Annotated in this window: 43 protein-coding genes, 1 tRNA gene and 2 pseudogenes (1 of these 46 only partly in view); 33 read left to right on the top strand and 13 right to left on the bottom strand. The window is 39.8% G+C overall.

Annotated elements, in window-relative coordinates; all coding sequences use genetic code 11:
- Positions 1-198 precede the first annotated feature (198 nt).
- The 3 genes and pseudogenes from QZR76_RS05715 to QZR76_RS05705 all read right to left on the bottom strand — a co-directional run bounded on the left by QZR76_RS05715 (position 199) and on the right by QZR76_RS05705 (position 1,686).
- Complete coding sequence (locus QZR76_RS05715; RefSeq protein WP_294141207.1) at positions 199-918, bottom strand: helix-turn-helix domain-containing protein; 720 nt, start codon at positions 916-918, stop codon at positions 199-201.
- A gap of 152 nt (positions 919-1,070) precedes the next feature.
- A pseudogene (locus tag QZR76_RS05710) lies at positions 1,071-1,280 on the bottom strand (tyrosine-type recombinase/integrase); the annotation flags it as partial.
- A gap of 97 nt (positions 1,281-1,377) precedes the next feature.
- The gene (locus QZR76_RS05705) at positions 1,378-1,686 is read right to left on the bottom strand and encodes a ParA family protein (RefSeq protein WP_294141205.1); all 309 of its coding nucleotides are present in this window, start codon (positions 1,684-1,686) and stop codon (positions 1,378-1,380) included.
- 597 nt (positions 1,687-2,283) lie between these two features.
- Between QZR76_RS05705 and QZR76_RS05700 the strand changes: the two genes are divergently transcribed.
- On the top strand, positions 2,284-2,544 hold the full coding sequence (locus QZR76_RS05700) for a hypothetical protein (protein ID WP_294141203.1): 261 nt from the start codon (positions 2,284-2,286) through the stop codon (positions 2,542-2,544).
- A 51-nt stretch (positions 2,545-2,595) separates the two neighbouring features.
- On the opposite strand, the gene QZR76_RS05695 is transcribed toward QZR76_RS05700, so the two are convergent.
- Positions 2,596-3,435 carry an AraC family transcriptional regulator gene (locus QZR76_RS05695; RefSeq protein WP_294141201.1) on the bottom strand — a complete coding sequence of 280 codons (840 nt, stop codon included), beginning with the start codon at positions 3,433-3,435 and terminating at the stop codon, positions 2,596-2,598.
- 95 nt (positions 3,436-3,530) lie between these two features.
- Between QZR76_RS05695 and QZR76_RS05690 the strand changes: the two genes are divergently transcribed.
- The 8 genes from QZR76_RS05690 (at position 3,531) to QZR76_RS05655 (ending at position 9,788) form a co-directional block, all read left to right on the top strand.
- Positions 3,531-4,184: a flavin reductase gene (locus tag QZR76_RS05690; protein WP_294141199.1), complete on the top strand. Its 654-nt coding sequence runs from the start codon at positions 3,531-3,533 to the stop codon at positions 4,182-4,184.
- Positions 4,169-4,756, top strand: coding sequence for a PepSY-associated TM helix domain-containing protein (locus tag QZR76_RS05685; protein WP_294141197.1), 588 nt, complete (start codon positions 4,169-4,171; stop codon positions 4,754-4,756). Before QZR76_RS05690 ends, QZR76_RS05685 begins: the two co-directional genes overlap by 16 nt.
- Positions 4,757-4,773: 17 nt before the next feature.
- A complete protein-coding gene (locus tag QZR76_RS05680; RefSeq protein WP_294141195.1) occupies positions 4,774-5,718 on the top strand; it encodes a DMT family transporter in 945 nt (314 codons plus the stop codon).
- Positions 5,719-5,821: 103 nt separating this feature from the next.
- A complete protein-coding gene (locus tag QZR76_RS05675) occupies positions 5,822-6,106 on the top strand; it encodes a hypothetical protein (RefSeq protein WP_294141194.1) in 285 nt (94 codons plus the stop codon).
- A 99-nt stretch (positions 6,107-6,205) separates the two neighbouring features.
- Complete coding sequence (locus tag QZR76_RS05670) at positions 6,206-6,589, top strand: hypothetical protein (protein WP_294141192.1); 384 nt, start codon at positions 6,206-6,208, stop codon at positions 6,587-6,589.
- A 189-nt stretch (positions 6,590-6,778) separates the two neighbouring features.
- Entirely contained in the window at positions 6,779-7,666 is an 888-nt protein-coding gene (locus tag QZR76_RS05665) for an RteC domain-containing protein (protein WP_294141190.1), read from the top strand.
- Positions 7,667-8,126: 460 nt separating this feature from the next.
- Positions 8,127-8,915, top strand: coding sequence for a hypothetical protein (locus tag QZR76_RS05660; RefSeq protein WP_294141188.1), 789 nt, complete (start codon positions 8,127-8,129; stop codon positions 8,913-8,915).
- A 57-nt stretch (positions 8,916-8,972) separates the two neighbouring features.
- Positions 8,973-9,788: a hypothetical protein gene (locus QZR76_RS05655; protein ID WP_294141186.1), complete on the top strand. Its 816-nt coding sequence runs from the start codon at positions 8,973-8,975 to the stop codon at positions 9,786-9,788.
- Positions 9,789-9,905: 117 nt separating this feature from the next.
- On the opposite strand, the pseudogene QZR76_RS05650 reads toward QZR76_RS05655, so the two are convergent.
- Both QZR76_RS05650 and QZR76_RS05645 read right to left on the bottom strand, forming a co-directional pair.
- Positions 9,906-10,912: pseudogene (locus QZR76_RS05650) on the bottom strand (site-specific integrase); the annotation flags it as partial.
- A 406-nt stretch (positions 10,913-11,318) separates the two neighbouring features.
- Positions 11,319-11,403, bottom strand: a tRNA-Ser gene (locus tag QZR76_RS05645).
- 162 nt (positions 11,404-11,565) lie between these two features.
- Here QZR76_RS05645 and QZR76_RS05640 point away from each other — a divergent pair.
- The 9 genes from QZR76_RS05640 to QZR76_RS05605 all read left to right on the top strand — a co-directional run bounded on the left by QZR76_RS05640 (position 11,566) and on the right by QZR76_RS05605 (position 23,498).
- Positions 11,566-12,918, top strand: a complete 1,353-nt coding sequence (locus tag QZR76_RS05640; RefSeq protein WP_294141184.1) for a radical SAM protein — start codon at positions 11,566-11,568, stop codon at positions 12,916-12,918.
- 158 nt (positions 12,919-13,076) lie between these two features.
- On the top strand, positions 13,077-14,429 hold the full coding sequence (locus tag QZR76_RS05635) for a sigma-54 dependent transcriptional regulator (protein ID WP_294141183.1): 1,353 nt from the start codon (positions 13,077-13,079) through the stop codon (positions 14,427-14,429).
- 398 nt (positions 14,430-14,827) lie between these two features.
- Positions 14,828-14,908, top strand: a complete 81-nt coding sequence (locus tag QZR76_RS14070; protein WP_363664635.1) for a potassium-transporting ATPase subunit F — start codon at positions 14,828-14,830, stop codon at positions 14,906-14,908.
- Between the two features lie 72 nt (positions 14,909-14,980).
- On the top strand, positions 14,981-16,678 hold the full coding sequence (gene kdpA / locus QZR76_RS05630; protein ID WP_294141181.1) for a potassium-transporting ATPase subunit KdpA: 1,698 nt from the start codon (positions 14,981-14,983) through the stop codon (positions 16,676-16,678).
- A gap of 84 nt (positions 16,679-16,762) precedes the next feature.
- Positions 16,763-18,802, top strand: coding sequence for a potassium-transporting ATPase subunit KdpB (gene kdpB, locus QZR76_RS05625; protein ID WP_294141179.1), 2,040 nt, complete (start codon positions 16,763-16,765; stop codon positions 18,800-18,802).
- 81 nt (positions 18,803-18,883) lie between these two features.
- Positions 18,884-19,453 carry a K(+)-transporting ATPase subunit C gene (locus tag QZR76_RS05620; protein ID WP_294141177.1) on the top strand — a complete coding sequence of 190 codons (570 nt, stop codon included), beginning with the start codon at positions 18,884-18,886 and terminating at the stop codon, positions 19,451-19,453.
- Between the two features lie 243 nt (positions 19,454-19,696).
- Complete coding sequence (locus QZR76_RS05615) at positions 19,697-20,434, top strand: hypothetical protein (protein WP_294141176.1); 738 nt, start codon at positions 19,697-19,699, stop codon at positions 20,432-20,434.
- 214 nt (positions 20,435-20,648) lie between these two features.
- Positions 20,649-21,770, top strand: a complete 1,122-nt coding sequence (locus QZR76_RS05610; protein WP_294141175.1) for a sensor protein KdpD — start codon at positions 20,649-20,651, stop codon at positions 21,768-21,770.
- A 12-nt stretch (positions 21,771-21,782) separates the two neighbouring features.
- Positions 21,783-23,498, top strand: a complete 1,716-nt coding sequence (locus tag QZR76_RS05605; protein WP_294141174.1) for an ATP-binding protein — start codon at positions 21,783-21,785, stop codon at positions 23,496-23,498.
- A gap of 46 nt (positions 23,499-23,544) precedes the next feature.
- Here QZR76_RS05605 and QZR76_RS05600 read toward each other — a convergent pair whose 3' ends face one another.
- Both QZR76_RS05600 and QZR76_RS05595 read right to left on the bottom strand, forming a co-directional pair.
- The gene (locus tag QZR76_RS05600) at positions 23,545-25,845 is read right to left on the bottom strand and encodes a TonB-dependent receptor (protein WP_294141172.1); all 2,301 of its coding nucleotides are present in this window, start codon (positions 25,843-25,845) and stop codon (positions 23,545-23,547) included.
- A 625-nt stretch (positions 25,846-26,470) separates the two neighbouring features.
- Positions 26,471-31,918: an MG2 domain-containing protein gene (locus tag QZR76_RS05595; RefSeq protein ID WP_294141170.1), complete on the bottom strand. Its 5,448-nt coding sequence runs from the start codon at positions 31,916-31,918 to the stop codon at positions 26,471-26,473.
- 309 nt (positions 31,919-32,227) lie between these two features.
- Between QZR76_RS05595 and QZR76_RS05590 the strand changes: the two genes are divergently transcribed.
- Both QZR76_RS05590 and QZR76_RS05585 read left to right on the top strand, forming a co-directional pair.
- Positions 32,228-33,547 (top strand): UDP-glucose/GDP-mannose dehydrogenase family protein, encoded by a 1,320-nt coding sequence (locus QZR76_RS05590; protein ID WP_294141167.1) that lies wholly within the window; start codon positions 32,228-32,230, stop codon positions 33,545-33,547.
- 66 nt (positions 33,548-33,613) lie between these two features.
- Positions 33,614-34,525 (top strand): diacylglycerol kinase family protein, encoded by a 912-nt coding sequence (locus QZR76_RS05585; RefSeq protein WP_294141165.1) that lies wholly within the window; start codon positions 33,614-33,616, stop codon positions 34,523-34,525.
- A 45-nt stretch (positions 34,526-34,570) separates the two neighbouring features.
- Here the strand turns inward: QZR76_RS05585 and QZR76_RS05580 are convergent, their stop codons facing one another.
- Together QZR76_RS05580 and QZR76_RS05575 are read right to left on the bottom strand one after the other, a co-directional pair.
- On the bottom strand, positions 34,571-35,056 hold the full coding sequence (locus tag QZR76_RS05580) for an Lrp/AsnC ligand binding domain-containing protein (protein WP_294141164.1): 486 nt from the start codon (positions 35,054-35,056) through the stop codon (positions 34,571-34,573).
- A gap of 11 nt (positions 35,057-35,067) precedes the next feature.
- Positions 35,068-35,691: a hypothetical protein gene (locus tag QZR76_RS05575; RefSeq protein WP_294141163.1), complete on the bottom strand. Its 624-nt coding sequence runs from the start codon at positions 35,689-35,691 to the stop codon at positions 35,068-35,070.
- A gap of 129 nt (positions 35,692-35,820) precedes the next feature.
- Here QZR76_RS05575 and QZR76_RS05570 point away from each other — a divergent pair, with 129 nt between their 5' ends.
- A complete protein-coding gene (locus QZR76_RS05570; protein ID WP_294141161.1) occupies positions 35,821-37,401 on the top strand; it encodes an alkaline phosphatase family protein in 1,581 nt (526 codons plus the stop codon).
- Between the two features lie 47 nt (positions 37,402-37,448).
- Here QZR76_RS05570 and gldE read toward each other — a convergent pair whose 3' ends face one another.
- Positions 37,449-38,765, bottom strand: coding sequence for a gliding motility-associated protein GldE (gene gldE / locus QZR76_RS05565; RefSeq protein WP_294141159.1), 1,317 nt, complete (start codon positions 38,763-38,765; stop codon positions 37,449-37,451).
- A 129-nt stretch (positions 38,766-38,894) separates the two neighbouring features.
- A complete protein-coding gene (locus tag QZR76_RS05560; RefSeq protein WP_294141215.1) occupies positions 38,895-39,314 on the bottom strand; it encodes a single-stranded DNA-binding protein in 420 nt (139 codons plus the stop codon).
- Between the two features lie 270 nt (positions 39,315-39,584).
- Here QZR76_RS05560 and QZR76_RS05555 point away from each other — a divergent pair, with 270 nt between their 5' ends.
- The 4 genes from QZR76_RS05555 to QZR76_RS05540 all read left to right on the top strand — a co-directional run bounded on the left by QZR76_RS05555 (position 39,585) and on the right by QZR76_RS05540 (position 46,069).
- A complete protein-coding gene (locus QZR76_RS05555) occupies positions 39,585-39,899 on the top strand; it encodes an HU family DNA-binding protein (protein ID WP_363664632.1) in 315 nt (104 codons plus the stop codon).
- A gap of 187 nt (positions 39,900-40,086) precedes the next feature.
- The gene (locus tag QZR76_RS05550; RefSeq protein WP_294141155.1) at positions 40,087-41,634 is read left to right on the top strand and encodes an Rne/Rng family ribonuclease; all 1,548 of its coding nucleotides are present in this window, start codon (positions 40,087-40,089) and stop codon (positions 41,632-41,634) included.
- A 161-nt stretch (positions 41,635-41,795) separates the two neighbouring features.
- Positions 41,796-43,802, top strand: a complete 2,007-nt coding sequence (locus QZR76_RS05545) for a cytochrome c biogenesis protein CcdA (protein WP_294141153.1) — start codon at positions 41,796-41,798, stop codon at positions 43,800-43,802.
- 137 nt (positions 43,803-43,939) lie between these two features.
- Positions 43,940-46,069 (top strand): HRDC domain-containing protein, encoded by a 2,130-nt coding sequence (locus tag QZR76_RS05540; RefSeq protein ID WP_294141151.1) that lies wholly within the window; start codon positions 43,940-43,942, stop codon positions 46,067-46,069.
- Between the two features lie 45 nt (positions 46,070-46,114).
- Here QZR76_RS05540 and QZR76_RS05535 read toward each other — a convergent pair whose 3' ends face one another.
- Entirely contained in the window at positions 46,115-48,931 is a 2,817-nt protein-coding gene (locus QZR76_RS05535; RefSeq protein ID WP_294141149.1) for a M16 family metallopeptidase, read from the bottom strand.
- 259 nt (positions 48,932-49,190) lie between these two features.
- Between QZR76_RS05535 and QZR76_RS05530 the strand changes: the two genes are divergently transcribed.
- The 8 genes from QZR76_RS05530 to QZR76_RS05495 form a co-directional block, all read left to right on the top strand.
- Positions 49,191-50,447, top strand: a complete 1,257-nt coding sequence (locus tag QZR76_RS05530; RefSeq protein ID WP_294141147.1) for a mechanosensitive ion channel domain-containing protein — start codon at positions 49,191-49,193, stop codon at positions 50,445-50,447.
- A gap of 59 nt (positions 50,448-50,506) precedes the next feature.
- The gene (locus QZR76_RS05525; RefSeq protein ID WP_294141145.1) at positions 50,507-51,367 is read left to right on the top strand and encodes a M23 family metallopeptidase; all 861 of its coding nucleotides are present in this window, start codon (positions 50,507-50,509) and stop codon (positions 51,365-51,367) included.
- 54 nt (positions 51,368-51,421) lie between these two features.
- On the top strand, positions 51,422-52,573 hold the full coding sequence (locus QZR76_RS05520; RefSeq protein WP_294141142.1) for a 1-deoxy-D-xylulose-5-phosphate reductoisomerase: 1,152 nt from the start codon (positions 51,422-51,424) through the stop codon (positions 52,571-52,573).
- 79 nt (positions 52,574-52,652) lie between these two features.
- Positions 52,653-53,987 carry an RIP metalloprotease RseP gene (gene rseP / locus QZR76_RS05515; protein WP_294141140.1) on the top strand — a complete coding sequence of 445 codons (1,335 nt, stop codon included), beginning with the start codon at positions 52,653-52,655 and terminating at the stop codon, positions 53,985-53,987.
- Between the two features lie 10 nt (positions 53,988-53,997).
- Positions 53,998-54,366 carry a carboxymuconolactone decarboxylase family protein gene (locus tag QZR76_RS05510; protein ID WP_294141138.1) on the top strand — a complete coding sequence of 123 codons (369 nt, stop codon included), beginning with the start codon at positions 53,998-54,000 and terminating at the stop codon, positions 54,364-54,366.
- Between the two features lie 41 nt (positions 54,367-54,407).
- Positions 54,408-55,424, top strand: a complete 1,017-nt coding sequence (locus tag QZR76_RS05505; RefSeq protein ID WP_294141136.1) for an endonuclease — start codon at positions 54,408-54,410, stop codon at positions 55,422-55,424.
- Positions 55,425-55,560: 136 nt separating this feature from the next.
- The gene (locus tag QZR76_RS05500) at positions 55,561-56,484 is read left to right on the top strand and encodes a magnesium transporter CorA family protein (protein ID WP_294141134.1); all 924 of its coding nucleotides are present in this window, start codon (positions 55,561-55,563) and stop codon (positions 56,482-56,484) included.
- A gap of 183 nt (positions 56,485-56,667) precedes the next feature.
- Positions 56,668-57,671, top strand: partial view of an efflux RND transporter periplasmic adaptor subunit gene (locus QZR76_RS05495; protein ID WP_294141133.1) — the 5' portion only. Its footprint extends 85 nt past the window's final position; 1,004 of the gene's 1,089 nt are visible here — the first part of the coding sequence; it begins with the start codon at positions 56,668-56,670; the stop codon falls past the right edge of the window.

Here is a 57,671-nt window from a genome sequence, read left to right as displayed (position 1 = left end):
TAGGCAAGTGTATTGCCAGCTTGTCTTGTGATACTCTTGTATGGGGTTTTTGGAGGTTCTTTTGCGAAAATCCATAACGTGAATAAACGAACGTGCGGTAGTGTTTGGAGTTTTGAAAATGTACCGGAGTAATGGATATAAAAATAGCGGGACGATGCCCGCTATTTTCAACTTGTCGCAATTTATTACTAGTTCAATTTACAAGGCTATAATCGTACTATGTTGATTTTCTATTGTATTTTGTAACTCCGGATTAAATGACGCTGAAAAATACTTCTGGTATGATTTGCAAGGGAAAGAAGCATATAGATTAATCGGAATCTCATATCTATAATATACTGCTGCTGGGTTTCGTTTTATCATTTCAGGTGTAACGAAAGGCAGTAATGTTATCTTTCCCTCTTCAGCAGGAGGATCCATTAATACATTGACCGTATCTCTGTCAGCATTAAATATTACAAGTTTATTTTGAAGTCTTGATAAGGGATATTTTTCTTGAACTGCCCTGAATATTAAAATGTCAATTTCATCATGAGGGTAATCTTTTTGTCTTGGGTACTCTTCAAACAGATTAACCGGCTCTGCATTGTCCTTTATTTTGTATCCAACATCAAATGGGCGCTTATACATAAAATAAGCAACATCTTGTGCCCCATATTGAGTTGGAATATTCAAAATTATCATTTTCAGAATACACCACTCTTTTTCATCAATGGGACGAATTACATTGTCATTCACTTCGCCATATAATTCAGGCACAGTCACACCAAGCACTTCTGCCATCTTCTTTAAAGTAGTCGGTCTTGTGTTTCCCGAGGATATAATACGACTTAGTGATTGAGGGTGAATTTGCATTTTATCAGCTAAGTCTGCAATTGTCATCCCTTTTGAAGTACATATTTCTTTTACTCTTTTCATTTTCTAATACGCTTTCCCTATACAGCATTAGGTTTTTAACTCATGGTGCAAATATACATATTGTCTTCATAAAACAAACAATTAAAACATTTATTTTGTTTATAATAACACTTTAGTATCACATTGATAACATTTTCATAAAACAAAGGAAGTTATAGACTGACTTCTTTGTATATCTTCTCAATACCTGCAAACTTCTCAGAAAGCCCCTCCATATCGTTACCAATCTTGCTATTGGTGATGCGGGCGTAGATTTGGGTTGTTTCGATATTGGTATGCCTCAGCGTCTTGCTAACTGTCTCAATGGGAACGCCTTTAGCTAGCGTGACGGTGGTCGAAAATGTATGCCGGGTAAGGTGGAAAATCAGCAGCAAAGCAGGCATAGGAATAATGAAGTCTGACAACAGGTAACTTGTTTGAAATGAATTGATTTACTCTGATTTGCTAAAAAGCGAAAGTTCAGAATACAGTGGAATCAGGCAGCTTTTCAGTTACCAAACCGTTAGCGCAGACAATCGGGTAGGTCTGCTTGTCGATGGCTTCCAGTAGGGCTACCGCCTTTGCCTGATAATAGAGGTTATTCTCCAACTGGCGGATTTTACGTTTGCGCATTTCGTAAATGCTGCATTGCGGATAGTCGCAGTCGATAACGGCGACATTATACCCATGCGCATAATGCAGGAGACTTAACGCAAGGGCGGTAAAAGTACTTTTGCCCGCTCCTCCCTTTTGGGTGGAGAAAGCGATGAACAACGATTTCTGTTTCATAAATCTAACTTTTTAAAAGGATACATACTGTTAATTTTCAATTTTCCCGGTTTTATTTTTAATTGGAGATTTTGCAAAAAGCCATTCATTCAAGATTGGCAATTTGCCTTTTTGCGAATCGGATTGTTTGCTTGTTTTCATGTTTATAAACTTTCAAACCATCAAATACTCAATTTTACAAATTACCATTTCTTCGATTCTCCAAATTTCCAAACAGCTGGCAAATATAAATCACGAATATGTACCGTTTCAAATATCAGGCGTTTATGTGGTATTGTGCCACATTCTGCACATGGATTACAAGGAGTTGTCTGTTTCCATGTTTGCAAATTACCAAGTTGTCAAACTTGAAAACTATAAAACTTGCAGTATGAAAGGATGGGGAGATAATCAAGACTGGCTTCAATCCGTCATAAAGACGGATTTTTGAGTTCATTGGAACTCGGCAAGGTGTCTTTTGAGTTACTTAAAAGCTTGTGGGTTACTCCCACAGCAAGGTGTGTATCGAGTTACCCGATACCTTTTGAGCTACTCTCAAAAGCCTTGCCCTGCGGGAGTAATCACCCTCCGAAGTCGGGTGATTGGGGTATTAAAATCATGTCTGACCACAAGGTGGCGGCTATCAATTTACTCAATGTGTTGATACGCATCCCCAAGCTTATAGAGCAGTGCAAGACACTGAACGATACTTTTAAGAAAGATTTGCCCACGCTTCGAGAGCTTGTGGGCGGTATATGGAAAAAAGAGGATGAATTGAAGCAACTTAAATCCGAGGTGGCGATATTGGAGAGAAAAATACAACTAACATTGACACCATCTGAACAGCTGGAGTATTCAGAAAATGTACGGGTCGAATAGATAAAGTTCAACAACATGAAATATCATTATATTTATATAGAATACAATCTCCTATTTTCCTACGTTTTTATAGGCAGAAGGATTAATACCTTCATGCCTTTTAAAGAATTTGGATAAATGGCTTACATCTGTAAAACCAAATTCATCCGCAATTTCTTTCAACTTGATTTCTCCGGTTTCTAATCTGCGCTTGATGAGTTGTAATTGCATCTTTTCGATATATTCTTTATAACTTATCTCGAAATTCCGCTTGAAATAAGTACTGAAATAAGATGGCGAAATATTAAAATTATTAGCAATCATATTGATGGAAATACAGTCACGGTTAGATATATTCTCTTGAATGTATGCTGCTATATGAGCGTTAGTTGGAGTTTTCTTTTTTAATTCAATATTTCGGTTCTCAATATATTCTTTTATCATTCCGAAAATGGAAAGAATATGATAATACACAATAGACGAACGAAGTACGTTAATCGTTGAATTATATAGGATAATATTCTCAAAAATATTCTTCAATATAGTCTGGCAAGGTTCACTCACCGTTATCTTGTCTTCTTTCAGCCATTGAATTTCCATGATGGAAGTTGGAGTTATTTCTCGTGAAAAGGACTTATGGGAGCGGTCATAAGTCTCAAAATAGCTTGAAGTAAATTTAATATAGGTAAAGTGCGTTACAGTTTTTACTGTGAAATAATGGCGGTCACCGGGTGCAAGCAGAAATAAATCCCCTTTTTCATATGGAATTGTAACTTCATTAAAAAAATGGTCCCCACACCCATAATGAATATAGATGATTTCAAAATGGTCTTGGGCATGTAATTCGCAAGAATATTCTTCCTCAATTACATCTATAATCTTTAATGATTCAAACTGGCTGCACTTTCTCATGGCGCAAATATACAAAATAATGTAATGCAAATACAAGTATTTCAATCCTATTTCTGCCTACCTTTGCAAAATAATCATTAACTAAATAACAGAAAATGAAAAAGATAACATTATTTTCAATGATTTTAGGTATATTTTTAATTACTTCATGTATGGAAAACAGTAAAAGATCAGACAAAGTAGTCTTCACACAGAATGAAGATAGCACGAGTACCACAGGTTGGCAATCTCATTATGACCGGATGGAGGCAACCGACCTTCCTGATAACGTAATAGATTTAATAGGTAAGCAATGGATGCTGGTGACAGCAGGGAATAAAAGCTCTTATAACACAATGACAGCAGCGTGGGGAGCGGTTGGCTATATGTGGAGCAGACCATCTACTTTTATTGTAGTTCGTGATTCAAGGCATACTTATCAATTTTTGCAACGAGAAGAAAGTTTTACACTAAGCTTTTTTACAGAAGAATATCGGGGAGCACTTAGAATTTGTGGAACAAAATCGGGACGAGATACTGATAAAGTGTCAGAAGCAGGGTTGACCCCATTGGAAACCCCTTCCGGACTAATGAGTTTTGAAGAGGCTCGAATGATTATAGAATGTAAGAAAATGTTCGTTCAAGAGATGGACTATGCAAATTTGACTCAACCTTATAAAGAGAAAATTATGGAAGAATCTTATAACAACGAGCCTTCTAAACACCAACTCTTTATTTCAGAAATAACCAATATATGGATAAAGAAATAACAAGCAGATTACGGATAGGGAATTTGTTCCGACGGTATTGCAGGACGGTTCATTTTCATCTATCCTTTTTCTTTATGGGAGTGATTCTTATTTATGCAGTATCGGGCATAACGATGAATCATTTAAAGGGTTTTAATCCGAAATACTATATAACTGTAAACAATTATACGGTGAAGGGGACATTCCCTACCTCCCATAAATTTAATAAAAATGAAATAATACAGTTGTTAAAAGAGGTAGGCGAGCAGGATAATTATATCAAACATTTTTATCCGAATAGCTCAACGGTGAAAGTTTTCTTGAAAAGTGGTTCATCCTATATTCTTAATACTCAAACAGGAAATGTTGCTTATGAAGGAATAAAGAAAAGACCAGTTTTTTATCAACTCTCATTTCTCCATTATAACCCGGGAACATGGTGGACATATTTCTCAGACCTATTTGCGGTATGTCTTATATTGATATGTATAAGCGGTATTCTAATGAATAAAGGTAAACGAGGTTTGTTCGGAATAGGGGGAATTGAATTATTGGCAGGTATATTAATCCCTGTGCTGGCTTTAATTTTATAGATAAATTACATAATAAAATGGATGCAAAATTCAAAGGTTCAATTTATGGGATTATTGCAGCAATCAGCTATGGGACAAATCCACTTGGGGCATTATCTCTTTATGAAGCTGGAATAAACACTAACTCTGTATTATTTTACCGCTTCTTACTTGCAACTTTTTTTCTCGGTGGGTTAATGTTTATACAAAATAAATCGTTCAGGGTTACACGAAAAGAATTAGGAATTTTGGCAGGGTTAGGGATTTTGTTTGCGGCATCTTCGCTGACCCTGTTTCTAAGTTTCCATTACATGGATGCAGGAATAGCGTCTACAATTCTGTTCGTATATCCTGTTATTGTAACTGTCATCATGGCTATTTTCTTTAAAGAAAAAACATCTTTAATTACGGTTTTATCTATTCTTTTGGCTATTGGGGGCATAGGACTGTTATACAAAGGGAATAATGGTAGCGTGTTAAATGCAACGGGAGTATCGCTTGTTATGCTATCCTCCCTTTCTTATGCACTTTATATTGTTGCTGTAAATAAATCCTCTTTAAGAATGTCATCTATAAAGTTAACGTTTTATGTTCTGCTATTTTGTACATTAACTATCATGGTTCAATCATTTTTTGACAGCAACAACCATTTACAGTTATTTACAACCTTTTCTATGTGGATGTTTGCTATAATGCTTGCATTGGTTCCTACTGTTATATCCTTAGTATTTATGGTAATTGCAGTACGCCAAATAGGTTCAACACCTACTGCTATCATGGGCGCATTGGAACCACTCACTGCGGTGGTTATCGGTATTACTATATTCAATGAAATATTCACTCTACGGTTGGCTGTTGGCATTATGATGATACTAATAGCTGTAATTCTGATAATAATTGGTAAATCAACTCAAATCAGGACATTAACGGTTGCTATTATTTATATAGGACAAATACTTCATAAACCTTGGCAACCGAAATGAAATTATCTAAATCATAAATTAGCTAACCCCAAAAGAAAGTTTGTATTTTCTATATTAATGCAGGTATAGTAGTACTCTATCACAACTTAACAAAATACTAGGTATGAGACATAAATATAAATCACCGTTTTGTGATGAAAGTCCGGTTGATTGCCTTTTTGAAGTGAAGAACTATCAGATAGAAGAAACGGTTCGTAATGATGACCAGAATATCAACTATCTGATATTCTGTCATAAGGGACACGCCCGGATTACCAGCACCCTCTTCCACGACGAAATTCTGTGTACGGGGGATGTGATGTTCGTTCCCCGTGGGAGTGAATGCAGCGGTATCGCCCTGAGAGATGTAACCTTGCTGGTGCATAAGTTCAACAACACGGTCTGCTAACACGAAAAGTGCATTCTTGCCTATCTCTACTCGCACCGGCACATCCAATCTAAAATATATTGCTGTAAATTGACCATACCGAAGTCCTTGCAAATCCTTATGACGGGAATTGCTACCTATCTCATGGACGAAACGCACGACACTGACCTCTGGAAGTTGAAGCACAAAGAACTGATTTGGGTATTCACACGCTATTTTGAAGTAGAAGAGTTGCAATCATTCTTCCATCCGATGACTGACGAACAAGTGCCATTCCGAAACCTTGTAATGACTCATTATCGCAAAGCAAACAATACGAATGAACTTGCCGACCTCTGCGGCTATGGTATTTATACTTTTCGCCGTCTGTTCAAAAAAGAGTTCGCAACTTCCGTGCATCAATGGCTGATACGCAAGCGGGCGGAAAACGTGAAGTACCGTCTTTCACAAATTTATATTCCCTTCACCGATACTATAGAAGAATTCAATTTTTCATTGCTGTAACAGTTTAACCGTTTTTGCAAACTCAACCTCGGTGACGCCCCAAGTAATATACGGCAACACCATATTCAAGAAATTGAAAATAAGGAATAACAGTTTGCCCATTTATGATAACAGAATGGTTTCTTTTGGGTAAATAGCTATTGTGTTGATATTCGTATCTTTGCACCCGAATAATAAATGACAATTTAGATGCATATAAGGTATAAGGAAATGACACAGGAATTGGACAGACGGGTATCTACCATCGACTTGAACGGAAATCATATTATCAGGGAATGTAAGACAATGCTTATTTTCCTGAAAGAAAAGCTGACCGAAATGAAAATACTTGTCTTGTCCGAAGCTTTCGAGAGCGATGCCGAAGAAATCAACTTTTTCAAATATCATAAGCCGGGGATTCTGGGGCAGTTGATTTATTTCCACGAGATACTGCGTATCGAAAGCCAACGTCCCATCGGAGAAGAAGGATTAGATGCGTATTACGAGAAGTGGCAGGAAGAACAAAAACTGTTTTTTGACCGCCATGTAGCATTCTTCCAATATTACCGCAGTGGGGCAACTTACGTGGATAAGTACTATTTCCTGCGTGGAAAGCAGGAGAATATTGTTGACATAGATATATGCCATTGGGATGACGATTCAGAGTTTTCAACAGGATATGACCATCTTGTCGCCCGCATCATAGCCATGGAAATGTTGTACGCTCTCTTATCCGTGAAACGTACCAGATTGCGAAACGGAGCAGAAGAGATGCTCACTGTCAAAGGTTCCTACAAGTGGACTGGCAGTGCCATCGAATTGGTGGAAATAGTGTACGGACTCAGTGAAATGGGCAGTATCAACAATGGTGAAACCCCGATACATGAATTAGCCGCTTTTGTGGGTACTCTCCTGAATATCGACATCCATGATTGTCACAGTGCTTACACCGACATGAAGCGACGCAAGAACGACAGCCGTACGTACTTTTTAGACAAGATGCGGGAACGGATGAACAAACGGATGAACAGGGATGACGAGAAAGAGAAAATAGATGTTATTCCTATGGTTTTGTCACAAAAATATAACTTTGATTAAGTTTTAAAAAAACTTTATCCCTGAATATACTTTTTAATAAATGTATAACTGGCAGACCAATAGAAAAGAGGGGTTCTCTGCTTTAAAACTGGTTTTAGTTTGGTTATGAACGCCGGAACATATAGTCATCTTTAAAACAGTAGTCGGTCATGAACAGGTCACGCTACCTTGCCTAGTCAAAGTAGGTTTTCGCAAATTCAGGTAGTTTACAGATTGCTCAAAAAGTTCATAAGCATGCTTCTCGAAAGAACGGATCTGAGTTTATCCCGAGGTGGCTGGGGAAATACTACCTCCGAAGTATCTATTTTATAATCCTAAAAATGAATAATTAGATAGTAACTTGTGTACGACTGAAAAAGTTAGACTTCAATTAGTTGACTCTTTAATAGTTCAGCGAAATGTATTACCTTTGCAAAAAGGTAGCCATTATTAATAATCGTAAATTTGTAATTTTTAGAGCATGAGTAAGGAATGTTTTGTTATACAGCCAATTAGTGATGAAAAATTCACGAAAAGATATGATGATATATATAAGCCCGCAATAGAAACTGTTGGTCTTTCTGCATATCGAGTTGATTTAGATCCTGCGGTTAAAATCCCCATTGAAGATATTGAATCGAACATTAAAGACTCAATAATATGTTTTGCTGATATTTCTGTTGATAATCCTAATGTTTGGTACGAATTAGGATATGCTTTTGCTTTAGGAAAAGATGTTATCATGGTGTGTGACGAGAGTAGAAAAGATTTCCCTTTTGATGTTAGGCATAAAAATATTATTAGGTACAAAACAGAATCCCCCAGCGATTTTAATGAACTTAAAGAACGAATTATAGAGAAAATAAAGGCATATATTCATTCTCAAAAAACAACAAAAAAAATACTTGAAAATCCTATTAAGGAAACCGACGGTTTTCAACCATATGAATTATCTTTATTGGCTTTTATTATTGGGGAACAATATACAGACGAAGAAGTAGCAAATGTTTATGAACTTCGAAATAGGATGACTAAAGCAGGCTTTAATGATACGGCTTTTAGCATTGGAATGCGTCTATTAAAAGCAAAAGGATTTATTACAACAAAAATAAATAGCGATTATAACGGAAATGAATATCCTGTTTGTGCTTTGTCAGATGATGGGGTAAACTTTATTCTCAATAACACCTATTTGTTTGATTTACAACAACCTGCAATAAAAGACAAAGTCCCAACAATAGTGTCAAATTCAGATGATTTGCCTTTTTAATATATTCATTCACCCATACTTTTATTATGAGCTTTAATAAAAGTATAAAATTAGAATATGATTATAAAAGATTTTATCTCAACTATAAAAGATATATTTGAACTTAAAGAATCAGACAAGTCTGTATTTAACAATTTGTCAGAAGAGTTGATTCATGAACAATTGAAATATTTACGGAGTAATCTTGAGATTTCAGCTAAGAAGTGTGACATTTACTCATACATAACAAATCATTTAGGGGAAGAAATTACTAGTTTAACTCAAGAAAGCCACGCTGATTATATTACAGGAAAATGGTTATCAATCATTGATATACACAGAAGTATCTATGACATGCTTGGTTATCTAACACTATTTCAGATGGATGCAATGACCACATGTATTAGTTTGTTTGATGCGAAAACAGACACGGAAAGAATCATGCTTTGTAAACATGCTTACACCATCCTGTATGAAGCTTTAGAACATAATTTATTTAAAAGAGTATCTCGTGATATGCGGAAATATCCAAAAGAATTGATAACAAGTGACGAGTTAAATGAACTGTGGGGAAATGTAAAAATAAGCCTAAAGGATATTTCAGAAAAGGAAGAAGCTCAGCGTATTCGTAATAGCATTGATGCTCATAAGTCCAATTCATTTATGCAGCAGATTGATGTATATAAAACATGTAAATGGACGCAAAGCATAATTAATCTATATGTTTTGATACAAATAATTGATAATATTCAAAATTGCATGGAGGGTATTAATCAAAATATGAATAAGTTATTAGAAGCGTTTAAAATAGAGACGAAAGAATACATAAAGAAACTAGATTATATCCGGAAGTCTCTACAACAATCTGATGAAACTTTTCTCAGTTCAAAATAATATAGTATCTTTGCATACAGAATGAGCGTTCTTTTGATTAATGCAGAATTAGGCGATTTATAGAACTTCGCTCGTTTCTAAATCGTTACCTATCATAGAATAGACACTATCTAATCATCTGTGTTTCAATTAGAAAAGAGAGATCAAATGTCTTCTCGTGTGAAATGTCAAATTCTTTTTAATCCCGCACACATTGGCAATCTCTTTCAAGTATGCATTGAGCTTTTGATTGCTGATTACCGGGAGTATTTTACCGTTGGGTAATTTGCCCTCATACTTTTTGAGAATCATTTTGGGAATATCCAGCAACGGAACATTTACATTCGTATTGGTTTTCTTGCGTTTGGTGATAATCCACAGGTTGCCGTCAAAGGATGTACGGATGTTGTCTTGGGTCAGGGCAGCCATATCGCTGTACGCCAATCCACAGAAAGAGGAAAAGATAAATAAGTCCCGCACCTGCACCAACTGTTCGGATGCCAGTTTCTTTTTGGTAATGATTTTCAGCTCCTCTTCGGTCAAATACCCTCTATCTACACGCTCCAGCCGGATTTTGTAGTTGGCGAACGGGTCGCCGACAAGCATCCCGTTGTTGCGAGCAATCAGGATTATGCGTTTGAAAAACTGCATAAACTTGGCAGTCGTATTATAACCACATTTACAGGTAGTACGCAAATACAACTCGAAGTCGGTAATAAACATCGGAGTGATTTCATTGATGGCAATATCCGATATATTGTATTTGCTTTGGATAAACTCGGCAAGATGGCGGCGGGTCACTTTGTATTTGCGGTAGGTGGCAATCGTCTTAGATATGCCGACCAACTGCTTTACATCATCATTGTGCTTTTTGAAAAGGTCTAAAATGGTTTCGTGTTTTTCACTGTGTCCCAAAAATTCATTCTTCACCTTTTCGGCTGTCACATAGTTCTCACGTCGTTGCTGTTCGTGTAGATATCATTCAGGGATGCTTTTATATCCTCTAATAAGGCATTTATTTTGCCTGCATCCTTACCTTTGGTTTTACCCGCTGCTATATTCCAGTTTTCGGGCAGAATGCTTTGTTTCGTGCTGAACTGGAACAACTTACCGTCAATGGTAATTCTTGCCATAATCATAACCTCACATTTTTTAAGTTACAAGACTAATGATAATACTTTAAATGTGAGATATTTAGATGGTGGAAAAATTCAGACTTCCGGTGGTCATTTTCGGACAAATCGTTACCGTTTTTGTCCGGTAGGAAAAGGGTAACGATTTAGTAACGAAACTCTGTCTTTTCAAGTCCTTTTGCTGTCTTGAAAACAAGACTTATAGGCAATAAGAATATGTAAATAGCTGATTTATAGGTTTTTGTCCTCTTGTTGTCCTTGTTTGTCCAGTAGGTTCAGCGGAGAGGGAGGGATGACTCGGAACTTCGTTCCTCATGAACCCGTTACGAACCCTATCCGACGCTTCGTTCGAATCCCTGATGGGTATTTTATGCACAAAAAAAGAGTTAACTGTTTGGGGTTAACTCTTTATGTTTAGCGGAGAGGGAGGGATTCGAACCCCCGGTACCTCGCAGTACAACGGTTTTCAAGACCGCCGCAATCGACCACTCTGCCACCTCTCCAATGCGGGTGCAAAGATAAGGGAAAATCTCGAACGGCAAAAAAAGATTTTGCTTTTTTACAGAGAGTACGTTAAAAAGAGTCACGAAAGAAACCAATTTTCATTTTGTACGTTATAGAAAATTAAATTCTAAACTAACTTATATCTATAAAAGAAGAAGATAATGGGGACTTTTAAAAACAAAATGCAGGCATATGGGATTCGGCAGATATTGAATTATGTAGAGAGAGATCCGGAGGCTAATGCACCGAAAGCGTTGAAGTGGATAAAAAAAGTGGATGTAGACGGAACTTATGATTCCGCGTGGAGTAGCTTGGAAACTTGTTTATCGGATCCTAATAATAACTGGAACATTTTGATTAAGAAAGCCTATAATGAATGGGATCCTTTTGTAAGGAGGAAGTTATTTGAGTCGTTGATCTGTAATTCTGCTATTATCGGCAATAGTATGGTGAAGGTTACCGGAAGAAAGCACGGGGTAAACGTTCCGTGGACGATATTGATGGATCCGACTTCTGCTTGTAACCTGAAATGCAAGGGATGCTGGGCGGCAGAGTACGGTCACCAGATGTCGTTGGATTTTGATACCATGGACCGGATTATCAAAGAGGGAAAAGAGTTAGGTATATTTATGTATATTTATTCGGGAGGAGAACCTTTGGTGAGGAAAAAAGATATTATCCGTCTCTGTGAAAAGCACCCGGAATGTTATTTTTTAGCTTTCACGAACGGGACTTTGATTGACGAGGCTTTTGCGGATGAGATGCTCCGGGTTGGTAATTTTGCTCCAGCCATTAGTGTTGAAGGGTTTGAAAAAGAGACGGATATGCGTCGGGGAAAAGGGACTTATCAAGCGGTCATTAGAGCGATGGAACTCCTCAAGCGTAAACGATTGATCTTCGGATATTCTACTTGTTACCATAGCCAGAATGTGGATGTTGTCGGTTCGGACGAGTATGTTGATTTTATGATTGAAAAGGGTGCTGCTTTTGCCTGGTATTTTACCTATATGCCTGTTGGTGAAGATGCTATACCCGAATTGTTGGCTACACCCGAGCAACGGAAATACATGTATTATCAAGTTAGAAAGTTCCGGCGTACCAAACCGATCTTTGCCATGGATTTCTGGAATGACGGGGAGTATGTCGACGGATGTATAGCCGGGGGAAGGTATTATTTCCATATTAATGCCAACGGTGATGTTGAGCCTTGTGCGTTTATTCATTACTCGACGGCTAATATTAAGAATATGAGCTTGTTGGATGCATTGAGGACTCCGCTTTTCCAGGAATACCAGAAACGTCAACCTTTTAATAAAAATCATTTGCGGCCTTGTCCTTTATTAGATAATCCCGATCGATTGAAAGAGGTGGTAAATGCGGCACAGGCTCATTCTACCGATATGCTGAAGCCCGAAAGCGTAGAAGATCTGACCGGAAAATGTCAGGGATGTGCTCATAAATGGGCTGTCGTTGCGGATCAAATATGGACGGAACGGGGAAAAATGTTGAATTAAATTGTTCTGTATCAAATAGCCGATAACGGTCTCGGCAACTGTTGGAGGCATGAGAGAGGGTGACTTTCAAAAAGTTCACTCTCTTTTTATTTTCTCTTCCTTGAAGGATAAATTTTTTATTGTACTTTCGTTTATATTTTCTGTGTAAATATAATCTTATGAACAAAGTATTGATTATTGATGACGAAAATCAATTGAGGGGCTTATTGTCCCGTATTATCGGATTGGAGGGATATGAAGTTTTTCAGGCTGATAGTTGTACCGCCGGGTTGAAACAAGCCAAGCGATGTGTGCCGGATGTCATTTTATGTGACGTACGTTTACCGGACGGGAATGGGGTGGAGATCATTGAAAAATTAAAACAATCGTCTCCTCGTGCAGAAATAATTATGCTTACGGCGCACGGGAATATTCCGGATGGGGTACAGGCGATAAAAAACGGAGCTTTTGATTATATTACCAAAGGGGATGACAATAACCGGATTATACCGTTGATCAGTCGTGCTATGGAAAAAGTAGCTTGTGCGACATGTGAAAAAATAGAAAATAGTGGAGGTGAGAGGGGATATACTTTTGATACGATATTGGGCCGGTCGGATGTAATGCGGGAAGCTATTCGTTTGGCCCGGAAAGTGGCAGCCACGGATGTTCCGGTTTTACTAACAGGTGAAACGGGTACCGGAAAAGAGGTTTTTGCTCAGGCTATTCACCAGGGAAGCGATAGAAATAAGAACTCTTTTGTAGCCGTCAATTGTTCTGCTTTTAGTAAAGAGTTGCTGGAGAGTGAGATGTTCGGCCATAAGGCAGGTGCATTTACCGGAGCCTTAAAAGATAAGAAAGGGTTATTCGAAGAGGCACATCAGGGAACCATATTTCTGGACGAAATCGGAGAGATGGCATTCGATCTTCAGGCTAAGTTACTTCGGATTCTGGAATCCGGAGAGTTTATAAAGATCGGAGATACCAAACCGACGAAAGTGGATGTGAGGGTGATTGCCGCTACCAATCGGGATTTACCCAAGGAGATCGCTGCCGGACATTTTAGGGAAGATTTGTTTTATAGACTTTCGGTTTTTCAAATTCATTTGCCTCCGCTAAGGGAACGCGTACAAGACATCGAGGTATATGTTCAGGCTTTCGTGGAACAATTTTCGGCAAAAATGAAAAAGAAAATCACCTCTGTTCAATCTGACTATATGGATCGACTTAAGCGGCATGGTTGGAATGGAAATGTACGGGAGTTGAGAAATGTCGTGGAACGTAGTATCGTTATTGCCGACGGGGAACAACTTTCTGCGGGAGATTTGCCTATTGATTTGCAGCATGGAAATTTCGACTCCGGAGAAAATCAGCGTTTTTCAGAGTTCGAACTGGCCAGCATGGAAAAGAATCATATCCGGAAAGTGCTTCAATACACGAGGGGGAATAAGACCGAAGCTGCCCGTTTAATGCATATCGGTTTGACTACTTTATACCGTAAAATAGAGGAGTACGGGTTAGGCGAAAAGTAATATGAGGAATATTTTTTATGCGGTGATGTAATACCATTCTATTTGTTATAACTCCATTTTATTGGGGAGTTTGCTATAATTTTCTTCCGGAGAGGGGTATTCACTCTTTTTAAATTAGTATACTATTATGAAATGGTACCTTTTCATTTTGAAAAGGCTATGGGCGGATAGAATATTCCATTCTGTCCGTTATTTGTTTTATATACAGATATTTGTAAGTGGTGTCGGTTCGGGTGGCATAGCCTTGGCATAAGGGGAAGTAAAAATTAAAATTAAATTGTAAAGTCATGGAAGAAGTATTATCGTTTATTTTTTTATGTCTGGTGGGTATTGCCTGTTATTGGTTCTTTTTCAAGTGTATTTATTGGTTTGAAAAAATTTGAAAAGGAGGGGAAATTATGTTTACGGTATTGTTTATACTAAGTATGATGATGTTCGGGTATATGATGTACGTGTTGGTAAGGCCCGAAAAATTTTAGGATGAGTGTCGAGCGAATGCGGGAAGGAAATAAAAGTCCCGCTAACGGAAAACAATTGTAATGTTTTAAAAGATGAATACAGAAATATTAGGAAGTATTTTGCAGGTCTTAATGATGGTAGTATTAAGCTATCCATTAGGACGTTATATAGCAAAAGTATACAAGGGAGATAGAACTTGGTCTGATTTTATGGCTCCTGTTGAAAAATGGATGTATAGGTTGAGTGGTATTAATCCTATGGAGGAGATGAACTGGAAGAAATTTTTGGTCGCGTTGTTGACCATAAATATTTTCTGGTTCTTTTGGGGAATGGTTTTGTTGGTTTCCCAGGGGTATTTACCATTGAATCCTGACGGGAGCGCGGGACAAAGTCCGGACTTAGCTTTTAATACCTGTATCAGTTTTATGGTAAACTGTAATTTGCAACATTATAGCGGAGAGAGTGGATTGACTTATTTTACTCAACTTTTCGTGATCATGTTGTTTCAGTTTATTACGGCAGCAACCGGTATGGCGGCTTTGGCCGGAATATTTAAGGCGATGGCGGCTAAAACGACTCAAAATTTCGGTAATTTCTGGGTACTTTTAATAAAAAGCTGTACCCGTATTTTATTACCGTTGTCTTTGGTTGTCGGGTTTATTCTGATTATCGAGGGAACTCCTATGGGATTCGAAGGGAAAGAACAGATAACGACTTTAGAAGGGGTGGAACAAGCTATATCTCAGGGGCCCACGGCAGCTATTGTACCTATCAAACAATTGGGTACGAACGGGGGAGGTTATTTCGGTCCTAATTCTTCCCATCCGTTGGAAAATCCGACTTTTTTATCGAATATGTTGGAGTGTTGGTCTATTTTGATTATCCCTATGGCTATGGTCTTCGCCTTGGGATTCTATCTGAAACGTAAAAAATTAGCCTACACGATTTACGGTGTTATGTTATTTGCCTTTTTGGTCGGGGTGGTGGGGGCCCACTATTTCGAGTTGAAAGGAAGTCCGCAAATAGATGCCATGGGAATTGCTCAGGAACGGGGAAGTATGGAGGGAAAGGAGATCCGGTTAGGTGCTGCCGCCACGGCTTTATGGAGTCAGGTAACAACGGTAACGTCCAATGGTTCGGTCAATGGTATGCACGATAGTTTGACTCCGCTGACGGGTATGTTGTCTATGTTGAATATGCAGATAAATTGTTGGTTCGGAGGAGTGGGGGTCGGATTTATGAACTATTATGTATTTATTATCATTGCGGTATTCATTAGCGGGTTAATGGTCGGACGAACCCCCGAATTTTTAGGGAAAAAGATAGAGGCGAGAGAGATGAAGATTGCCGTTATCGTGGCTTTGGCTCACCCGTTTTTTATATTGGTATTTACCGCTATATCCAGCTTTTTGGCCGCTCATAATCCGGAACTGGCGGAGGCCTGGTTAAACAATCCTTCTTTTCATGGATTAAGTGAGATGTTGTACGAATATACCTCATCGTCGGCCAATAACGGTTCCGGCTTTGAAGGGTTGAGTGATAATACCTATTTCTGGAATTTTACTTGTGGAATTGTCCTGATTATGGGGCGTTACCTGCCGATAGTCGGTCAGGTTGCCATAGCCGGATTATTGGCAAATAAGAAATTTATTCCGGAGAGTGCCGGAACCTTGAAGACGGATACGGGAACTTTTGCAATAATGACTTTTACTGTAATTTTTATTATTGCAGCGTTGTCGTTCTTTCCGGTTTTAACGTTAGGGCCAATTGCGGAATATCTAAGTTTTTGATTGATGATTTCTGATTTACGATTAGAAAAAATTCAGGATGGTAAATTGTGGAATCGAGAATATGTAGGATAAAATAGTACTGAGATGAGAAATAATAAGTCTGCTTCTTTATTTCCAAAGGAGTTAGTTGTAGAAAGTTTAAAACAGTCGTTCGTGAAGTTGAATCCGCGTACGATGTTTCGGAACCCGATCATGTTTACGGTGGAGGTATGTACGGTCATGATGTTGCTTGTATCCGTATACATTGCTGCCACGGGGATGACGGGACAGGGTTCGTTCGGGTATAATATAACCGTATCTCTTATTTTGTTGATTACTTTATTGTTTGCCAATTTTGCGGAGGCCATAGCGGAAGCGAGAGGAAAGGCACAAGCCGACAGTCTGAGAAAGACACGTGAAGAGACTCCTGCCAAGGTGATCGTAAATGGAAAAATAGAGATAATAAGTAGTTCCAAATTAAGAAAAGGAGATTTGTTCGAATGTGAGGCCGGAGATATTATTCCTTCCGACGGGGATATTGTCGAGGGATTGGCCTCAATCGACGAGAGTGCCATTACCGGGGAGAGTGCCCCGGTTATCCGGGAGGCAGGGGGAGATAAAAGTTCTGTCACCGGCGGAACGAAAGTGCTTTCCGATCGTATCAGGGTGTTGGTAACCACTCAGCCGGGAGAAAGCTTTTTGGATAAGATGATTGCTCTTGTGGAGGGTGCGTCTCGCCAGAAAACGCCGAACGAGATTGCGTTGACCATTTTGTTGGCCGGTTTTACTTTGGTATTTGTTATCGTGTGTGCTACCTTAAAACCTTTTGGTGATTACGTGGGAACGAATATTACCGTGGCGGCCTTTATCTCATTGTTTGTATGTTTGATACCGACAACGATAGGAGGGTTATTGTCGGCCATCGGAATTGCAGGTATGGATCGGGCTTTACGGGCTAATGTCATTACAAAATCGGGAAAGGCTGTTGAAACGGCAGGTGATATCGATACCTTGCTTTTGGATAAAACCGGTACGATTACGATAGGGAATCGTAAGGCTACCCGATTTTATCCGGCTAACGGCGTGGATGAAAAACATTTTATTCGGGCTTGTCTGTTATCCTCCCTATCGGATGAGACCCCAGAAGGAAAGTCTATCGTCGAGTTAGGACGGGAGAGAGGTATTCGTATTCGAGATTTGAATACGGAAGGAGCTTCGATGATTCAATTTACGGCTGAGACCCGTTGTTCCGGGGTTAATTTGGGAAACGGAGTGAGGATACGGAAAGGGGCAACCGATGCGATTCGTCGTATGGCAGAGAAAGCGAATAATTCGATGCCCCGGGAGACGGAAGAGACCATACGCATTATTTCGGAAAACGGAGGGACTCCGCTGGTAGTTTCCGAGAATGAAAAGGTCATAGGGGTAATCGAGTTGCAGGATATTATTAAGCCGGGAATACAGGAGCGTTTCGAACGGTTACGTAAAATGGGGGTGAAGACAGTCATGGTAACGGGAGATAATCCCTTGACGGCAAAATATATTGCAGATAAGGCAGGTGTGGATGATTTTATTGCGGAAGCCAAGCCGGAAGATAAGATGGAGTATATCCGTAAGGAACAGCAAAACGGAAAATTGGTTGCGATGATGGGAGATGGAACTAATGATGCGCCTGCTCTGGCTCAGGCTGATGTCGGGGTAGCCATGAATAGCGGGACTCAGGCGGCAAAAGAAGCCGGGAATATGGTAGATTTGGACAATGATCCTACCAAATTAATCGAGATCGTGGAAATCGGCAAACAGTTACTGATGACACGGGGGACTTTGACGACTTTCAGTATAGCTAATGATGTTGCGAAATATTTTGCCATTGTACCGGCTTTGTTTATGTTGACGATTCCTTCCTTGGGGGCTTTGAACATCATGCATCTGCATAGTCCGGAAACAGCCATTCTTTCTGCTGTAATTTTTAACGCGATTATTATACCTATTCTGATCCCGCTGGCTCTGCGGGGAGTTAGTTATAAACCTATCGGAGCTTCAGCCCTGTTACGGCGTAACCTGTTGATATACGGCGTGGGAGGGATTATAGCACCCTTTGTCGGAATTAAATTAATAGATCTTTTAGTTGGGTTATTTTTCTGAGTCAGGATTAGGGCTCGTGAGGGCGACATCTGGCGGGTCCTCCTGACATTTTGATAACGTATGAATTAAAATATAAAGATAATGAAATCAAATTTGTTGAAATCCTTGAAGTTAACACTTGTTTTTGGTGTATTCTTTAGTGTATTTTATATTTCCATACTTTGGTTGTTTGCCTTGATTGCGGGACCTAACCATGGAAAAGTAGAGTTAGTTACTTTAAACGGTAAGGTGGTTGGTGCGGCTAATGTCGGTCAGGTTTTTACGGAGGATGTCTATTTTTGGGGTCGTCCTTCGGCTGTTGATTATGCCGGGGACGGAGCAGGAGGTAGTAATAAAGGTACGTCCAATCCGGAGTATTTGGAGGAAGTTGAGGCAAGAGTCGATACTTTCTTGGTAAAACATCCCTATCTGAAGCGTTCGGAGATACCTTCGGAAATGGTGACAGCCAGCGGTAGTGGCTTGGATCCGCATATTTCTCCGGAAGGAGCTTACGTGCAGGTAAAGCGGGTAGCCCAAGCCAGGGGTATCTCGGAAGAAAAAGTAAGAGAGATCGTGGATGAACAGATCGAAAAGCCTTTGTTGGGTCTATTCGGAACCTCCAGGGTCAATGTATTGAAACTCAATGTTGCATTGGAAAAAGGTGCAGATTAAGTTTATATTTAGTTGGGGTTATTTAGAGAAATGTATAAGTCTTCGAGTGACATTATTACATTTCGGGGAAGTTCGGAAAGTATAAGGAGTGTCGGGATAATTGATCCGTAACTTAAGAACTTCCCTTTTTATCAATTCTTATCGTCTTTCTATCGGTTCCTGTTTTATCGTATTGACGGGCCGGGAGGGTCGTGCTCGAAATTTTGATGGATGTTTGTTGTTTTATGTTAATTTTTTAATGAAATGAAATTTTTTGAAAAAACGATTTTAGTACTCCTGTTGATAGGAGCTGTCGTAGAGGTACAGGCGCAAAAAAGCGTAAAGAGTGTGGAATTTAAGGTAAGCGGAGATGTTGTGAGTTCTTATATCTGGCGTGGAGCTTATAATGCAGGGGCCAGTATTCAGCCTACCTTATCCATGAGTATAGGAACTTTTTCTTTCACGGCCTGGGGGTCAAAAGAGATAAGCGGTGCTCATAAAGAGATAGATTTGACAGCGGCTTACAGTTATAGAAAATTTAATTTGTTCGTGGCAGATTATTGGTGGGAAGGAGAGAAATCAGGAGATAAATCTTCCTGGAAAAATAACAAGTATTTTCATTTTGATAATCATAATACGGCTCATCATGTGGAGGTAGGTATCGGGTATTTTGTTTCGGAAAAATTTCCGTTGAGTATCTCTTGGAGCGCAATGGTTTGGGGGGCCGATAAAAAAGATAACGAAAAACAAAATTACTCCTCTTACGTGGAGATAAACTATCCTTTTTCAGTAAAAAGTGTGGATTTGAATTTTACGTTAGGCTTTTCTCCCTATGAGAGTAACCTGTATGGCGTTAATGGTTTTAGTGTAATGAACATTGGATTAGGTGCCTCGAAAGAGATACAAATCAGCAAGTTATTCTCCTTGCCTGTCTTTACGAAAATTATTTTCGATCCCGCTCATGAAGATGCACATTTTGTCTTGGGATTTACATTGAGATAATACAAGTGATTTATTTTATGCATTGGCCCGGAAAGATATTCTTTCCGGGTTTTGGGCAAGCTGGTGAGGTCGTATTTTTCATTTTGAAAAGAAATTTTCAAAATGAAAAAGCGGGATCAACGATTTTATATGCCTTGTAATATATAAATTAGTGGTAATGAGTATGTCTATCTGTTTCCTATATTTGTAGTATATTTTTTGCTGAAGAGAGAGTATGGATAAGGAACAAAGTGTACAGCATTTTTTGAATCTGATTCGGAAAAGCCGGAGAGGACATTTTAAGGTATACATCGGTATGATAGCGGGGGTAGGGAAGACTTACCGGATGTTGCAGGAGGCGCATGAGTTATTGCGAAACGGAATCGATGTGCAAATCGGTTATATCGAGACACACGAACGAGTGGATACAGAAGCTCTTTTAGAAGGATTACCTGTTATTCCCCGGCGGAAAATATATTATAAAGGAAAAGAAATTGAAGAGATGGACTTGCAGGCTATCCTGCAAATCCGTCCGGAGGTAGTTATTGTGGATGAATTGGCCCATACGAATGCGGAAGGGAGTGTGAACGAGAAAAGATGGCAGGATGTTTTTGACTTGTTGGATGCCGGAATAAATGTTATCAGCGCGATCAATATTCAACATATCGAGAGCTTGAATGAAGAGATTCAGGATATTGCCGGTATCGAGGTGAAGGAGAGAGTGCCTGATCGGGTATTTGAGGAGGCCGATGAAGTAGTAAACATCGATTTGACTGCAGAGGAGTTGGTTACCCGTTTGAAAGCCGGGAAAATTTATAAACCCGAAAAGATAGATATAGCCTTGAATCATTTTTTTAAAGCAGAGAATATCTTGCAACTACGGGAATTGGCATTAAAGGAGGTAGCTTTACGGGTGGAAAAAAAAGTAGAGAACGAGGTAGTGGAAAACGTGGGACTTCGGCACGAGCGTTTTATGGCTTGTATCAGTAGCCATGAGAAAACACCTCGAAAATTGATCCGCAAAGTGGCTCGATTGGCCACGAGGTACAATTCCAGGTTTTCTGTTTTGTACGTCCAAACGCATCGGGAAAGTCCTGATCGGATACCGTTGGCCAACCAGCGTTATTTGATCAATCATTTTAAGCTTGCTTCCGAATTGGGAGGAGAAGTGATTCAGGTACAGTCTAATGATATTATCGGGAGTATTATTCGGGTTTGCCGGGAACGCCAGATTAGTACCTTATGTGTGGGGAAACCGGATATCCGACTTTTTTCATTTATGAGAACCGCCTTACGATATAAGAAATTATTGAATAACTTAGGGGCATTGAATGTGGATTTGATCGTGTTATCATGAAAATGTAGAGTTATGAAGATAAAGACGAAACTGACATCTGGAATAGGGATTTTGTTTTTAATTATCGTTTTGATGGGGGTACTGTCAGTAGGTTATATTTATAAATTATCGACGGATACCCAGAATATTTTGGCAGATAATTATAATTCTTTGGATTATGCAAAGCGGATGTTGCATGCTGTTGAACAGATTGAGACGGATCAATCAGCTATTAAGGTTTTTATTGAAAATTTGGAAAGGCAGCAGAAGAACATAACGGAAATAGATGAATCGGAGGTTACGGAACGTTTGATCAGGCATTTTAAATTATTGCAGGAAGGACAGGATGAGGAACGTCTTCATCAGGTTCGGATGGATCTGATCCAGATTATGAACTTGAATATGGCTTCTATCCAGCGTAAAAGTGAAGTTGCCATGCGAACAGCTCACGAGGCGATGTTATGGCTTTCCATCATGGGAATGGGAAGTATCACCGTTGCCTTTTTGTTATTGCTTGTTTTCCCCGCCCAGATTACCCGTCCGATAAAAGAATTAACAAATGGTATTATAGAGATTGCCAAACGAAATTATGATCAGCGTCTTTATTTTCATAAAACAAAGGAGTTTGGGGATGTTGCGGCTTCATTCAACACGATGGCGGAAAAGTTAGCGGAATATCAACGGAGTTCTTTGGAAGATTTGTTATCCAGTAAGAAATATATAGAGGCGATCGTGAACAGTATTCGAGAGCCGATTATTGGCTTAAACGAGGAGAGAAAAATTATATTTGTTAATGATGATGCGCTATCTGTTTTGAACCTGAAAAGGGAAGAGGTTATTCGGCAGTCGGCGGCAGAGCTTTCTTTAAAAAATGATTTGTTACGTCGTCTTATTCGAGAATTAATACATCCGAATGAAAAGCATGAGCCATTGAAGATATATGCAGATGATAAGGAGAGTTTTTTTCAGGCTTATTACGTTCCGGTTCGCCTTACCAAAACGGGAGAGAATGAGCAAAAGTACGTGGGAGATTTGATTATCTTGAAAAATATTACTGAATTTAAGGAGTTGGATTCGGCTAAGACAACTTTTATCTCAACGATTTCTCATGAGCTGAAGACACCGATTGCCGCTATTATGATGAGTTTAAAATTGTTGGAAGACCAACGGGTCGGACAATTGAATGAGGAGCAGGTCTCTTTGGCAGAAAGTATTAAAGAGAATAGCGACCGTTTATTGAATATTACCGGAGAGCTATTGAAATTGACACAAGTTGAAACAGGGAAATTAACATTAAGTCCCAAGGTCACGAAGCCGATAGAATTGATTCATTATGCGGTTTCGGCAACCCGGGTTTTGGCAGAACGTTTCGGATGTAATATCGAGGTCGAATATCCTGAAAAGATCTCCAAGCTGTTCGTGGATAGTGAGAAGATCGCCTGGGTGATTACGAATTTGTTATCCAATGCCATCCATTATTCCAAAGAGAATTCAAGGATTATCGTGGGAGCTTATGAAAAGGATAAGCGGGTTGAAATTTTTGTACAGGATTTTGGGAAAGGTATAGATCCGCGTTACCACCAGAGTATTTTCGATCGTTATTTTAGAGTGCCCGGAACCAAAGTTCAGGGAAGCGGTTTAGGATTGGCTATTTCCAAGGATTTTGTAGAAGCTCATAATGGAAAAATTTGGGTAGACAGCAAAGTGGGTAAGGGCAGTCGGTTTACAATCTCCTTTCCGGTTCGATAATATAACTATCCCTCGAAAAAGATTTTCCGAGGGATAATTTGTTGATTTAGAATATACCGAATTTAATTCCGGCAAAATAAGTGCGAGGAAGTCCTGGTCCGTAAATATATTTGGAATCCCGATTGGCTCCCTTATCAAAATCGTTCTGGTAACTATCCAATAGGTTCTGTACTCCTCCGCTTATCTGTACCGTGTAGTTATTGAATTTAATATCGTAATTTAATTTAAGTGTGGCATCGAAAAAAGAGGATGTTTTTTTCAATACACTCTTTTCAATATATCCTTTTTCATGTCCTATGTACATCGGTCCGGTGTAAGTTCCCGAGAGAGAGAATGAGAAATTCTTGAAAGGGATAAAGCTGGTTGTAAGGTATCCGTATGTGTCGGGCGAACGTAGCAATTTACGTGTTTTCTCTACTTCGGGGTCATCCGTCCAGGCCTGCGGTTGATCGTATTTACTACTTTGAAATGTAGCCCCGAATTGAATTTGTGCTTTATAGTGGGGAACGATTTTTCCTTCCACGTTGATACCTTTTACGATCGCCTCGTTACCGTTTCTGCGTTCGTAGATGATGTTTCCGTCTTTATCCGGTCCGAGCGGTTCCAAGACGAAGATATTTCTTAAATTAGTATAAAATCCTTCGGCTAATAAATTCAGTTGCGTGCTTCCCCAGGTAGCGTAATAGTCGATAGAAGCGCTATAACTTCTGGAACGTTCCGTTTTCAGATCTTTGGCCACTTGAATGATAGCGACTTCGTTGTTGACGGCAGCTACATGCAAGTCTTCATCATAGGTCTGGGGAGCCCGAAAGCCTTCGGAATAGCTGGCTCGTAGGTTGATGGCATCGATCGGACTATACCGAAGATTCAATCTCGGACTGAATATGGGGTTATTTACGGCACTATTTTTATCCATGCGTCCTCCGATTAGAAAACTGAAATGTTCTGTTTTCCATTCATTCTGTAAATATAAACTGTAAACATATATCTCCTGGTTGAGGTTTCTGTTGTATCCCAACATGATATCGGTTAATTTGTCGTACGAATATTCGAAACCGGTAGTCAATTCCGAGGGGAGAAAGAGCAAATGATCGAAATTATATGAATATTGAGTACCTCCGACAAACGTGATGTCTGTTGTTTTTCCATAGGCATCAGGATCCTTATCTGCTCCGTAATATGATTTGCGTCCTATATTTTGTATGGAGGTATACACGTTCAAATGGTGTTTGTAGTCTTTGGAATTAAACGTATAATTTAAGCCTCCGCCATGTATGTCGTGTTCGGCTTGCTCCGTAATATCCGTTTCGTGAGGAGGCTTGTCGAGTAAGTTTCCTCCCCGGCGAAATTCTTTAATGTGGTGGTATTCCAAGGTGATTTTACTGTAATTGGTCGGTTTATAGTAGGTTCTGAACCCTAATGAAGTGTTATCCAGTTTACCCAATTCCGTGAATCCGTCTTTATCGTGATCGTAAGCCTGGCGGTCTCGTACCATACCGAAAAGGTATACTCCCGTTGTCTTTTGCTCATTTGTAATAGCTCCGTTAAAGCTGGTTACGTTATCGAAACTCTTACCGTCAATAGCTGATAAATTGTGGCTGACTTGGAAGAAATTATAGAGCGGTTCTCTGGTGATGATGTTGATTGTTCCCGCGATGGCATTGGAACCGAATAGGGCGGACCCTCCTCCTCTCATTATCTCGATTCGTTCGATCATATTGACGGGAATCTGTTCCAGTCCGTATACTCCCGAGAGAGAACTGAAAGAGGGGCGACTATCAATTAATATTTGGGTATAGGGACCGTCTAAACCGTTGATGCGAACCTGTTGAAACCCACAATTCTGGCAATTATTTTCAACTCGTAGTCCCGGTTGAAAATTTAATCCTTGTGCCAGACAAAACGAGTTGGTGTTTTCAAATATTTTAGGTGTTAATACGTTGATAACCACCGGAGCTTCTTTACGGCTGGTTTCGTTTCGGTTGGCGGTGACCACAGACCCTTCCAGCATGATGTTGTCTTCGCTGATCTCAAAATTAATTTCCAGGGTTTTTCCTTTTTCCAGAAATACCTCTTTTTCCACGCTTTTATAGCCGACTCCCTGTACGCGTAAAATATGTTTTCCTGCCGGTAAGTTTTTAAGGAAATAGTGTCCTGTTTCATCCGTGTAGGTGCCGAGATGGGTATCTTTAAGAAAAACGGATAAAAAAGGTATGTGTTCTTTTGTCTCTTTGTTGATTACATGTCCCATGATATTGGCATCGCTTTTGGGTTTATTGTTTTCTTCGTCTGCAAAACCGGATAAGACGAATGTCAAGAAGAGGATGAGTATATATGTGTGTTTCATATATTATTGTTAATTAGTAAGTTATGAATTTGTTAATATGATTATCTGTCCGAATAAGCTACTCTTCCTGTAAATGGTGTCATTGACAAGAAAAGACAGTTATCCCGGGCGATAATAATGATTTCGAATAGATTGATAAAAAGGATATCAGATACAGGCAGGGGGAGCCCTTAATTTTTTATGAAAGAAGAAACGGGAGACGGGTCCTTCTATTTCCCGTGTAATATATAAAACGAGTTTCCGTGTCAATGGAGCGGTGGACACAGAAGGTAATAGTAACAAAAGAGTGAAAAAATAGTTGAGGTGTGCGATTAATTTTATCTCGTTGCCGGAATGAGAATGCTGGGGCTGATGATTTGTTGTTGTTTTATGAAAATGTGAGTGAACGATCCTTATTCCGTCTACGATGTGGTAGTGGGGGAAAAAGGTGATATTTCCATAGTAACTCAGAAATAGAGTTAACAGGAATACCCGTAGGATTATATGTGTTCTCTTTTTTTGCATCCGCTTTTACACCGACACAAATGTAGAATGTTTCTAAATAAATATTTAATTTTTCTTCTTAAAATATTGTTAAAATGAAAGACGCTGTCCGTTCTAATGTTAGAATAGCGTCTTTCATTGTTTATTTTTCTCTTTCGATGGTGATTCGATTTCCGGCGAGAGTTGCTGTAATAGAATCGTCATACATGGCGGAGCAGGTAATTGCCGGCAACAGGTAAGTTCCGGGGTAAGAGGCATTGAAACGGAGGGTGAATTTTTTGGTTTCTCCTTGCTTCAATGAGAAGTATAGATAGATCCGGTCGTCCCGGATATCTACGTTTTCAGTTCCCTCGAAAGGATTTATCCCGGAGATCAGACGCTCATTGATAAATTCAAATCCGGACGGGAACATATAGGTTAAAGCCAGTTCATCGTATTGACCGATCTTGCCGGTATTCTGTATGGATATTTCTGCCGTTATATCTTCACCTTGCCGATATGTAGGTTGATCGATCCGTTCGTTATTGCGATAATAGGTAATTTGCATTTTTAATCCGGACATTTCATTTTGTGTTATAACTCCTAACGGGATGAAGCTATTGATGGTTCTGACGTGTAATGTTCCGTCGGTATTGTTTTTAACCGTCACGTTAGAACGTTGTTGCTTGACGGGAAGAGATTTGAGTATAATCGTTTTTTCGGTTTGTACTTTTTCTTTTCCGATCTCTACTTTTATACCGTTTCCTTCTTTGAAATACCGTTTGACGTATTGACTTGCGGCACATAGGCCGAAAGCGCTTTCCTGGGTACTCATCCAATCGTTAGAAGCAAAACGCAAAGCTATTTTTTGTAGTAGTGTGTAGGCTTCTTCTTGCATATTCATATCTACCATGCTTCGGAGAAGAATAGCATTATCGCGCAAGCCGGAACCGTAACATCTGCCTAATTGCCTGTAAGATTCTGCCTCTGTTGCCAGATTGCTAATCAATGACCGGGCGACTTTTTCGTATTTACCTAACGCGTAAGCTCCGGCCAGTTGCCAACGAGCGATGGGGTTTTTGTAGGTTATGTCTTTCATCCGGTTCATGGCTGCCAGGTTTGCCTTGTCGGCAGAGGCTAACACGTATAGACGGTAGGCCTGTTCCAGTTCCGCGTAATAATCGGAGGGTCTCCAGGTATTTGCCTGTTGGTTTAAGTAATTGATAGCATTGTTTTTCATGGAGGCCGGAACCTGATAACCTTGTTTCTCGGCTTGTATGAGGAAGTCGGTAATATAGCTGCTTACCCAGTCTGAAACAAATTCGTAGCCGGGCCAATAGCTGAAACCTCCGTTGTTTCGTTGGTAATTGCGTAACCGGGAGATGACCTCTTTCACGTTGAGTTCTGCGGTTACCCGTTGGGCTTCCGTGAGGTCCGTCAGGGTATTGAGCATGAGCTGGGGAAATGCTGCGGATGTAATTTGTTCTCCACATCCGTGCGGATAATGAATGAGGTCATTTAATCGTTTTTCTAAATTTAGAGGAGGGATTGAGGTTATCTCTAACGTAGAGGTCGGATTTATTCCCTCTATCGGATTGTCGAACGTTACTGTTTCTCCGGCTTTTAATTCTTTCGCATCCACCCGTGTGATTCTGGGGTTGGGGATACGGATGTCGATATCGCAACTGAAGTTTGCTTTTTCCTGGCCACTTTGTGCCGAGAAAGAGAGAGTTGATTTTCCGGTTGTCTCTTTAATCTTAACTTTGAAGAATACTATTTGTTCTCCTGTTTTATCGAAATATACTTTTTGTTGGGCGGAGGCAAGATTTTCTATCTTATCGTCGGTTCGGATACTTACATTTACCTCTTTAATTTGCTCTTTCATGGCGAACAAAGTGACCGGAATTTCGATTATATCACCCGGGGTGAAAATACGCGGCATCGTGACATTAAGCATCAGGGGCTGGTTGACGCTTGTGTTTTTGGAGGTCGAACCGTATTGTCCGTCGTGTTCGGCTATAACCATGGTACGCACCTCTCCGATGTATTCCGGCATACGCAGGGTATGACTCTTTTTTTCGCCCTTTTCCAATGTGAACGGTCCCTGAAACAGTACTACCGGGGTGAATCGGTTACTCTTGTGATTCTCTTCCGTTTTTAGCGCTTCGTCCCCGCCAATGGCGAAGGCTTTTTCCAATCTTCCGCCGAAGGCTCCGCATACGTCGTCGTAAAAATCCCAGGTTTTGACTCCTAAGGCTTCTCGGGCATAAAATACGGGGAAGGGGTCCGGAGTTTTAAAAGAGGTCAGCGAGAGAAGACCTTCGTCCACGACGGCCAAGGTGTAAGTCATCGGTTGACCGTCGGCCTCGCTTACCGTAACCGTAAAATCCTCGGATGGGCGCAATTCCTTGGCCATATTGATCTGGGGATTCAAATGGAGGGTCGGATCCTCTATGTTGATATTCATCACTCCGTATAATCTAATCGGCTTATCGTTGTCCCGATCCTTATGGGGTTGTATCAAGGATACGTTCACGTATACATTAGGGCACATATCCTGTTTTGCCTCTATTTCGAATGTTGTAAAGTCGTTGGTTGTCGGGATGCGGAAAATGTCTTTAATCGTTTTACCATTTTCGATACTAACGAGGGCAACACTTCCCGCGGAGGAAGGGAATTTTATTTTTATTTTTTCCCCGACTTTGTATTCTTTCTTGTCGCTGGTCAATGTCAATAAGTTGGCCATGCCGGGCATGTTCAACCCGTTGCGCCATGAACTGATATAGAAAGTAGAACCGGAGGAATGCCCGGATGCTTTATCTTTAGCGATGAGATAATAACGCCCCCATTCGTTGCAGGTAATGTCAACATTGAACTTTCCGTCCGTACTTTTTATGACTTTATGAAGTATAGGTTTCCGGTAGGAACGATTGACGTACGAGCCAAGATTATCGTCATTGGAATCCCACCACCAACGCCAATCCAAGGAGTAAACCTCAATCTCTATTTCTTTGGATGCAACGGGTTGTCCCAGGGTATTTACAACAACTCCCTTTACTGGTATCGGCTTACCTGCCGAATACCAATTATCGTCTGTTTCCGGTAGTGCGATTCCGACATATTGCGTGTAGGGAGAGTATTTGAAAGAAGAGGTGACAATACTGAAGTCTCCGCTATTTTCAAAAACCCGGATAGTCAGAAGGGCATTTAACATTCCCGGAGTATTTTCTGTTGCGATCTCTTGTGTGGAGAGGGTAAAATTACCGTCTTGATCGGTCGTTCCGTCGAATAGGGTTGTGGTGGTTGTCCTGTAAAACCTGGAACGGTCGTCGAAATTATAATTTTTGAAATTCTCGAATACGGTTTTTCCTTGAGTTAATTTCAATTCGGTAATGGTTTTCAACGAACTGGTTTTGGCCCCGTGTAGCCATCGGGTTGTAACCGGGATCTTATTTTTATCGGTACCTTTTCCTAAGATATTACCCGGCAAAAGAGCATTTATATTTAAACGATTGGGCTTTATACTTTCAATCCGGATCGTTTTGGAAAAAGAGGTTCCTCCGATTTTGACTATAGCCCGCCAGTAACCCGTTACTGCATTATCATCCGTTTTGAAGGTAAAGCAGTATAACCCGTTGCTGTTTCGACCCTCTTTCCGGGTTTGTACGACATGTCCGTTGGGATCATATAGTTCTGCTATAATGGGGTGGCCTACCGGAATGACTTTTTCTTTGTCTTCCAAGATAAAAGATAAATGAATTTCGTTACCAGGGCGCCATACTCCTCTTTCCCCGTATAAAAATCCTTTGATCCCTTTTTGAACGACAGCTCCGGTTACGTCAAAATTACTGTAAGATAAAGAGCCGGCATCGTTGACTTTCAGATAGGCCTGATCATTACCTTTACGGGCCACGATGGTAAACGCTTTCCCTCGTATTCGGGCTATCGCGATACCTTGATCATCGGTCCGGGTCGAATCTATTTTTTGGTTTTGATAATTGTAGAAGAATAATTCGCAATTGCTTACCGGGGTAGCATCTAATAGATCGTTTACGGCCACCATGTATTTCCCGTCATTGCCTGCTTTAGCTGTGATACCCAAAGAGGTTACGACGATATTTTTTTGAGGGAAACGATCGGATACGTAATAATAGGAGTTCGAACAGGGATTATCTCTCTCTTCCCAAGAGTAATCTTCGGGATATCCATAATAATAATACTCGTCGTAGTTATCATAACTTTGCCAGAACTGATCGTCCGAATCATCCTGATCTGAATTTTGTTTCTCGTTACAAGCAAGGGTTGTATAGGATCGTTTAAACCGGAGTTCAACTTTATAAATGACACCTTTTTCCAATTGAATGTGGTCTGAGAGATTAATCGTGTAGTCTTGCCATTTGTCTGAATGAAGCGTTTGTCCTTCTTTTGCCAATGCAATCTTTTTATTTAAAATAGGACGACCTACTCTTCGTAATTCATAATCTCCGGCGTATCCATAAGAATTTTGTTGTAAATAGAAATTCATATTTTGCGATAGAACTTTGACAACACGTAATTGAACAGCCTTCAGACCAACGGCAGAAAAAGGAAGTAAGATATTGCCTGCGGCCGGGGTAATCGAACCTTCTCCGATAAAGCGTATCTCCGGTTTCGCAGAAGGGAAATTAACGGATTGAGATACCTCTTTAGTTAGTTTATCTCCCGCGATATTCATAATGCCCTGGTAAACGTTTACTTGTACGATACCTCTCATTTTGCTCGTTTCGTTGGTATATAGACGAATGATATTACCCTGAACATTGTAATTCAGACGGTTTATGCCGTCGATCGTAATTAACCCTTGTAAATCTTGAGTGGGACTTATGTTATCGGAGAAAATAACATCTATACTTTGGGAATGATCGTCGGCAACCTTGATCTCCAGGACGGAGAAGTTGTTTTCTCCGGGGATTTCAACGAGTAAATCGTTCCCGTTTTTTACTTTCTTATCGAAAGAGAGCTTTAAGGTTTGAGATTGTTTTTCCCGTTTTAGAGCGGGAATCGTAAAGTTGTGGACGTAAGGTGAATGATCCCATACGAGAGAGAGAGTTCGATCGCCTAATTTTGCCGTAACCAATTGCTCTATCTGATCGGGAGTTGTTATATCCGCGTTAACGATAGCTCCTTTGTAGAAGAACTGATCGTTGTCTTCCGGATAGATTCCCAGATTTCCTTCTTGAAAGGAGTATACCTGAGGTAGTGTTTTAACCGTGAAATTAAACTTCCTTAGTGTAGAAGGGACATCAAACAACTTGTCTAATTGTAAGGAAATTTGATAGATTTGCTCGTTTTTCAGTCTTTCGCCTGGAATGAATTTCAGGATATTTTGATTTAGTTGAAGTGTCCCTTTCACTTGAGGGGATATTTTGAAAATATCTTCAGCCGAAGCGGGGAGAGAATCTAAGTTCGCATTAAAATGAATATAAATAGGATCCGTTGACCGGATCATCCCCTGTGTAAATTCGCTGATGTATTTACTGTATTCTAACTTATTTTGATTCTGTTTTTCTTTACAGGAAGAAAATGCAAAGAGTATGAGCAAGAATGAGATAAATAGGGAACATCTATTCATGGCTTTTGTTTTTGTGATTCATATTTAGATTAGACAAATTTATGCAAATAAAACTAATCCGTTTTGATTTATACCTAAATTTTATTCGAAAAAAGAGAGCTATTGGGGTTGTGTGATTTTGGTTTTATCAAGTAGGGAATTACCCGTTGAGAAGGTCGTCTTTGGGAGACAGGTAAAATTAATGAGTTTAGGGCCTAATTGTTTGTATTAAATTTGTATTTTTGCAAAACTGAAAAGTGATCGGTGGTGAAAGTGTTGTAGAGTTTATCGGTCATGAAATGAGTATCATTCACGTAAAAAAGGATAAAGATGAGAATAGCTGTTGTTGGAACCGGTTATGTAGGATTAGTATCCGGTACATGTTTAGCAGAAACTGGAGTTACGGTAACCTGTGTTGATGTAGATCAGGCTAAAATAGAGTTGTTGAACAATGGGGGTATTCCTATTTTCGAGCCGGGATTGGCAGAATTGGTGGTTCGTAACCAGAGTGATGGACGTCTTTTTTTTACGACTTCATTGAAAGAAGCATTGAAAGATGCCGATGCTGTATTTATTGCTGTCGGTACTCCGCCGGATGAGGATGGAAGTGCTGATTTGAAATATGTATTAGGGGTAGCGCGGGAGATTGGGGAGATTATCAATGATTATGTTGTCGTTGTAACGAAGTCGACGGTTCCTGTCGGGACGAATATGAAGGTAAAGGCCACAATAGAAGAGGCTTTGCAAAAACGAAATGTATCCGTACCTTTTGATGTGGCTTCCAATCCTGAGTTTTTGAAAGAGGGGGATGCTGTTAATGATTTTATTTCTCCTGACCGGGTGGTGATCGGTGTTGAGAGTGAAAGGGCTAAACGAGTGATGGAGCGTTTGTATCACGTGTTTATTTTGAATAATACGCCGATCTATTTTATGGATATTCCTTCGGCAGAGATGACAAAATATGCTGCAAACTCTATGTTGGCTACCCGGATTTCGTTTATGAATGATATTGCGAACTTGTGTGAGATCGTGGGGGCGGATGTCGAGGCTGTAAAGAAAGGGATAGGTAGTGACAGTCGTATCGGGAAGAAATTTTTGAATGCGGGTTGCGGTTATGGAGGCTCTTGTTTTCCTAAAGATGTGAAAGCATTGATTAAGACGGGGGATGAAAACGGGCATAGTTTAGAGTTATTGAAGGCCGTGGAGAGGGTGAATGAGAATCAAAAAGAGGTCTTGTTCGAAAAAGTGATAGCTCATTTTGGCCCGGATCTGAAAGGAAAACGCTTTGCCGTGTGGGGGTTATCCTTTAAACCTGCTACTGACGATATGCGGGAGGCACCTTCATTGGTGTTGATCGAACATCTGATAGAAGCCGGTGCTGTTATTCGGGCTTATGATCCGGTGGCTATGGAAGAGTGTCAAAGGCGTATCGGGTCGAAGATCGAATATGCAAGTAATATGTATGATGCTTTACCGGATGCGGATGCTTTAATTGTTGTTACGGAGTGGCCCGAGTTTAAGATTCCTAAGTTTACTTTTATTGAAAAAGCTTTAAAACACAAGATTATATTTGATGGTCGTAATATATATAGTCCGAAACAGATGAAGGAGTTTGGTTATATATATTATGGGATAGGACGGCAAAAGTAATCCGTTACACAGAATGGATTTGTTCGGGAGTATGAATGAGGCATCTTTGCTTCAAAGTAATTGTTTATGGGTAAATTGCGGGTTTTATTTATAATAAATCCTATATCAGGTTTTGGCCTGGGCTGGGAAGTTCCTTATCGGCTGAAGCGTATTGCGGCTTATCGCCAGATAGAGTATGTGATACGTTTTACTGAATATGCCGGACACGCCAAAGAGTTGGTCGAGAATGCAAAGCACGAAAATTACACGCACATTGTGGCTGTCGGAGGTGATGGTACGGTAAATGAGGTCGGAACGGCTTTATGTGGTACGGATATTGCTTTTGGAGTCATTTCTTTGGGGAGCGGCAACGGTTTTGCTCGTCATCTTGGATTCTCCTTGATGATGTCGAAAGCTTTAAAACAATTACTGCAGAGTGAGGTGACCCGGATCGATGTGGTTGAAATTAATGGTTATTATTCTTTGAATGTAAGTGGGTTAGGATTTGATGCAGAGGTAGCTCATTTTTTTAATAAAATGAAAATGAGGGGAATATTTTCCTATATTTATTCGATTGTCCGGATGTGGTTCCGTTATCCGAGTAAGCGTTACCGTTTCAAAATCGGGGATAAGGTATGGGAGGAAGATTGTTTTATTTTAAGTATTGCGAATAGTTCTCAGTATGGGAATAATGCACGGATCGCACCCAAAGCTTCTTTACGGGACGGATTGTTTGATATATGTATTTTAAAACGGCCTAAATATTATCAGATACCTCGTTTTATATATTGCTTTATGAATTCTCAGATTTCCAAACTGTCTTATTTCAGTGAGATACAATGTGCAGAAGCAGAGATCGACGGAGACATTTCAAAAGCTCATATCGATGGAGATCCTTATATTTTAGATGTACCGGTAAAGGTAAAGATCCATCCGGGAGTACTGAACGTAGTCGTTCCTAAACTATCCAAAAAGAAGAAGATTAAAAGGAATGTTTGATTTATACTGTCGCCGGAATAATCCGGTAGACAGCATCTAATCAAATTATTTTGTGGACGTGGGTTCCACGTTCAGGTTAATCTGTTTCTCGATGAGTTGGTCCAAAGAGATAAAGGTTTCCGTTTTTGCTATTCCCGGAATATTTTGTAAGGTGTTGATTAGTATATCCATAAGATGTTGGTGATCATTACATCTCAATTTTATTAGAAAGGTAAAACCTCCGGTGATGAAATGACATTCGATGACTTCAGGAATGTTTTCTATTTCTTTAACAACCGTTTTATAAGTATGAGCATGGTCTAAGATGACTCCGATGAAGGCACATACGCCAAATCCGAGGGCATCCGGTTTCACGATAAATCTGGATCCTTCAATAATACCGGAATCTTCCATTTTTTTTACTCTTTGGTGAATGGCGGCTCCTGATATTCCACACTCCCGCGCTATTTCCAGAAAAGGGACTCTTGCATTTTTCACGAGATGTGATAATATTTTCCGGTCGATTTCGTCAATTTGATATTTTGCATTCATATTTGTAGGTATTATCTATTGAAATTAAGTACGTTATATAATTGTTTCCGTTGTTTGTAATATTGCCATCCGTCTTCATTTGTAATGGTTTTTATTACGCTATCAATCATGTTGTTGAAAATAGTTGCAAAGTCATATCCTTCCGGCGGATAGATTTCCGGATTATGAATGTCGTTTAGTTTAGCGATATACATGCGTGCGACCATTTCACTGGAAACATCATTTTTATACATACCCTGTTGCATTCCTTTTTCGATATTGATTTTTATTTTTTCAAAAATGAAATCGGAACGCCTGAGCCGGTGCTTTTCGTAAATCTCCGGATAGGCTTTCGCCAATTTGAACGTGACAGAAGGCGATACGTTGAAGAAGCGATCGTTGATTTCATTACCGACCAATAATAAAATGTCGATAGCATTCCATCCCTCGAAATTGTATTTGTCGAAAATCTCTTCAAAACAAATTCTTTCCCGTTCAAAAATAGAGTTTACGATATCTTCCATATCGGAGAAATTTTCGTTGATTTCCTCCCGCGTAATATTTACTTTTTGTAAATTCTCATCAGATAAATCAGTACCGTATCGAAAGACGTAGGTCCTTAATTTCTCTGTAAGCAAACATTTTTTTTCAGTCATAAACGAAATCCATTTTATATTTTATGCTGTAAATATACGAAACAATTAAGAATTGAAATAATTATAGGTTGTAAATTATCATATTCTGACTACTTTTGTAGAATTAGTAAGAGTTTGTAAGTATACCCTATGAAAAAGATTATTTTATTCGTATTGATGTTCAGTAGTTTTATTTCCTCGGCCTCGGAGAATAAAACGAAACTGGTCGTTGGTGTGGTAATAAGCCATTTTTATCCGGATTGGCTGGAGTGGTATAAGCAGGATCTTTCCGAGGGAGGTTTTAAAAGGATCGTGCGGCAGGGAATAGAATTGAGTATGAATTATAATTACGTGTATACTCAAACAGGGGTAGACCATGCCACCATATATACCGGAATACTTCCGGCAGAGCATGGGATTGTATCCAAGGTTTGGTATGATCGACTTCGCAGGGGAAGGCAAAGTGCCGTAATGTCGGGAGATTATTATGAGACGGGTACTCAGCAGGGGGATAGTATAAAAAGTTTAAGCCCAGACTTCATCCAGACCATTAGTTTAGGGAGTGCTTTGAAAATGAATAATGGTTTTTCGAAGGTTTATAGCGTGGCGATGAATGGGGAAGAGGCGGTGTTGAGTGGAGGAAGCAGTGCCGACCAAGTTTTTTGGTTTAGTGAAAAAACGGGGAAATGGGTTTCATCGACTTATTACAAAGAACAGTTACCGGAGTGGTTAATTCATTACAATGATCGTATTGAGAGTGATTCTTTGGCGAACAGAGGGTGGATGCCTTTGTCGGATGAAAGGAGTAGTGCCGCCAAAATAAGGAGTAAGTTCGGGTTGGCAAACTTGTTTTATTACGACATAGCTCGGGCAAAAAGGGAGTATAAGACCTATCGTGTCTTGAAGGCTACTCCGCATGCTAATACTTTGGTCTGTGCCCTGGCGAAACGATTGATAGCCAACGAGGGACTGGGAAGAGATAACGATCCGGATTTGCTTGCCGTTAATTTTTCATGTTTGGATTATATGCATAGGGATTTTACTGTAGATTCGGAAGAGGAAAAAGATGCTTTTTTGCGTTTGGATAGGAATATGGAAGACCTGTTGACTTATCTTGATCTTAAGGTGGGGAAAGGAAATTACACTCTGTTCGTTACATTCTCCGAAATGCGGGAATTAATGCCCGAGGACTTGAGAAAGGTTAAATTAAATTCGAATTATTTCAGTATTTATAAGGCCGTAGCTTTATTGAAATCTTATCTGGGGTTGATTTACGGACCGGGAGATTGGGTTGTGGATTATGATCAGGGACAGATTTATTTGAATCGTGATTTAATCGAGAGGAAAAAAATGAGTCTGAAGGAGATGGAGGACCGTATAGCGGATTTCCTGATCGATTTTGAGGGAATTGCAAAGGTTATTACCGCTTATTCATTGACACATACGGCTTTTACTTCAGGAGTGGATCAATTGATGCAAAATGCATTCTCTCACAAGCGAAGCGGAGATGTGTTGTTCTGTTTGTATCCGACCTGGATTTCAGAATTGAAAGAGATGGAAGATATTTATTTCCGGCATAGTAAGCGTCCGCTTGTCCCGTTATATTTGTATGGAGCCGGGGTAAAGCCAGGTTTGAAAGGAAACTTCGATATGGTGGATTTATTTCCTACTCTGTGTGATATGATGGGAATCCCCGTTCCTTATACCGTACGGGGAAAAAAGATTGAATAACAATTCCGTTTTCCGGGAGTCCTCGGATAATGTTCCAGAAGATGGTTTTATTCCTCTTTCGGATCCGGTTGTATTTTTTGGTATTGTATTTTCTTAATTCTCCGGTTATCTACTTCTTCTATTGTAAATTGATGATTTTTATAGGTAATGACGTCTCCTTTTTGGGGCAATTCGCCTTTAATCTCCAGGATAAGTCCGGCTAACGTATCTGCGTCTCCTTCGATATCTTCAAAACTCTCTTCTTCAATATCAGTTATTTTAAAGAAATCGTTAAGTAAGGTAGACGCTTCGAATACATAAGCGCCGTTTTTACTTCGCGTATAAAAAATTTCTTGTTCATCGTATTCATCATTAATGTCTCCCACGATCTCTTCTATAATATCTTCCATTGTCACGATACCTGATGTTCCCCCGTATTCGTCAACCACGATGGCCAAGTGAACTTTTTTACTTTGAAACTCTTCCAACAAATCGTTGATTTTTTTTGTTTCCGGAACGAAATAAGCAGGACGAAGTAGGCTTTGCCACTTGAAGTCGTCTTTTTCATCCAAGTGTTGCAACAGGTCCTTGACGTAAAGTATCCCGTTGATATTATCCAGGTTTTCTTCATAGACGGGCATGCGCGAGTACCCGTGTTCCGTAATGATCTCTTTTACCTGTTGGTAAGAAGATTCTATATCTATGGCAACGACATTGATTCGAGCCCGGATAATATCGACTACGGCTATATTTCCGAAGCGAACGATACCTTCTAAAATATCTTTCTCTTCGTTGATTTCCGAGTCTTTTGTTAGTTCCAATGCTTTTGAGAGCTGATCGATGGATATGGCATCTTTTTTCTCGATACGGTTACTGATGATTGAGGTTGATTTAATCAGTAAATAAGAGAGCGGCCGGAATAAATGGGATAAAAACAGAAGAGGGCCGGTCATTAAAATAACCACCTTTTCTTGTGAACGATTCGCGTATAATTTGGGTATAATTTCTCCCACCAACAGAATGATAAAAGTGACTGCAATCACCTGGATAATGAATCCCAGTACCGGATTAACCGATAAATTGAATAAGGAATTGACCAGGTAAGTTGAAAGTATGACGATTCCGACATTAACAAAGTTGTTGGAGATGAGGATCGTGGCTAACAATAGGTTGGGCTTTTTTTGAAGATTGCATGCCTTTTCATATCCTTTCTCTTCCAGGTGTTTCAGTTGAGAGGGTGATAGTGAAAAAAAAGCAACTTCCGAGCCAGAAATAAGAGCTGAACATATCAGCAGGAATAGTAGAATAATAATGAAAATAAGATCAATCGTTCCGAATGAACCGGTAAAAATCTGCTCCGCCGGGGGAAAATAATCTGTATCCAAGGTTACTTTAATTGGTTAAACATAAAATCGTCCAAAATTACAAAAAAAACCGGAGGTTTAGCGCTTATCCTGTTAAAAATTCGGTTGTGCGAACGAATTCGTCTCCGGGTAAGCGTAAACCTGAATGAATTAGAAGGGAAGATCGTCGCTGTCGTCCGTATTGCTTAAATTGCTTGGAGCTTCTGGCATGGGAGGTTCCGGTGTTTTTTCATAGTTGTCCTGTTTGCGGGATAACATTTGCATGGTATCTCCGTAGATTTCCGTCGTGTAACGTTTATTCCCGTTTTGATCGTCCCAAGTACGTGTTCTGAGGCGCCCTTCAATATAGAGTGTCATCCCTTTTTTCACGTACTTTTCGGCAACTTGTGCTAAATTTCTCCATAGAACAATATTATGCCATTCCGTTTGACTGACACGTTCTCCGTTTTTATTGTTGTATACCTCCGTTGTAGCCAGGCTAAATCGTGTGACTGCAACCCCTCCGTCCAAGTACCTGACATCAGGATCGGCACCGACGTTTCCTATAAGAATAACTTTATTTACCATGATTATCAAAGATTAAATTTGACACAATTTACAAAAAATAGTTGATTTAAAAAAGTTTTTGAATTCAGGAAACGAAGATAGTGTTTTATCGTTAAAAATGAAAAACGATTTGGCCGGTAGAATGGCCGTTAAGATTTAGCAAGAGACAGGCGGTTACAAAATACTCTATTTTAAAGTGTGGAGTGAAAAAATATTGACAAAAAAGTCTAAGTTTGTTTCTTTGTTTGTGGAAAAGATATATATTTGCAGACTGAAAGTAGAGATAAAAGAAATATATTATTGAATATTAAATATTTAAAGAAAATGACAAAGGCGGATATTGTGAATGAAATTTCGAGAACAACCGGAATCGAAAAAGTAGCTGTTCAAGCAACGGTAGAAGCATTTATGGAAGCGATTAAAGGTTCTGTTGTTGAAGGCAAGAACGTGTATTTAAGAGGTTTTGGAAGTTTTGTGGTAAAGAAAAGAGCTGAAAAAACGGCTCGTAACATTTCAAAAAATGTAACGATTAAAATTCCTGAACACTTCATTCCTTCATTTAAACCTTCAAAGAGTTTCGTTGTTCAAGTAAAGGAAAAAGTTAAATAAGAAAGGAGTGTAAGTTATGCCAAGCGGAAAAAAGAGGAAAAGACATAAGATGGCTACTCACAAACGTAAAAAAAGACTGAGAAAGAATAGACATAAGAAGAAGTAGTCGTTTGTGAGTTAAGAGATATAAACCTAAAGGCTATAGCCTTTAGGTTTATTTAGTATAGTACGATTAATTATTTAGGTAGTGAGTACGGAGTTAGTCATAGATGTAAGAGCTGAAGAAATCGTGATCGCTCTATTGAAAGATAAGCGATTGGTCGAGTTGACGACAGAGAAGACTAGCATGAAGTTTGCCGTAGGAGACATCTATTACGGGAAGGTAAAAAAGATTATGCCTGGTCTTAATGCTGCTTTTGTTAATGTCGGGTATGAAAAAGACGCTTTTCTTCATTACCTTGATTTGAGTCCCCAATTTCATTCTCTGGATAATTATATTAAACAATGTATTGCCAGAAGGGGAATGCCGGTTTCCAAATTGAGGTTGGAGCCGGAAATTAACAAAAACGGTAAGATTTCGGATGTGCTTAGCGTTGGACAGTATGTTGCTGTGCAGGTCGCCAAGGAGCCCATTTCGACTAAAGGTCCGCGTTTAACTTCCGAGTTAAGTATTGCCGGACGTCATTTGGTTTTGATGCCTTTTTCCGAGAAGGTATCTGTTTCACAAAAAATAAAATCTGTCGAGGAACGGAAACGTTTAAAACGACTGATAGAGAGTATACGCCCTAAAAATTACGGGGTGATTGTTCGAACGGTTGCAGAAGGTAAGAACGCGGAATTGTTCGATAGTGAATTATGCGAACTCGTAGAGCGGTTTGAAACCGCTTTCAAACATATACGGGACATAGAACCTCCCAAGTTGATTTTAGGAGAGATTGACCGGACTAGTGCCATGCTTCGTGATATTTTGAACTCTTCTTTTGAAAATATTTATGTTAATGATATTACGTTGAGTAAAGAGATAAAAGGTTATATTAGCACAATAGCCCCGGAAAAAGAGGATATCGTGAAGTATGTTTCTACGGATGTACCTATTTTGGATCATTTTGGTGTCGATAAACAGATAAAGTCTTCTTTGGGTCGTACCGTCTCTTTTAAAAATGGAGCTTATTTGATTATTGAGCATACGGAGGCTTTTCATGTAATCGATGTGAATAGCGGAAACCGGACGAAACTGGGAGATGATCAGGAAACAAACGCGTTGGAAGTGAATTTAGCTGCGGCTGACGAGGTGGCTCGTCAATTGCAGTTGAGAGATATGGGAGGGATCATTGTTATTGATTTTATTGATATGCAGTTGGCCGAGAATAGGCAAAAATTGTACGATAAGATGAAATCGGCCATGGAGATAGACCGTGCCAAGCATACGATTCTGCCTTTAAGTAAATTCGGTTTAATGCAGATCACTCGCCAGCGCGTACGACCCGAAATGACGGTGACAACAACGGAAACTTGCCCCGTGTGTCATGGTACGGGAAAGGCTGAAGCTGCAGTACTGTTGATCGATAAGATAGAAGATCAACTGGAATATTTGATCGTTGAGAAAAAGTACAAGATATTGAAGATTAAAGTACATCCTTTCGTAGAAGCTTATTTGAAAAAAGGTTTCTGGTCTATTCTGAGGAGGTGGCAATTCAAATATTTTGTGTCTATTCAAGTGATAGGCGTACCTTCGTTTTATATTTACGAATATAAATTTTATAACCGCTTTAATCGGGAAATCGAAGAGTCGTGATCTATTAATTTTGGAGTATAAAATATAAACATTTGTCAATATTTGATCTATATGGTGTATTGTAAGTGAATTTTTGCTAAGTTTGCAAAGTTCACTTATTTTGTTTGTGATTGATACGTATAGTTTGTTTGAAAATGGATGTTTTATCTAAATGGATTTTTATGAAAAAAGGACTATTAGCACTATTTTTTGCTCTATGTATAGGGAATATAGCGGCTTTTGCCCAAATGACCGATGACCCTACCTCTTGGTCATTCTCCAAAGAGAAAACCGGGGAAAACGAGTATAATTTGATTTTGGAGGCGACCTTGCAACCCGGTTGGTCTATCTACTCCATGTATACTCCTGCTGGAGGGCCTATGCCGGTATCTTTGACGATTGACGGAGTCGGAAATGGCATTGAATTGATCGGAGATGCGGTTGAGAAGGAGCCGAAAAAAAAATATAGTGATATTTTTAAGGTAGACGAATGGTATTTTACGGATAATTATCGATTGGTTCAAAAGATTAAGATAACAGATCCTGCTATAAAGGAGGTGAAGGGAACGATTGACTTTCAGACCTGCCAGGAGGGAACTTGCGTACCCGGTGAGAAGGAGTTTTCTTTTCAATTGGAGGAGAAGAATGCGACAGGCTCTGCATCAACGACAGATGCGACGACAGATGATTCCTTGTGGTTGTTTTTTTGGTTGGCTTTTGTAGGTGGTTTAGCCGCTGTGATTATGCCTTGTGTATTCCCGATGATCCCGATGACGGTCTCTTTCTTTATGCATGGAGATTCCAATAAGGCGAAAGCGAAGGCAAAAGCGTTGTTTTTTGCCCTGTCGATTGTTGCAATTTATACGGCTTTGGGATTGATTATTTCAATCTTTTTGGGACCTGATTTTATCAATTGGTTGAGTACCAATTGGATTCCCAATATCTTTTTCTTTATCATTTTTATGGTTTTTGCCGCTTCTTTTTTTGGGGCTTTCGAGATCGTATTGCCTTCCTGGTTGGTAAATAAATCCGATAAGCAGGCGGATAAAGGCGGATATATCGGTGCATTCTTTATGGCTTTTACCCTGGTATTGGTTTCTTTCTCCTGTACGGCTCCCATTGTCGGAACCGTTTTGGTGGAAGCCGCGAGAGGTTCTATTCTGCGTCCTGTTATCGGAATGTTGGGCTTCTCGATAGCAGTCGCCTTACCTTTCGGTTTCTTTGCTTTTTTCCCGTCGAAATTAAGTAATTTACCCAAGTCCGGCGGTTGGTTGAATTCCGTAAAAGTGGTATTAGGATTTATAGAGGTTGCTTTGGGATTCAAATTTTTGATGGTAGCCGACCAGGTTTATCATTGGGGATTATTAGACAGAGAAGTTTATATTGCGATCTGGATAACTATATTTACCTTGCAGGGGCTCTATCTCATGGGTAAAATTAAATTCGCTCACGATAGTGACTTGCCTTATATAGGTGTGCCTCGTCTTGCTTTTATTATCTTGACTTTTTCTTTTGTCGTTTATCTGATCCCCGGTATGTTCGGGGCACCGTTAAAAGCTTTGGCCGGTTATTTCCCTCCTCAGGAGAGCATTGATTTTGATATCAACCGGATTGTCCGGGAGAATGCGAAAGAGATTATGAAAAGTGGGGTCAAAGTAGGGAATGCTACCGGCGTTTCGGCAGAAAATGTAAAATATTCGGATTTTTTGCATTTGCCTCATGGTTTGGAAGGGTATTTTGATTACGATCAGGCATTGAAAGCTGCTCAAAATCAGAATAAACCGTTATTTATTGATTTTACGGGACATGGTTGTGTGAATTGTCGTGAAATGGAACAGAGTGTATGGTCGGATCCGAGGGTTTTAGAGATGTTGAAGAACGATTATGTGGTAGTTGCCCTGTATGTGGATGATAAGGCGAAGTTGCCCGAAGAGGAGTGGTATGTTTCCGAATACGACGGGAAAGAGAAAAAAACATTGGGGAAGAAGAATGCGGATTTTCAGATAAAGAAATTTGATTCCAATGCCCAGCCGAATTATATTTTATTGGATAGCCGGGGAGGAAACGATACGGATTTGAAACCTCATATCCTTGCTCCCCCGCGGGGACATAATCTGGATCGGGATGCCTTTGTCAATTTTCTGAAAAAAGGATTGGAAGAGTATAAAGCCCGGCAGCCTAAAAAGTAAACGATAACCCCTCAAAAGATGCTCTTTTGAGGGGTTGTTTTATGGATTATTTTGTCATAAAAGTAAAGAGAATAAAAAATCTGAGGTTATCGATTATTCTTTATCTTTGCTTAATTTAATATATCACCGTAAGATTAATGGAAACTAATCCTGAACTGGAGCTGGCGTATGACTTTTTGGAATACACGGGCGTGAATGTTTTTCTTACCGGAAAAGCCGGTACGGGAAAGACAACCTTTTTACGTCGATTGAGAGAGCGGACTCCCAAGCGGATGATCGTAGTCGCTCCGACAGGTGTGGCGGCGATTAATGCGGGAGGGGTAACGATTCACTCTTTTTTCCAGTTACCCTTTGGGCCTTATATACCGGGTCTCGAGAGGACAGTAGGTGAAGAAGGTAAAAAATCAATAGTCAATAAATTTAGTCGGGAAAAGATTAATGTTATTAAGAGTATAGATCTGTTGGTGATCGATGAAATCAGTATGGTGAGGGCGGATTTATTGGATGCCGTGGATGATGTGTTACGTCGCTACCGGGATCGGGAACGACCTTTCGGAGGGGTACAACTACTGATGATTGGAGATTTACAACAGTTGGCTCCCGTCGTGAAGGAGGACGAATGGTCTTTGTTGAAGGAGTATTATTCCTCTATATTCTTTTTTTCGAGCAGGGCTTTGGCTGTAACCCGCTTTGTACCTATTGAATTAAAACAGGTATATCGTCAGCAGGAAGCCTCTTTCTTGGAATTACTGAATCAAATTCGGGAAAATAAGATAACAACAGATGTATTGAAAAAATTAAATGAACGTTATATTGCCGGGTTTGATTCGGAAAAGGAGGAGTATATTATTCTGACTACTCATAATTATCAGGCAAAGCAGATTAACGAGGGAAAATTGGATGCATTGGAAACGAAGGCTTATACGTTTAAAGCCGGGATAAAAGGGGAATTTCCGGTTTATGCCTACCCGACGGATGAGAATCTCGTGTTGAAAAAGGGGGCCCAGGTGATGTTTGTAAGAAACGATTCTTCCTCGGAAAAACGTTATTATAACGGAAAGCTTGGGGTTGTAACAGAGATCAATCAGGATGTAATTCGAGTGAGGGGAAAAGAGGACGGGGCATTTATCGACGTGGACAGAGTTGAGTGGAGTAATACGAAATATAGCGTAGATCCTGAAACGAAAGAGATCACGGAAATTATTGAAGGCAGTTTCTCGCAGTTTCCGTTAAAAGCGGCTTGGGCTATTACCATTCATAAAAGTCAGGGACTAACTTTTGACAAAGTGATCATTGATTCCGGTGCGGCTTTTGCACATGGACAGGTTTACGTGGCTTTAAGTCGTTGCAGAACCTTTGAGGGACTGATTTTGAGAACACCGGTAAATGTGCGTTCTTTAGTTAATGACACGACTGTCGATCGCTTTATGACGGAGTTGAAAGAACATCAACCCGGATCACGGTTGTTACGAGAAGCTCGACAGGAGTATTATAAGGAGTTGTTGTTGGAACAATTTGATTACGGAGCTTTACAGCGTCGCTTCCGTTACCTGCTTTTTCTTCTAAACGATAATTTGAGTCGTTTATATCCGGACTTTGTAGCCAAATTCCGGGAAGCCAATGAACGCTTTACGATTGAACTCTACCAGGTGGCCGAGCGTTTTAAAGACCAATTAAAACGATTATTGGAAGAGGAGGCGGAATCGGAGTCTCGTAAAATACTTGTGGAGCGTGTCATAAAAGGGAAAAAATATTTTGAGGAGAGTACGGAGAAAATTTTGGGAGCCTTACTGCTCGTGCCCTTACCGGAGATTGATAATAAAGAGGTACGAAAATCGATAGATAAAGCATTGAAAAATCTACGGGAGGAGCTCAATGTGAAAACGAATACGTTAAGATCTATCTCCGGTGATGGTTTTGATATAAAGTGTTATTTGACGGCCAAGGCCAAGGCTCGGATTGAGGTTCCCCAGCGAAAGCAGAAATCGAAAAAGACAGATGAAAAACAGGAAATCAGTCCGGATATTTTGCATCCGGCATTGTACGCCGAGCTTCGAAATTGGAGAAAACAGGAAGCTGATCGGTTGAAGTTACCGGCTTATACGGTGCTTCACCAAAAGGCATTATTGGGGATCGCCAATGTACTTCCTACCACTTCGAGAGAGCTTTTGTCAATTCCGGGTATAGGAAAAAAGGTCATTGAACGCTATGGGGCGGTATTATTGGACTTAGTCGATCAATATCGTTTTCAGGGAGATAAAAAATAGCGTTAAGTTTTATCTTAACGCTATTTTTTTATCTATAAGAATCTTTTATTCTTGAGCTTTCGGTACAAACATCAGGTCTATCACGTCGGCATCTTTGAATAATTTCTTGGCAAAGTTCTGGATATCTTTCGGTTTTACACTATCGACGATCTTGTCGAAATTCTTCGGGTCGTTGATATCGATACCGGAGATGAAGTAGGTCGTCAGTGCGTTCAACCAATAAGAATTGTGCTCTTTACCTTGCTCGTGGTTTTTCTTCATTGTAGTAACCACTTTATCCAATTCTTCTTTGGTCGGTCCCTCTTTCATTAATCTATCGATTTCCACGTAAAGAAGTGATTTTAAATGTTCTGCTTTATCCGGATCGCAATCGAAGCTCATGGTCATGCTATAGCTTTGATAAGGCTCTCTGGAAGAACCGGCATTCACACCTACACCGTAGGTTCCTCCTTCTTTTTCACGGATATTTTCGGTATAACGAAGATCTAAAATACCTTTCAGAATGTTGTTGTAGATGTTGTTTGCAACACTGTATTTCATCTCTTTGGAGTGGTGAGTAATTACGGTTGTTTTCGGTGTCGTCAGGGCGATTTCGATTACTTTTTCCGTTTTTCCCTTCGGACCTCTTACCTTATTATCTCTCCAAGTCTCTTTTCTGTTGTAAGATTTGATGGAACCGATGTATTTTTCAGCCATCGTTTTTGCGATCTCCGCGTCGATGTTACCCACGATAAAGAAGATAAAATCGCTGGCATCTTTGATACGGTCGCGATAGATCTCTTCGATCTGTTCCAGACTTACTTTATCGAAGAACTCTTTATTGACAAGTAAAGTTCTCGGATTGTAATTGCTCGTGATCAGATTTACCGAATCCTGCATTATTTTTTGCGGGTTCTTTTCCAGATTGGCAATTGCCGCGTATTGTCTTTGCATAAGGGTATTGTGTACCTCTTTGTCGAAACGGGGTTTTTCAAAACGCAGGTAAATCAACTGCATCAATGTTTCGAAATCTTTCGGAATGGAGCTACCGCCGACAGATTCGGAAAGGCCTCCGATGCTTACTTTCGTGCCGGCTTGTTTTCCAGTGAGTAACTTGCCTAAAGTAATATTGTCATAGTCTCCTAATCCATAAGCTGCTACTAAATCCGAGGTTACTTGCGCGGAAGCTAACTTATCCAAATCATACAGAGAGGTTCCTCCCTTACTGTATGAGGTGACAACAACCTGATCTTTTTCATAATCGGCTTTGCGATAGATTACTTTTGCTCCATTGGCTAAGATCCACTCTTCGGCGTCGAATTGCGGAAGTTTCTTAACGGAAACGATTTTGGATCCCGGTAACTCTTCGTTAATTAGAGATGCGTTGGTGGTTTCGTCTTTATACGGTTCGATATCGGATTTATCTACTTTATCCATAACGGCTAAAGCTTCTTCTTTTGTGATATGAGTAGCTCCTTCAGACGGTCCTTGTACTACAATAACCATATTTTGAGGTTTGATGTATTCCTGGGCGAGGGCTGAAATCTCTTCAGCGGTAACAGTAGGAATAATCGTTTTCATGAAGTTGTAATAGTAATCGAAATCTACCATGGGTTCTCCTTCCAAGAAGTTTTGTTTGATTTCGTCTATATAGGACTCAGAAGAAATTTTATCCTTTTGTTTAAGGGCGGATTCTAAGCTTACCAACGTGTTGGTTTTTACTCTCTCCAACTCACCTTCCGTAAAGCCGAATCTTTTTACTCTTTCGTTTTCACGGTAGATGGCTTCCAAAGCCAAGGCTTCCTCATTTGGTTTAGCCGTGGCGGACATGATATAGATACCCGTTCCCCTGACCATTCCGCTAAAACCGCTACTACCGTTAATAAAAGGAGGATTTCCTTTTTGCAGCAATTCACGAATCCGTTGGCCCAACATGGCATTGTAGAAAGATTTCAACAATTCATCTCTCATGTATTGATGATTTTTTTCTTCTTTGGGAGTAGTCGGGAATTTAATGTAAACGGCTATAGAAGATTGAGTAACTTCTTTATCGGTAGCACATACATAACGAATATCCTCGTGTGTGGGTACCGTGTATACTTCTCTGACAGCTGCATTTTTTACCGGCGGAATCTGAGAGAAAAGTTCGATGATTTTTTTCTCCATTTTATCCACGTCAAAATCTCCAACGACAGCTATCGCTTGTAAATCGGGTCTGTACCATTTGTGATAATAATCCCGTAAGGTTTGGTATTTGAAATTTTTGATGATATCCAAATTTCCGATTACGTCTCTTTCCGCATATTTAGAACCTTCCAATAGAACGGGCATAACCTGAGCTCTGATACGGAAACTGGGAGTTCTTCTGGTTCTCCACTCTTCAGTAATCACACCTCTTTCACCGTCGATTTCATCTCCTTCCAAAATAAGGTAGTGAGACCAGTCGTGTAATACCAACAGACAGGTATCCATTAATCCTTCGTTAGTGGTCGGAACATCGCTAATGTTGTAAACCGTTTCATCCTGAGCCGTATAGGCGTTTATATTGCGTCCGAACTCGACACCATGTTTTTCCAACATATTTACAATCCCTTTTCTGCCGGGGAAATGTTTGGTTCCGTTGAATGCCATGTGTTCCAGAAAGTGAGCCAATCCATCCTGATCATCGTTTTCCAAGATCGCCCCCACGTTTTGGATGATATAAAAACTTGCTCTCTCTTTGGGTTCTGCGTTGTGACGCACGTAGTAAGTTAAGCCATTGGCTAATTTCCCTGTCCTGACTTGTGGATCTAAGGGAATCGGTGCATTCATATCATATTGTGCGAATAAGTTTGCACTAATCAGCGATATGATGGCACACACGATTAAAAGTCTTTTTACCATACGAGTTTTTTTAATGTTTTAATGTTTGTGTTTGCAAATATAGTAAACACTTGCTTCAATTGATATGAAAAGTTAACGGTTTAACGTTAATTTAGGGGGTAATTGTAAAAATAGGGAAAAATGAACCTGCTTTTCTTTATATAGTGAGATTCTGTGTTAATTATTTTTAATGATCAATGCTGATTTTACCAAAAGATGAGGAGATTATGTGACATTTTTTTGAAGTTTCCGTATAGAATAAAAAATAGATCGAATAAAAATGATGGAATTAAAAATGGATTGGCATCGTTGGCTTTCTTGGCTCGATTTGGGAATCACGGATCCGGAGACGGCTTCTACGGTTGAAATCATAATACAGTTAATTGTTGTCGTAATTATCGCGTGGCTTTTGACTTTTATAGCCCGGAAATGGCTTATTAAATTGATAGCCAAAATGGTTCGTCGTACGAAAACGAAATGGGATGATATATTATTGCAAGAGCGTTTTTTTGAAAAATTGTTTAACCTGATTCCTCCTATTTTTATCGATTTTGCCATTCGATTTGTTTATGGAGATTGGGAAAAGATTGATACTTTTCATCATTTGATTGTTGTCTGGATATTGATTGTATCGGGATTTATTATGATAGCCGCAATGGATGCGGCCAATAAAATTTATGAATCCTATCCGATAGCCAGAGATCGTCCGATTAAGGTATTTATACAAGTGGCTAAAATCTTTGTTTTCTCTGCTATTTTCATTACCATTATCAGCATTTTTATTGGAGAATCTCCTCGTAACCTCTTGGTCGGATTGGGAGCTTTTGCGGCGGTACTTATGTTAATTTTTAAAGATGCCATTTTGGGGTTTGTAGCCGGAGTTCAGTTATTGGCTAATCAGATGGTAAGGATTGGAGATTGGATCGTGATGCCCAGTAACAATGCTGACGGTACGGTACTGGAAATTAATCTCTATACCGTGAAAGTACAAAACTGGGATATGACGATAACCACGATACCGACGTACCAGATGGTTTCGGCCTCTTTTACCAATTGGAGGGGGATGCAGGAGTCTGACGGTCGGCGGATTATGAGATGGGTTAATATTGATATGCATTCTGTCCATTTTTTATCGGACGAAGAGATTGCTACCTTGAGAAAATCCGAGTTTTTAAAGGGATATATAGAGAGTATTTTGCCTGAAATAGATAAAGCGAATGAGGGAAAAGAGGATATACTCGACGAAAGGCGTTTAACGAATTTAGGTGTGTTTCGACACTATGCCGTATTGCGTTTGAAAGCTAATCCGGATATTAATTTGAATATGACCTATATGGTACGCCAGCTTCAACCGACTCCGACGGGAATACCTTTGGAAATTTATTGTTTTTCTAAAAATCAGGAGTGGGTTACTTACGAGAAGATACAATCCGATATTTTCGACCATTTATTAGCCGTAATTCCCTATTTTAGTTTGCAAGTCTTCCAGTATCCGAATCGAATTTTAGTAAATGAACCGGAAGAAAAGAAAAGTTAGGGTTGACAAGATGGGATAATTAGATTTTTGTACTATTTTTGGAGGCTAAAAATAGTCAAATGAAGCGTAAAAAGAATTTTTGGAGTAAACTAAAAAATAGATACAAGCTTACCATCTTCAACGAATCTACTTACGAAGAGGTGATGCATTTCCGTTTATCTCCGTTGCATGTGTTCATGGCCTTGAGTACGTTAGCAGTAGTTTTAATTACTTTGACGATCATATTGATTGCTTTTACCAATTTGCGGGAATTTATTCCGGGATACCCGGATCGGGCCATGAGGCGTCAGATTACTTTAAATGCTTTGCGAGTTGACTCGTTGATGGTCGAGTTGAATAAAAAAGATCAATTCTTTCAGTCTATCCGTATGGTTATGATGGGAGAGGATGGAGATACTACCGCCAGGGTTACGACACCTATAGAGAAAATCAATCACGATACGATAGTCATGGGTACGACTCCTGAAGAAAATGGTTTTAGAGAGATGATAGAGGAGAAAGAACGTTTTAATCTTTCGTTAGGGCAGGTCTCTTCTTCTCCGGATGATTTTTACCATTTCTTCCCGCCATTACAAGGAATTGTAACCAATCACTTTGATGAAGCGAAGCGTCATTACGGTATCGATTTGGTAACGAAACAAAATACCAATGTATCAAGTGTGTTGGATGGAGTGGTTATTTTTGCTGACTGGACGGTGGAAACGGGGTTTGTTTTGGCTGTTCAGCACGGGAGTAATTTGATCTCCATTTATAAACATAACTCCGTTCTATTGAAAAAACAGGGTGATTTTGTCCGTGCCGGAGAAGTTATTTCGATTGTCGGGAATACGGGAGAGGAGACAACGGGATTGCATTTACATTTGGAGTTGTGGAAGGCGGGAAAGCCGATTAACCCGGAGAATTATATTAAGTTTAAATAATTAAAGAAAGAGAACGTTCGGAATGGAATTTGTTTCCGGCGTATATAGATAGTGATGAAAAATATCGCGATATTAGGTTCGACAGGTTCGATTGGGACTCAAACGTTGCAAGTGATAGAGGCAAATCCTGAACGTTTTCGTGTTGAGGTACTGACAGCCAATAATCAGGTCGAATTGTTAGCTCAACAGGCCATTCGCTTTAAACCGAATATGGTGGTTATTGCTAACGAGGATAAATACGGGCAATTAAGAGGGCTGTTGGAAAATGAAGATATAAAAGTATACGCTGGGAGTGAGGCGATAGCACAAGTGGTGGAGAGTTCTACCATTGATGTCGTTGTGACGGCCATGGTAGGTTATAGTGGTTTGTTACCTACGATCCGGGCAATAAAAGCTGGTAAAACGATAGCATTAGCCAATAAAGAGACATTGGTCGTTGCCGGTGATTTGATTCATGACCTGATAACGGAATATAAGGTAGCCATATTACCCGTAGATTCGGAGCATTCTGCTATATTTCAATGTTTGACGGGTGAAATGAATAATCCCGTTGAGAAGATTTTGTTAACAGCTTCCGGAGGTCCGTTTCGAGGTAAGGATTGTGAATTTTTGAAACGGGTCACTCCGGCCCAAGCTTTAAAGCATCCGAATTGGAAGATGGGAGCTAAAGTAACAATTGATTCCGCTTCCATGATGAATAAGGGATTCGAAGCAATCGAGGCTAAGTGGTTGTTTGGTTTGAAATCGTCTCAAATAGAGGTATTGGTTCATCCGCAATCAATCGTACATTCTATGGTTCAGTTTACGGACGGGTGTATTAAGGCGCAATTGGGAATGCCTGATATGCGTTTACCTATTCAATACGCACTGACCTATCCGGATCGGGTTGTTTCCTCGTTTGAACGTATCGATTTTGGCCGATATTCCAATTTGACGTTCGAGAAACCGGATCCGGTCACCTTTCGTAATTTGGGATTGGCTTTTGAGGCGATGGAAACAGGAGGTAATGTTCCTTGTATATTGAATGCGGCAAATGAGATTGCGGTTGATGCTTTTTTAAAAGAGAAAGTTTCGTTTACTCGTATGTCCGAAATCATAGAAGAGACCGTCTCCAGAGTCTGTTTTATACGGAAACCCGATTTGCAGGATTATATAGAGACGGATAAGGAAGGACGTGAAATAGCTATGGAGATCGTTAATAAATAGATTCGTACAGAGTAATCGTCAGAAAAATGCAGGAAATTAGACAGGTGAAATTATTGAAGCAAAAATTTAAAATTGAGATATGGAAATAGTTGTAAAGGTTGTACAGTTTATATTGAGTCTTTCCATTTTAGTCTTGTTACATGAATTCGGACATTTTATGATGGCAAAGATTTTTAAGACCAGAGTCGAAAAATTTTATATCTTTTTTAATCCGTGGTTTTCACTATTTAAATTTAAGAAGGGAGATACCGAATACGGAATGGGATGGTTGCCTTTGGGCGGATATGTGAAAATTTCCGGAATGATAGATGAATCCATGGATATCGCGCAGATGAAAGAACCTCCTAAACCTTATGAGTTTCGGGCCAAGCCGGCATGGCAACGTTTGTTAATCATGTTAGGAGGAGTTTTGGTTAATTTTATTTTAGCCTTCTTTATCTACATCATGATTTTATTTGCTTGGGGAGAGAAGTATTTACCGGCAGAGAATGTAAAATACGGGGTCGTTTGCGATAGCCTATTTACGGATGTGGGTATGCAAACCGGTGATATTGTCCTCTCTTTGGATAATCAGAAATTAGAACGCTTCTCCGATATTATTCCGACTATTTTATTGGAGAGTCCTAAAACGATGCAAGTGCTTCGGGACGGACAATTGGTGAATATCGATTTGCCTTCATCGTTGGTGAAAAATTTACTGACATACTCTTCCAAGGGATTTGCACATAAAATGTTAATAGAACCCCGTTATCCTTATTCGGGAGAGATTGTTGGTTTTGCTGAGGAATCTCCGGCAAAAAATGCGGGTATTGTAGTGAGTGACCGTTTTTTGAGATTAAATGGAGAGACGTTTACCTATTATGACGAATATACGAAAATCATACGTTCACATAAAAATGATACCTTACAGGCAGAAATCTTGAGGGGTACGGATACATTGACCGTGGCTATTCCGGTGGGAGCTGACGGGATAATAGGAGTCGGAGTTAAAATAGACCCGGCTTTTGATTATGCCGTGAAATATTACTCTTTCTTTGAAGCCATTCCAGCCGGTATCCGTATGGGGATTGATCAGATCAGTTCCTATCTGAAACAGTTTAAATTGTTTAAGAATCCGGAGGCATTGAAATCGGTAGGAGGTTTCTTGTCTATCGGTAATATATTTCCGGGATATTGGGATTGGCAAGCTTTCTGGAGTTTAACGGCTCTATTATCTATTATTTTAGGGGTGATGAACTTATTGCCGATTCCGGCGTTGGATGGGGGACACGTGGTGTTCTTGTTATATGAGGTTATTACCCGGAGAAAACCGAACGAGAAATTTTTAGAGAACGCACAAATAGCGGGAATGATATTTTTATTGCTGCTGCTTGTGTTAGCCAATACAAATGATATACTTAAGTTATTTCATTAAGACATGTTTTATGGGTAGAACGGTTGAGCAATTCAGAGAGTACAGGGCTAAAATGAATGAAAAAATTTTAGCTGCTGATAATAAGGTGATTAAACGAATTTATAATCTGGATACGAATACTTATATGGATGGGGCTCTTTCTGCCAAGGTGAAAGAGATGTTGGGACTGGCTACTTCCATGGTATTGCGTTGTGATGATTGTATCAAATATCACCTGGAGCGTTGTCATGAATTGGAAGTAACGACGGAACAATTGTTCGAGGTTTTTGCCGTGGCGGATCTTGTGGGAGGTACGATTGTTATTCCTCATATGAGGCGTGCGCTCGAATATTGGGAAGAATTGGAAGCAGATCGTTCTGGGGCAGATAAGGAAAAGTAAACGTTCGGATCGGATGAATATTCCGGTTAAAAAGATAAAAGATGTGTAAAATAGTTGTAGGAATATTGGTGTTACTGTCCGCTCTTAAAATGAGTTATGGACAGGCAAAAGAGGAACGTTATCGGATTGTATTTTATAATGTTGAAAATTTGTTTGACATTAAGGATGATCCTAAAACATCAGATGATGATTTTACTCCCCAGGGAAAACAACATTGGGGGAAAGAGCGTTACAGCTCAAAAATATTGCATATATCGGAGGCTTTGGTTGCGACCGGAGAAGGGGAACTACCTGTTTTTATCGGATTAGCAGAGGTGGAAAATCGGGAGGTTTTGGAAGATTTGATTGGTAAAACGGCTCTGGCTGATGGAGAGTATGGTATTGTGCATGCGGATTCTCCTGATCCGAGGGGTATAGACGTGGCCTTTTTGTATCGTAAGCCATATTGTCGATTATTGAAGGCCTGTTTTTTTCCGGTATCTTTGGAGGGAGAAGGTCATACGAGAGATATTTTGTATTGTAAAGGGGTTGTTGACCAAAGAGATACGCTTCATTTTTTTGTGGCTCATTTCCCTTCGATGAGAGGAGGCGAGAGTCAGAGTGAATGGAAGCGTGTTCGTGCGGCTAAGGTTATTCGTCAACGAGTAGATTCCATTCAGCGTGGAAACCCGGGAGCTGCGATCATTATAATGGGAGATCTTAACGGTAAAGCCAATACTTTTGCCCAGAAAGCGATGAAAACGAAAGATTCCGATAGCCGTAGAATAAAGGATAAGGGGCTGTATAATACAGGATATTATTTGTTAAAGGAGAATTACGGGAGCTACAGGTATAAGGGGATGTGGCAAACCATCGATCACTTGATTCTGTCCGGAGTTTTACTTAATGGCAGGTTTCCTCTGCAATCTCCTCGTCATTTGACTGTTGGGACATTCCGTTTTTTGCTTGAAGAAGATAAAAAATATTACGGGGTAAAACCGAAACCGACCTATCGTGGGCCGTATTACGTGGGAGGATATAGTGATCACTTGCCGATTTTTATCGATTTGAAAAAATAAATTTTTATATTCAATTCTTTCGTTTATTTTTGCAGCGTAAAAATTCATAAACAAGATATGGACGATTATCATCAACGGTATTAATCAGAACGGGGGTTCCGTTAACCTCTGTTCATAAATTGAAGGAGGATTAGCTATGAGAACATTCCTGATGGGTAATGTTGGGTTCAAAGAAAAGAAGGAGTGGGAACCTAATTGTTGGATTAATGTTGTTTCACCGACGGAAGAAGATATTCGTTTTCTCACGGAAAAAATAGGGGTTCCCCAATCGTTTTTCGGCGACATCGAAGATATCGATGAGCGTTCTCGTCTGGAGATTGAAGATGATTGGATACTTATGATTCTACGTATTCCTTATAAAGTCGATGAAAGTATTCCTTTTATTACGGTGCCATTGGGTTTTATTATAAAGGATGATACGATCATTACGGTATGTCATTATAAGACGGAGATGATTCCCGATTTTATTCATTATGCTGATCGTAAGGGAGTTGAGGTAAAACAACCTTGGGATTTGGTATTTCGTTTGTTTTTATCTTCTTCTGTTTGGTACCTGAAGTACCTGAAGCAAATAAATAACCAAATGCATGCGGCTGAAATAGAGTTGGAAAAATCAATTCGTAATGAGGAGTTACAACGATTGTTAAAAATTGAAAAATCATTAGTCTTTTTTATAACCTCTTTAAGAGGAAACGATAATTTGTTGATTAAAGTGAAAAATTTAAGAAGTCAGCGTAAGTATTTTGATGAAGATTTGGTTGAAGATGTTGAGATCGAACAGCGACAGGCTCAAGATTCTGCCCGTATTTATAGTGATATTCTAAGTGGTACGATGGATGCTTATGCTTCTGTTATCTCCAATAATTTGAACATCGTTATGAAGCGGTTGACTTCTATTTCCATTATTTTAATGCTTCCGACGTTAATAGCCAGTTTATACGGTATGAATGTGCCTAATTCTTTAGAGAATACTCCGTACGGGTTTCTGATTGTGCTTGTTGTATCTCTCCTTTTCTCGGTGATCGGATTTGTCGTATTTAAATGGAGGAATTGGTTTTGATACAGGAGAATTAAAATATAAAAGGGTTTTGGTCGGAAAAACCCTTTTATATTTTAACATACTCTTAACGGATTGTAAATAAACTTTTGGCCATTTTTGATGTCCATAAAGTAAATCATGGGATAGTATGGGATGGGGGGAAGGAGAGAAACTATGTGCATGCAGACATAATGGAAAACTAATATGAATAAAAGGGTAAAAAGAGTTTTACAGATAGGCATACCAATTGTAATTGTAGTCCTTATTTTAGTTCCTCGTTTAAATGATCTTTCCAGTAAGCAGCAGAAGAATGGACAGGGCCGAAGGGGGGTATCCCAGGGAGTTTTGCCCGTGAGCGGATGTATTGCCAAATTATCTATGTCTAATAATGGAATTATTGCTAACGGGACTTTATTACCTAATGAGGAGGTCGAATTGGTTTCTGAGACGGCCGGAAAAGTAGACAAAATTTATTTTAATGACGGAGATCATGTAAGGAAGGGAACACTTCTTTTAAAAGTGGATGATTCGGATTTAAAGGCTCAGTTGGAGCGTGCCGAATTTGAAAAGAAGTTGTTGGAAGATAAACTGGAACGTCAACGGATATTGCTGAAGCGGGAATCTGTCAGTTATGAATCGTTTCAGCAAATGGAAACCGAATACAATATGCTTTTAGCCGATATCGAGTTATTAAAAGTAAGAATTGCCAGAACGGAGATCCGTGCTCCTTTTGACGGAAAGATGGGATTTCGTTACGTGAGTGAGGGAAGTTATGTGCAGCCGAGTACAAAAGTTTCCAGTTTGATAGATAATTCTGTATTGAAAATCGAATTTTCAATTCCTGAAAAATACATAAGTGTTCCTTTGATCGGGAAAAAGATTAAATTCAGGACCGAAGGAGTAGAAGAAGATATTGTAGCGGAAATATATGCTATCGATCCCCAGTCTGACATCCAGACTCATATGATTACCCTGAGAGCTCGCTATCGGAATACGGCGAAGTTGGTTGCCGGGATGTTTGTAAAGGGAGAATTGATGACGGAAAGCAATCGGACATTCATGATGATTCCCAGTGAGGCTGTCGTGCCGGAGATGAATGGGAAAAGTTTGTGGGTAGTAAAGGAGGGAAAAGCCCAGAGTGTACCCGTGGAAACGGAGAGTCGGGATTCCCGTTACGTAGAGGTCGTTTCCGGCATTCAACCCGGGGA

The sequence above is a fragment of the uncultured Sanguibacteroides sp. genome, from assembly GCF_900543425.1.
Taxonomy (GTDB): Bacteria; Bacteroidota; Bacteroidia; order Bacteroidales; family Marinifilaceae; genus Gabonibacter.
Note: the sequence above shows the minus strand (reverse complement) of the source record. Positions and strands in the feature narration are given on the sequence as shown.

What these genes read in the sequence shown, in the direction of transcription:
- QZR76_RS05715 (WP_294141207.1), bottom strand. Translation starts at nt 918, where the DNA reads ATGAAAAGAGTAAAAGAAATATGTACTTCAAAAGGGATGACAATTGCA.
- QZR76_RS05705 (WP_294141205.1), bottom strand. Translation starts at nt 1,686, where the DNA reads ATGAAACAGAAATCGTTGTTCATCGCTTTCTCCACCCAAAAGGGAGGA.
- QZR76_RS05700 (WP_294141203.1), top strand. Translation starts at nt 2,284, where the DNA reads ATGTCTGACCACAAGGTGGCGGCTATCAATTTACTCAATGTGTTGATA.
- QZR76_RS05695 (WP_294141201.1), bottom strand. Translation starts at nt 3,435, where the DNA reads ATGAGAAAGTGCAGCCAGTTTGAATCATTAAAGATTATAGATGTAATT.
- QZR76_RS05690 (WP_294141199.1), top strand. Translation starts at nt 3,531, where the DNA reads ATGAAAAAGATAACATTATTTTCAATGATTTTAGGTATATTTTTAATT.
- QZR76_RS05685 (WP_294141197.1), top strand. Translation starts at nt 4,169, where the DNA reads ATGGATAAAGAAATAACAAGCAGATTACGGATAGGGAATTTGTTCCGA.
- QZR76_RS05680 (WP_294141195.1), top strand. Translation starts at nt 4,774, where the DNA reads ATGGATGCAAAATTCAAAGGTTCAATTTATGGGATTATTGCAGCAATC.
- QZR76_RS05675 (WP_294141194.1), top strand. Translation starts at nt 5,822, where the DNA reads ATGAGACATAAATATAAATCACCGTTTTGTGATGAAAGTCCGGTTGAT.
- QZR76_RS05670 (WP_294141192.1), top strand. Translation starts at nt 6,206, where the DNA reads ATGACGGGAATTGCTACCTATCTCATGGACGAAACGCACGACACTGAC.
- QZR76_RS05665 (WP_294141190.1), top strand. Translation starts at nt 6,779, where the DNA reads ATGCATATAAGGTATAAGGAAATGACACAGGAATTGGACAGACGGGTA.
- QZR76_RS05660 (WP_294141188.1), top strand. Translation starts at nt 8,127, where the DNA reads ATGAGTAAGGAATGTTTTGTTATACAGCCAATTAGTGATGAAAAATTC.
- QZR76_RS05655 (WP_294141186.1), top strand. Translation starts at nt 8,973, where the DNA reads ATGATTATAAAAGATTTTATCTCAACTATAAAAGATATATTTGAACTT.
- QZR76_RS05640 (WP_294141184.1), top strand. Translation starts at nt 11,566, where the DNA reads ATGGGGACTTTTAAAAACAAAATGCAGGCATATGGGATTCGGCAGATA.
- QZR76_RS05635 (WP_294141183.1), top strand. Translation starts at nt 13,077, where the DNA reads ATGAACAAAGTATTGATTATTGATGACGAAAATCAATTGAGGGGCTTA.
- QZR76_RS14070 (WP_363664635.1), top strand. Translation starts at nt 14,828, where the DNA reads ATGTTTACGGTATTGTTTATACTAAGTATGATGATGTTCGGGTATATG.
- kdpA (WP_294141181.1), top strand. Translation starts at nt 14,981, where the DNA reads ATGAATACAGAAATATTAGGAAGTATTTTGCAGGTCTTAATGATGGTA.
- kdpB (WP_294141179.1), top strand. Translation starts at nt 16,763, where the DNA reads ATGAGAAATAATAAGTCTGCTTCTTTATTTCCAAAGGAGTTAGTTGTA.
- QZR76_RS05620 (WP_294141177.1), top strand. Translation starts at nt 18,884, where the DNA reads ATGAAATCAAATTTGTTGAAATCCTTGAAGTTAACACTTGTTTTTGGT.
- QZR76_RS05615 (WP_294141176.1), top strand. Translation starts at nt 19,697, where the DNA reads ATGAAATTTTTTGAAAAAACGATTTTAGTACTCCTGTTGATAGGAGCT.
- QZR76_RS05610 (WP_294141175.1), top strand. Translation starts at nt 20,649, where the DNA reads ATGGATAAGGAACAAAGTGTACAGCATTTTTTGAATCTGATTCGGAAA.
- QZR76_RS05605 (WP_294141174.1), top strand. Translation starts at nt 21,783, where the DNA reads ATGAAGATAAAGACGAAACTGACATCTGGAATAGGGATTTTGTTTTTA.
- QZR76_RS05600 (WP_294141172.1), bottom strand. Translation starts at nt 25,845, where the DNA reads ATGAAACACACATATATACTCATCCTCTTCTTGACATTCGTCTTATCC.
- QZR76_RS05595 (WP_294141170.1), bottom strand. Translation starts at nt 31,918, where the DNA reads ATGAATAGATGTTCCCTATTTATCTCATTCTTGCTCATACTCTTTGCA.
- QZR76_RS05590 (WP_294141167.1), top strand. Translation starts at nt 32,228, where the DNA reads ATGAGAATAGCTGTTGTTGGAACCGGTTATGTAGGATTAGTATCCGGT.
- QZR76_RS05585 (WP_294141165.1), top strand. Translation starts at nt 33,614, where the DNA reads ATGGGTAAATTGCGGGTTTTATTTATAATAAATCCTATATCAGGTTTT.
- QZR76_RS05580 (WP_294141164.1), bottom strand. Translation starts at nt 35,056, where the DNA reads ATGAATGCAAAATATCAAATTGACGAAATCGACCGGAAAATATTATCA.
- QZR76_RS05575 (WP_294141163.1), bottom strand. Translation starts at nt 35,691, where the DNA reads ATGACTGAAAAAAAATGTTTGCTTACAGAGAAATTAAGGACCTACGTC.
- QZR76_RS05570 (WP_294141161.1), top strand. Translation starts at nt 35,821, where the DNA reads ATGAAAAAGATTATTTTATTCGTATTGATGTTCAGTAGTTTTATTTCC.
- QZR76_RS05545 (WP_294141153.1), top strand. Translation starts at nt 41,796, where the DNA reads ATGAAAAAAGGACTATTAGCACTATTTTTTGCTCTATGTATAGGGAAT.
- QZR76_RS05540 (WP_294141151.1), top strand. Translation starts at nt 43,940, where the DNA reads ATGGAAACTAATCCTGAACTGGAGCTGGCGTATGACTTTTTGGAATAC.
- QZR76_RS05535 (WP_294141149.1), bottom strand. Translation starts at nt 48,931, where the DNA reads ATGGTAAAAAGACTTTTAATCGTGTGTGCCATCATATCGCTGATTAGT.
- QZR76_RS05530 (WP_294141147.1), top strand. Translation starts at nt 49,191, where the DNA reads ATGATGGAATTAAAAATGGATTGGCATCGTTGGCTTTCTTGGCTCGAT.
- QZR76_RS05525 (WP_294141145.1), top strand. Translation starts at nt 50,507, where the DNA reads ATGAAGCGTAAAAAGAATTTTTGGAGTAAACTAAAAAATAGATACAAG.
- QZR76_RS05520 (WP_294141142.1), top strand. Translation starts at nt 51,422, where the DNA reads ATGAAAAATATCGCGATATTAGGTTCGACAGGTTCGATTGGGACTCAA.
- rseP (WP_294141140.1), top strand. Translation starts at nt 52,653, where the DNA reads ATGGAAATAGTTGTAAAGGTTGTACAGTTTATATTGAGTCTTTCCATT.
- QZR76_RS05510 (WP_294141138.1), top strand. Translation starts at nt 53,998, where the DNA reads ATGGGTAGAACGGTTGAGCAATTCAGAGAGTACAGGGCTAAAATGAAT.
- QZR76_RS05505 (WP_294141136.1), top strand. Translation starts at nt 54,408, where the DNA reads ATGTGTAAAATAGTTGTAGGAATATTGGTGTTACTGTCCGCTCTTAAA.
- QZR76_RS05500 (WP_294141134.1), top strand. Translation starts at nt 55,561, where the DNA reads ATGAGAACATTCCTGATGGGTAATGTTGGGTTCAAAGAAAAGAAGGAG.